At 37.8% G+C, this 57,671-nt stretch carries 49 protein-coding genes, 1 tRNA gene and 1 other RNA gene; 16 read left to right on the forward strand and 35 right to left on the reverse strand.

All coding sequences use genetic code 11. The features are described from left to right. Positions 1 to 903: 903 nt before the first annotated feature. Both B9T28_RS03465 and B9T28_RS03470 read right to left on the reverse strand, forming a co-directional pair. Positions 904 to 1,644, reverse strand: coding sequence for a histidine phosphatase family protein (locus tag B9T28_RS03465; protein ID WP_086202575.1), 741 nt, complete (start codon positions 1,642 to 1,644; stop codon positions 904 to 906). A 60-nt stretch (positions 1,645 to 1,704) separates the two neighbouring features. Next, positions 1,705 to 2,556, reverse strand: a complete 852-nt coding sequence (locus tag B9T28_RS03470; RefSeq protein ID WP_086202576.1) for a 3'(2'),5'-bisphosphate nucleotidase CysQ family protein — start codon at positions 2,554 to 2,556, stop codon at positions 1,705 to 1,707. A 544-nt stretch (positions 2,557 to 3,100) separates the two neighbouring features. Here B9T28_RS03470 and B9T28_RS03475 point away from each other — a divergent pair. From B9T28_RS03475 to B9T28_RS03495, 5 genes are all read left to right on the forward strand, one after another. Continuing rightward, positions 3,101 to 3,310: a cold-shock protein gene (locus B9T28_RS03475; protein ID WP_143222566.1), complete on the forward strand. Its 210-nt coding sequence runs from the start codon at positions 3,101 to 3,103 to the stop codon at positions 3,308 to 3,310. Between the two features lie 336 nt (positions 3,311 to 3,646). Further along, positions 3,647 to 4,333 carry an HAD-IA family hydrolase gene (locus B9T28_RS03480; protein ID WP_086202578.1) on the forward strand — a complete coding sequence of 229 codons (687 nt, stop codon included), beginning with the start codon at positions 3,647 to 3,649 and terminating at the stop codon, positions 4,331 to 4,333. After that, positions 4,317 to 4,745 carry an RNA-binding S4 domain-containing protein gene (locus B9T28_RS03485; protein ID WP_086202579.1) on the forward strand — a complete coding sequence of 143 codons (429 nt, stop codon included), beginning with the start codon at positions 4,317 to 4,319 and terminating at the stop codon, positions 4,743 to 4,745. The genes B9T28_RS03480 and B9T28_RS03485 overlap by 17 nt, the downstream gene beginning before the upstream one ends. A gap of 160 nt (positions 4,746 to 4,905) precedes the next feature. Next, complete coding sequence (gene recA, locus B9T28_RS03490) at positions 4,906 to 5,949, forward strand: recombinase RecA (protein WP_086202580.1); 1,044 nt, start codon at positions 4,906 to 4,908, stop codon at positions 5,947 to 5,949. A gap of 252 nt (positions 5,950 to 6,201) precedes the next feature. Continuing rightward, positions 6,202 to 6,804: a regulatory protein RecX gene (locus B9T28_RS03495; protein ID WP_086202581.1), complete on the forward strand. Its 603-nt coding sequence runs from the start codon at positions 6,202 to 6,204 to the stop codon at positions 6,802 to 6,804. 34 nt (positions 6,805 to 6,838) lie between these two features. On the opposite strand, the gene ffs is transcribed toward B9T28_RS03495, so the two are convergent. Beyond that, positions 6,839 to 6,935: signal recognition particle sRNA small type (ffs, locus tag B9T28_RS03500), an RNA gene on the reverse strand. 320 nt (positions 6,936 to 7,255) lie between these two features. Between ffs and B9T28_RS03505 the strand changes: the two genes are divergently transcribed. Next, positions 7,256 to 8,071: a YbgF trimerization domain-containing protein gene (locus B9T28_RS03505; protein ID WP_086202582.1), complete on the forward strand. Its 816-nt coding sequence runs from the start codon at positions 7,256 to 7,258 to the stop codon at positions 8,069 to 8,071. Positions 8,072 to 8,150: 79 nt separating this feature from the next. Here B9T28_RS03505 and lpxA read toward each other — a convergent pair whose 3' ends face one another. From lpxA to rimO, 12 genes are all read right to left on the reverse strand, one after another. Then, positions 8,151 to 8,939, reverse strand: a complete 789-nt coding sequence (gene lpxA / locus B9T28_RS03510) for an acyl-ACP--UDP-N-acetylglucosamine O-acyltransferase (RefSeq protein ID WP_086202583.1) — start codon at positions 8,937 to 8,939, stop codon at positions 8,151 to 8,153. Beyond that, positions 8,936 to 9,421 (reverse strand): 3-hydroxyacyl-ACP dehydratase FabZ, encoded by a 486-nt coding sequence (gene fabZ, locus B9T28_RS03515; protein WP_086202584.1) that lies wholly within the window; start codon positions 9,419 to 9,421, stop codon positions 8,936 to 8,938. Before fabZ ends, lpxA begins: the two co-directional genes overlap by 4 nt. Positions 9,422 to 9,423: 2 nt before the next feature. Further along, positions 9,424 to 10,497 (reverse strand): UDP-3-O-(3-hydroxymyristoyl)glucosamine N-acyltransferase, encoded by a 1,074-nt coding sequence (gene lpxD / locus B9T28_RS03520; RefSeq protein ID WP_086202585.1) that lies wholly within the window; start codon positions 10,495 to 10,497, stop codon positions 9,424 to 9,426. 3 nt (positions 10,498 to 10,500) lie between these two features. Then, positions 10,501 to 10,986, reverse strand: a complete 486-nt coding sequence (locus B9T28_RS03525) for an OmpH family outer membrane protein (protein WP_086202586.1) — start codon at positions 10,984 to 10,986, stop codon at positions 10,501 to 10,503. Positions 10,987 to 11,028: 42 nt separating this feature from the next. Further along, a complete protein-coding gene (bamA, locus tag B9T28_RS03530; protein WP_086202587.1) occupies positions 11,029 to 13,557 on the reverse strand; it encodes an outer membrane protein assembly factor BamA in 2,529 nt (842 codons plus the stop codon). Positions 13,558 to 13,595: 38 nt separating this feature from the next. Then, on the reverse strand, positions 13,596 to 14,951 hold the full coding sequence (rseP, locus tag B9T28_RS03535; RefSeq protein ID WP_086202588.1) for an RIP metalloprotease RseP: 1,356 nt from the start codon (positions 14,949 to 14,951) through the stop codon (positions 13,596 to 13,598). A gap of 2 nt (positions 14,952 to 14,953) precedes the next feature. Then, entirely contained in the window at positions 14,954 to 16,150 is a 1,197-nt protein-coding gene (gene ispC, locus B9T28_RS03540; protein WP_086202589.1) for a 1-deoxy-D-xylulose-5-phosphate reductoisomerase, read from the reverse strand. Next, a complete protein-coding gene (locus B9T28_RS03545) occupies positions 16,151 to 16,975 on the reverse strand; it encodes a phosphatidate cytidylyltransferase (RefSeq protein ID WP_086202590.1) in 825 nt (274 codons plus the stop codon). Positions 16,976 to 16,977: 2 nt separating this feature from the next. Beyond that, positions 16,978 to 17,727 (reverse strand): polyprenyl diphosphate synthase, encoded by a 750-nt coding sequence (gene uppS / locus B9T28_RS03550; RefSeq protein WP_086202591.1) that lies wholly within the window; start codon positions 17,725 to 17,727, stop codon positions 16,978 to 16,980. A 6-nt stretch (positions 17,728 to 17,733) separates the two neighbouring features. Continuing rightward, positions 17,734 to 18,288 carry a ribosome recycling factor gene (gene frr / locus B9T28_RS03555; RefSeq protein ID WP_086202592.1) on the reverse strand — a complete coding sequence of 185 codons (555 nt, stop codon included), beginning with the start codon at positions 18,286 to 18,288 and terminating at the stop codon, positions 17,734 to 17,736. 75 nt (positions 18,289 to 18,363) lie between these two features. Beyond that, positions 18,364 to 19,092, reverse strand: coding sequence for a UMP kinase (pyrH, locus tag B9T28_RS03560; protein ID WP_086202593.1), 729 nt, complete (start codon positions 19,090 to 19,092; stop codon positions 18,364 to 18,366). A gap of 65 nt (positions 19,093 to 19,157) precedes the next feature. Continuing rightward, positions 19,158 to 20,501, reverse strand: coding sequence for a 30S ribosomal protein S12 methylthiotransferase RimO (gene rimO, locus B9T28_RS03565; RefSeq protein ID WP_086202594.1), 1,344 nt, complete (start codon positions 20,499 to 20,501; stop codon positions 19,158 to 19,160). A gap of 362 nt (positions 20,502 to 20,863) precedes the next feature. Between rimO and glnL the strand changes: the two genes are divergently transcribed. Together glnL and glnG are read left to right on the forward strand one after the other, a co-directional pair. Beyond that, positions 20,864 to 21,970, forward strand: a complete 1,107-nt coding sequence (gene glnL, locus B9T28_RS03570) for a nitrogen regulation protein NR(II) (RefSeq protein ID WP_086202595.1) — start codon at positions 20,864 to 20,866, stop codon at positions 21,968 to 21,970. Next, positions 21,960 to 23,444: a nitrogen regulation protein NR(I) gene (glnG, locus tag B9T28_RS03575; protein WP_086202596.1), complete on the forward strand. Its 1,485-nt coding sequence runs from the start codon at positions 21,960 to 21,962 to the stop codon at positions 23,442 to 23,444. The genes glnL and glnG overlap by 11 nt, the downstream gene beginning before the upstream one ends. A gap of 76 nt (positions 23,445 to 23,520) precedes the next feature. On the opposite strand, the gene rodA is transcribed toward glnG, so the two are convergent. The 6 genes from rodA to pyrG form a co-directional block, all read right to left on the reverse strand. Next, the gene (gene rodA, locus B9T28_RS03580; protein ID WP_086202597.1) at positions 23,521 to 24,657 is read right to left on the reverse strand and encodes a rod shape-determining protein RodA; all 1,137 of its coding nucleotides are present in this window, start codon (positions 24,655 to 24,657) and stop codon (positions 23,521 to 23,523) included. A gap of 107 nt (positions 24,658 to 24,764) precedes the next feature. After that, positions 24,765 to 25,484 carry a 2-C-methyl-D-erythritol 4-phosphate cytidylyltransferase gene (ispD, locus tag B9T28_RS03585; RefSeq protein WP_086202598.1) on the reverse strand — a complete coding sequence of 240 codons (720 nt, stop codon included), beginning with the start codon at positions 25,482 to 25,484 and terminating at the stop codon, positions 24,765 to 24,767. After that, on the reverse strand, positions 25,447 to 25,839 hold the full coding sequence (gene ftsB / locus B9T28_RS03590; RefSeq protein ID WP_086202599.1) for a cell division protein FtsB: 393 nt from the start codon (positions 25,837 to 25,839) through the stop codon (positions 25,447 to 25,449). The genes ispD and ftsB overlap by 38 nt, the downstream gene beginning before the upstream one ends. A gap of 18 nt (positions 25,840 to 25,857) precedes the next feature. Next, positions 25,858 to 27,147: a phosphopyruvate hydratase gene (gene eno / locus B9T28_RS03595; protein WP_086202600.1), complete on the reverse strand. Its 1,290-nt coding sequence runs from the start codon at positions 27,145 to 27,147 to the stop codon at positions 25,858 to 25,860. Between the two features lie 44 nt (positions 27,148 to 27,191). Next, on the reverse strand, positions 27,192 to 28,049 hold the full coding sequence (gene kdsA / locus B9T28_RS03600; protein WP_086202601.1) for a 3-deoxy-8-phosphooctulonate synthase: 858 nt from the start codon (positions 28,047 to 28,049) through the stop codon (positions 27,192 to 27,194). A 29-nt stretch (positions 28,050 to 28,078) separates the two neighbouring features. Continuing rightward, positions 28,079 to 29,716, reverse strand: coding sequence for a CTP synthase (pyrG, locus tag B9T28_RS03605; RefSeq protein WP_086202602.1), 1,638 nt, complete (start codon positions 29,714 to 29,716; stop codon positions 28,079 to 28,081). 228 nt (positions 29,717 to 29,944) lie between these two features. Here pyrG and B9T28_RS03610 point away from each other — a divergent pair, with 228 nt between their 5' ends. Beyond that, positions 29,945 to 30,400 carry an internalin gene (locus B9T28_RS03610; RefSeq protein WP_086202603.1) on the forward strand — a complete coding sequence of 152 codons (456 nt, stop codon included), beginning with the start codon at positions 29,945 to 29,947 and terminating at the stop codon, positions 30,398 to 30,400. A gap of 51 nt (positions 30,401 to 30,451) precedes the next feature. Here the strand turns inward: B9T28_RS03610 and B9T28_RS03615 are convergent, their stop codons facing one another. The 3 genes from B9T28_RS03615 to B9T28_RS03625 form a co-directional block, all read right to left on the reverse strand. Continuing rightward, positions 30,452 to 31,531: a YheT family hydrolase gene (locus tag B9T28_RS03615; RefSeq protein ID WP_086202604.1), complete on the reverse strand. Its 1,080-nt coding sequence runs from the start codon at positions 31,529 to 31,531 to the stop codon at positions 30,452 to 30,454. A 183-nt stretch (positions 31,532 to 31,714) separates the two neighbouring features. Then, positions 31,715 to 32,122, reverse strand: coding sequence for a nuclear transport factor 2 family protein (locus B9T28_RS03620; protein WP_086202605.1), 408 nt, complete (start codon positions 32,120 to 32,122; stop codon positions 31,715 to 31,717). An 80-nt stretch (positions 32,123 to 32,202) separates the two neighbouring features. Beyond that, a complete protein-coding gene (locus tag B9T28_RS03625) occupies positions 32,203 to 34,227 on the reverse strand; it encodes an NADPH-dependent 2,4-dienoyl-CoA reductase (RefSeq protein WP_086202606.1) in 2,025 nt (674 codons plus the stop codon). A gap of 152 nt (positions 34,228 to 34,379) precedes the next feature. Here B9T28_RS03625 and B9T28_RS03630 point away from each other — a divergent pair, with 152 nt between their 5' ends. The 3 genes from B9T28_RS03630 (at position 34,380) to B9T28_RS03640 (ending at position 37,508) form a co-directional block, all read left to right on the forward strand. Continuing rightward, positions 34,380 to 34,925, forward strand: coding sequence for a PadR family transcriptional regulator (locus tag B9T28_RS03630; protein ID WP_086202607.1), 546 nt, complete (start codon positions 34,380 to 34,382; stop codon positions 34,923 to 34,925). 15 nt (positions 34,926 to 34,940) lie between these two features. Continuing rightward, complete coding sequence (locus B9T28_RS03635; protein ID WP_086202608.1) at positions 34,941 to 35,852, forward strand: alpha/beta fold hydrolase; 912 nt, start codon at positions 34,941 to 34,943, stop codon at positions 35,850 to 35,852. 357 nt (positions 35,853 to 36,209) lie between these two features. Beyond that, positions 36,210 to 37,508 (forward strand): MFS transporter, encoded by a 1,299-nt coding sequence (locus B9T28_RS03640; protein WP_086202609.1) that lies wholly within the window; start codon positions 36,210 to 36,212, stop codon positions 37,506 to 37,508. 236 nt (positions 37,509 to 37,744) lie between these two features. On the opposite strand, the gene aspA is transcribed toward B9T28_RS03640, so the two are convergent. After that, on the reverse strand, positions 37,745 to 39,202 hold the full coding sequence (gene aspA / locus B9T28_RS03645; protein WP_086203030.1) for an aspartate ammonia-lyase: 1,458 nt from the start codon (positions 39,200 to 39,202) through the stop codon (positions 37,745 to 37,747). Positions 39,203 to 39,657: 455 nt separating this feature from the next. On the opposite strand from aspA, the gene putP reads away from it, so the two are divergent. Beyond that, the gene (gene putP, locus B9T28_RS03650) at positions 39,658 to 41,157 is read left to right on the forward strand and encodes a sodium/proline symporter PutP (protein WP_086202610.1); all 1,500 of its coding nucleotides are present in this window, start codon (positions 39,658 to 39,660) and stop codon (positions 41,155 to 41,157) included. 81 nt (positions 41,158 to 41,238) lie between these two features. Here putP and B9T28_RS03655 read toward each other — a convergent pair whose 3' ends face one another. Beyond that, a complete protein-coding gene (locus tag B9T28_RS03655; RefSeq protein ID WP_086202611.1) occupies positions 41,239 to 41,727 on the reverse strand; it encodes an Lrp/AsnC ligand binding domain-containing protein in 489 nt (162 codons plus the stop codon). Between the two features lie 120 nt (positions 41,728 to 41,847). Here B9T28_RS03655 and putA point away from each other — a divergent pair, with 120 nt between their 5' ends. Next, positions 41,848 to 45,597, forward strand: coding sequence for a trifunctional transcriptional regulator/proline dehydrogenase/L-glutamate gamma-semialdehyde dehydrogenase (putA, locus tag B9T28_RS03660; protein ID WP_086202612.1), 3,750 nt, complete (start codon positions 41,848 to 41,850; stop codon positions 45,595 to 45,597). 50 nt (positions 45,598 to 45,647) lie between these two features. Here putA and B9T28_RS03665 read toward each other — a convergent pair whose 3' ends face one another. The 6 genes from B9T28_RS03665 to pepN all read right to left on the reverse strand — a co-directional run bounded on the left by B9T28_RS03665 (position 45,648) and on the right by pepN (position 50,875). Continuing rightward, positions 45,648 to 46,208: a TetR/AcrR family transcriptional regulator gene (locus B9T28_RS03665; protein ID WP_086202613.1), complete on the reverse strand. Its 561-nt coding sequence runs from the start codon at positions 46,206 to 46,208 to the stop codon at positions 45,648 to 45,650. Positions 46,209 to 46,220: 12 nt separating this feature from the next. Continuing rightward, positions 46,221 to 46,565, reverse strand: coding sequence for an SMR family transporter (locus B9T28_RS03670; protein ID WP_086202614.1), 345 nt, complete (start codon positions 46,563 to 46,565; stop codon positions 46,221 to 46,223). Between the two features lie 112 nt (positions 46,566 to 46,677). Then, on the reverse strand, positions 46,678 to 47,004 hold the full coding sequence (locus B9T28_RS03675; protein WP_086202615.1) for a hypothetical protein: 327 nt from the start codon (positions 47,002 to 47,004) through the stop codon (positions 46,678 to 46,680). 418 nt (positions 47,005 to 47,422) lie between these two features. Then, positions 47,423 to 47,499 (reverse strand) — tRNA-Met (locus tag B9T28_RS03680). Positions 47,500 to 47,673: 174 nt separating this feature from the next. Next, positions 47,674 to 48,117, reverse strand: a complete 444-nt coding sequence (locus B9T28_RS03685) for an I78 family peptidase inhibitor (protein ID WP_086202616.1) — start codon at positions 48,115 to 48,117, stop codon at positions 47,674 to 47,676. Positions 48,118 to 48,265: 148 nt separating this feature from the next. Continuing rightward, positions 48,266 to 50,875, reverse strand: coding sequence for an aminopeptidase N (pepN, locus tag B9T28_RS03690; RefSeq protein WP_086202617.1), 2,610 nt, complete (start codon positions 50,873 to 50,875; stop codon positions 48,266 to 48,268). A gap of 394 nt (positions 50,876 to 51,269) precedes the next feature. On the opposite strand from pepN, the gene B9T28_RS03695 reads away from it, so the two are divergent. Both B9T28_RS03695 and thiM read left to right on the forward strand, forming a co-directional pair. Then, positions 51,270 to 52,424, forward strand: a complete 1,155-nt coding sequence (locus tag B9T28_RS03695; protein WP_086202618.1) for a hypothetical protein — start codon at positions 51,270 to 51,272, stop codon at positions 52,422 to 52,424. 9 nt (positions 52,425 to 52,433) lie between these two features. Beyond that, the gene (thiM, locus tag B9T28_RS03700; protein ID WP_086202619.1) at positions 52,434 to 53,297 is read left to right on the forward strand and encodes a hydroxyethylthiazole kinase; all 864 of its coding nucleotides are present in this window, start codon (positions 52,434 to 52,436) and stop codon (positions 53,295 to 53,297) included. A 54-nt stretch (positions 53,298 to 53,351) separates the two neighbouring features. Here thiM and B9T28_RS03705 read toward each other — a convergent pair whose 3' ends face one another. From B9T28_RS03705 to B9T28_RS03715, 3 genes are all read right to left on the reverse strand, one after another. After that, positions 53,352 to 53,720, reverse strand: coding sequence for a 5-carboxymethyl-2-hydroxymuconate Delta-isomerase (locus B9T28_RS03705; RefSeq protein WP_086202620.1), 369 nt, complete (start codon positions 53,718 to 53,720; stop codon positions 53,352 to 53,354). 75 nt (positions 53,721 to 53,795) lie between these two features. Beyond that, positions 53,796 to 55,511: an AAA family ATPase gene (locus B9T28_RS03710; protein ID WP_086202621.1), complete on the reverse strand. Its 1,716-nt coding sequence runs from the start codon at positions 55,509 to 55,511 to the stop codon at positions 53,796 to 53,798. Positions 55,512 to 55,579: 68 nt separating this feature from the next. After that, positions 55,580 to 57,607 (reverse strand): hypothetical protein, encoded by a 2,028-nt coding sequence (locus B9T28_RS03715; protein ID WP_086202622.1) that lies wholly within the window; start codon positions 57,605 to 57,607, stop codon positions 55,580 to 55,582. Positions 57,608 to 57,671 lie beyond the last annotated feature (64 nt).

A 57,671-nucleotide genomic window follows, 5' to 3' on the forward strand; every position in this document is an offset into this window, starting at 1 on the left:
AATCCACACAAGTTGTTCTTCATAAGCTCTTAATGATCTTCTTGCTGATTCGTCATCAGCAAGCTAGGTCGGCTATACTACCCTCTTTCGAGAGAAAGTCAACTGGTTTTGCTTAACTTATTTTCTAATAAATCATTTTTTAATCAAACCCTAAAATCTCTTTCGAAAATCTTAATAACTCAATCAACTTATTGATTTATCAGAGGTTTTGTTTAACATCACCGCCGATGGATGTGCATTCTACAGCATTTCAGAACCAACACAACCCCCTTTCTTAATTAATTTATTCAGGTGGGTGTTTTTTCTACCAATTTGATAAAAAACTGGATTTTTCACCTATTTTTTGAGCATTTTTAATAAAAATTTCTACGTTTTTTGCATTTCTTAAGATTTTATTATTTTGCTTTATCTATATAAATGACCAATTACTGTACCTCTCTATCGAAAATCCCCTCATTTTCTTGATTCTTATTGCACTCAATAATTTCTACATCTACTGAATAAGCTTTCTAGACCATCAAAATGGCATCTACATAACATTTAGCCAAAGCTTGAAAGTAAGAAAGCTCAAACCATTTCTACAACACTACCTAAATGTTGTTTTACTTTCATTGCTCAACTTATAGTTATGTAGTCACATTAAGATTCTTATAAAGGAAATATTTACAGATCATTTCTACCCATGCATCTCTTTGGGCATCATCTTTATACACTTTCTTAGACTTTAAATAGAAATTTACTATCCCAACTTTAGATATAGCTCAAATGAAAGTAACGCTCTTTTATAATTTTTACTGTTCACAAGTAGTACTTCCGCCCAAATTAGACCTCATACTTTATTAACATCATTTCTTACATTAACCACAACATTCTTATTCCATTTAAATGACATTAGTTAAAAGGTTAATCATGTTCTATTTTTTGAAACTCGCGAATTGAAAGTTCATTGACTTGACCACGCCAAATCCATTTCAAATGACTCTCAGCAAAACTATCCCCGTCAAACCAAAAAAATACACCTTCCATCATTTCAGGCCAATCTGACTGGTTAATTTGATTTCGCCCTGAAATTAACGCAATGATTGCAGCTAAAATTGTGTCATGACTTACAGCTAAACTTAAACCATTTGCATTTAAAGGATGTGTTTCATAAATAAGCTCCAATACATCAACAACTCCACGAATAGGATGTTTCATTCCTGGCAATGCATTATTCACAAAACTATTAATAAAGCCTAATGCGCCTTGCTGACGAAAATAAGGTGCCGCTTGTTTGATGTCCAAGACAAAACTACCAGGTTCAACCAACAAGCCTTTTTCGACAATTTCAATATGATGGGTATTATTTTCTATAGAGATATGATCAGCACCCTGAATCATCAAAGCAGCAGTATCGACACAACGTTGAATTGGACTTGAAATACAGTGCTGAATACTGCGATCGGTATGATCAATTAAATAAGCTCCCCAAGATTGTGCTAAATCCCGCCCTTGTGGTGTAAGTTGTAAATCATAACCTGCCAATCCCTGACCACTCACCACTTCACGTATCGAATGACGCGTAAATAAAGTCACAGGTGTCTGAGCATCAGGCAACAACTCAATGGCTTTCAGCATACTTTTGGGTAAAAATTCAAGCGACATATCGACTCAATTTTAAGATTTTCAGCATTTCACACTATAGCATGTAGATCAAATACAATCTCAAAACATCATATTGCTTAAAGCATCCATCGCAATTTTACGACTTGCTTCATCTCTAAATGCAATAAAACCTTTATTTAGTACAGTATCTCTTTGATTATAAGTAAATGGCAGCGCCTTTAAACTCACAACACCTCCACCAATACTCTCTAATAAACCCTGCCCTGAACTGGTATCCCATTCCGACGTCGGATGAAATCGTGGATAAATATCGATTGTGCCTTCGAGTATCATACAAAACTTATAAGCACTGCCTGCTTCACGACGAATTACTGGATAATCTTGCTCGATATAATCAATATAATCCTGATATTTGGGATTCCGACTATTATGGCTTAATCCAACTTGAATCGTATCCAAAACTGTAGGGTTGACTTTACTATAGCACTCCCAAGTCTTTTGGCTGAATGAATACCTATATGGCAATTCAGTTGTATAGCCTAAATACATAACTTGCTCTGTGGGCACAACAATAATAGAAAATATCGTTTGATGGTTCTGGATTAGACTTAAATTGATCGTAAACTCATCCCGCTTATGGATAAACTCTTTAGTACCATCCAAAGGATCAAGCATCCAGCAGACATCCCAAGCATGGCGCTGAGAATAATCACTTTCTTCCGATAACACAGGAATATCAGGTGTCATGACTGCCAGTTGTTCGAGCAAATATGTATTTACTTTTAGATCTGCTTGCGTCACAGGAGAATGATCATCTTTTTGATGAATATCAAACTCACTTCCTGCACAATAATTTTGGTACTCATTTAACAAAATCTGACTAGCCTGAGCCAAAATTGGAACCAATTGTAAAATTTGTTGATCTTGCGGTGTTGGAGTTGTAATAAACATTAATTAAACCTATATTTACGTCCAATGCAGATATAAAGCGTATATGCTCTTCATTTGGAATAGTTCAAGCCTTATCCAGAATTGACTCACCACAATAAAAATTAGCTTTTGTTCAGTATTGTTAAAATTTAAACCATAATTTTAACATATCCAAAAAAATAACTCTTTTTATCCATTTAAAGTTCTAAATGAAAAATATGACTAAGTAAAATGCCACTTTTAGTTAAATAGCATTGAAATACTTAAATAAATAGATTACGAAAAACCACACACAAAGTCTCATTACTTGTATTCAGATGACAAAAACTAGACCTCACACAACAAAAACCTCATAAATTACACAAAAATTTAAATTAATAGATTGTATGTTTATTTATTTCGTGTATTCTACTGCTTGACTACAAAATAGTTTTGTTTCAGTAAATCTTTTAGTATTTTCGCAGTTTTATTCATAATCCTTCGTTTTTCAGATTTTATGTTCCACTCTATTTCCATGTTAACTATTGGTCAATAGACCCAAATTTTAAATTATTAGGATATTATTATGTCTAACACTGTTAAAGGTACTGTTAAGTGGTTCAACGAAACTAAAGGTTTTGGTTTCATTCAACAAGAATCAGGTCCAGACGTTTTTGCTCATTTCAGCGAAATCTCAAGCTCAGGTTTCAAAACTTTGCTTGAAGGTCAACAAGTAGAATTTACTGTTGGTCAAGGTCAAAAAGGCCCTACAGCGACTAACATCGTTGTTCTATAATTTGAATATCATTTATTTTAAATAAATGATTCAAATAGAAAAAAGCACCTTATAGGTGCTTTTTTTTACGTCTCAAATTCCCAATAATGAACCCATTTTAAAATACACCCTCTCTTATTTTTCCATCTTATTAGTATTTTGAGTTTCTCGAAATGCAAAATTGTTTGCTTTTAAACACGAATCACTCAAGGGTGCCACTCCACCCCAATATGAATACGCTATAATTTTAAAAATAGAGTTCCAACCAAAAGTCATTTGCACATGATTTTTATTAAAACAGACACAAACCTGATTAAACCCTGAAATGCTTTAAAATACATTGAGTACTTTTACACTATGAAACCGATACTTTTTTTTGACATGGATGGTACGCTCCTTGACTTGGCCTTTGATGATTTAATTTGGAATCACAAACTTCCAGAACGCCATGCTTCCACACATCAATATTCACCAGCAAAAAGCCTAGATATTTTGCAGGCTTTTTATCAAGAGCATAAACACACCCTGTCATGGTATTCATCCAAATATTGGACATCTAAAGTGGGGGTAGATGTACTACAACTACAATATGAACATAAAGAAAAAATTGCACCACGCACTGGCTGCTTTGAACTACTAACAATACTCAAAGAACAAGGCTATCGCTGCTGGCTACTTACCAATGCAGATAACGCAGGCTTACAGTTAAAACTTGAAAATGTTGATTTAAGCCCTTATTTTGAAGTAATGATCAGCAGCGAAGACATCGGTTACTCTAAGGAGTTTGTGGAATTCTGGCAAATTCTTCAGGAAAAACATCCTTTTGATCCTGAACATGCTGTATTAGTAGATGATACAGCACCAGTACTACAGGGTGCTGAAAAGTTTGGAATTGAAAATTTGGTGACTATCTTACAACCTTCTAGTAGCAAAGCCGCTCGAAATGCGCTAGAACTTGAATATCCTGCAATTCAAGATTTAACTGAGCTTTTAACTTATTTAGATTCCATCCAACTCAAGGAAATCAATGTCAAAACAGCTTGAACAACAACCTATTGAGTCTATGCGCGTAGACAAATGGCTTTGGGCCGCCCGCTTTTTTAAAACTCGCTCTATCGCTAAAGATGCAATTGAAGGTGGTAAAGTCCATCATCTAGGTGAGCGCGTCAAAGTCTCTAAAGAAATTCATGTCGGTATGGAGTTAACCCTTCGACAAGGTTTTGATCAAAAAACCATTGTGATACAAGCTCTCTCCAATGCACGCGGTAGCGCCCCAATAGCCCAACAACTATATACAGAAACTGAAGCCAGTATTGCACGACGAGAGTTGCTTTCCACGCAAAGAAAATTGCATAATCTTGCTCGACCTGAGCATCGGCCAAGCAAGAAAGATCGTCGCGACATCAGCAAGTTTAGACAAGAAAATGATCAACAATGGTCTGCTTTAGATGATTAGCTTCAGCAAAATAGTTAGTGCGACAAAACATGTCGTCCTAATAAAAATAAGCATAGAACAGAGATATTTTTTCTGTCACTATAACTGCCGTGGACAAAGACTGAATTAAAGACATCCACTTCAATTATTAGTGATATTACATCGTTTTGAGGTTTACGAGATGGATGACAACAAAAGCAAGGCACTTAATGCAGCCCTAAGCCAAATTGAAAAACAATTTGGTAAAAATACAGTAATGCGTTTAGGTGACAATACCGTTCTAGCCGTTGAAGCTGTTTCTACAGGTTCTTTAACGCTTGATATCGCATTAGGTATTGGTGGTTTACCGAAAGGCCGTATCGTTGAGATTTATGGCCCTGAATCTTCAGGTAAAACAACAATGACTTTGCAGGCCATTGCACAATGCCAAAAAGCAGGTGGTACCTGTGCTTTTATTGATGCTGAACATGCTTTAGATCCTCAATATGCACGTAAATTAGGTGTCGATCTAGATAACCTACTCGTTTCACAACCTGACAATGGCGAACAAGCACTCGAAATTGCAGATATGCTCGTACGCTCTGGTGCAGTCGATATGATCGTTGTCGATTCCGTGGCAGCACTCACCCCAAAAGCTGAAATCGAAGGCGAAATGGGTGACTCGCATATGGGTTTACAAGCACGCTTGATGAGCCAAGCATTACGTAAAATTACAGGTAATGCTAAACGTTCAAATTGTATGGTTGTCTTCATTAACCAAATTCGTATGAAAATTGGTGTGATGTTTGGAAGCCCTGAAACTACTACAGGTGGTAATGCACTTAAATTTTATGCCTCTGTACGCTTAGATATTCGTCGTATTGGACAAGTTAAAGAAGGTGATGAAATTGTCGGTTCAGAGACCCGCGTTAAAGTCGTAAAAAATAAAATGGCACCTCCTTTCAAAGAAGCGCTGTTCCAAATCTTATATGGTAAAGGTGTGAATCAACTTGGTGAATTAGTTGATCTTGCTGTTGCTCAGGAATTCGTACAAAAAGCAGGTGCTTGGTATTCGTATCAAGGAAATAAAATTGGTCAAGGTAAAAACAATGTGATTCGCCATTTAGAGGAAAACCCTCAAATTGCACAAGAGCTTGATAAACTCATTCGTGAAAAGCTATTAACACCGATCACTGCACCAATTGAAGAAAAAGATGAAGAAGAACCAGATCTTTTAGACGCTTAAATTTCATGAGCAATAAAAACGCCTTTCGAGGCGTTTTTTACGCATCCCAAATCTAACCTTTATAAAACAGGTATAACTCCGAAAGCAATTTGCATCAACAACCATCATATTTAAGCAAAGCCTATATCGCTTTAAAAAAGCATTAGACACCCCATTTTCACACAGCCATGTGCAAATAAAACAGACCTATCTTATGCGGTACGTTAAAATACAGTGATATTTTCAAGATAATAGTGATTTAAAAGTAGTCCAATGGAAAATTCAAAATTCCCCAAATTGCTTAATTACGATGCATTAAAACAACAGTTTAATGAAACGAATTTAGACCCTTCAGAAGAACCAGCAGAATTTTCCAATGAGGACAATGAGCTTCGTTTTGACGACCAAGAACAGCCTCAAAAACCACCTAGACTTACAGGAACACGACTACGCTCATATGCCTTTGCAACACTTACACGCAAGGAATATTCGAAAGTTGATCTCATTGAAAAATTAACATGCTATGCACAAAATAGAGATGAAGTAATTGAACTTGTTGAAGAACTTGCAAGAGAAAATTACCAAAGTGATCAACGTGTTGCTGAAATGCTATTACGCAGTCAAATTCGCAAAGGTAAAGGACCCAATAGTGTCAAAATGGCACTACGCGCCAAAAACCTAGACAAAGCATTAGTGCATGAAGATATTCGAGAAATTGATTGGTATGAACAAGCCTATCAACTCAAAGTTAAAAAATATGGAATAGAAGTGACCAAAGACCCTAAAATCAAAGCCAAACAGATTCGTTTTTTACAGTATCGAGGATTTGACATGGATGTAATTATGAAAGCAATAACAAGAAAAGAAGATAATTAAAGTAGGATATAGAAATTTATAATTATGGTGGCAACCCTGCTAGCAAAACTCCGGCACATCATATTTCCGATACCGTTGCTACCTTCCGGTCCTGGCGGGGTTTTCAGAGTACAATTGCGAAGCCACCAGCAGGGCTACCATTACAAGAACAGAGTATAGAGATTTTTTTATTTCTTGCAAGCCTGTATTTACCATTTAAGCAAGTTATTCATTCGTTTGATTATTTCTTCATCATCAAAAACATTTGGTTTTTTGATGATATCAAGAATAATAGTTTTACTGAGATCCCCCTCTCCATTATTCATACAGAAATATGAGAAGATTGTAAAAGCCACTTGCAATTCATTGATGAGCCGTTTTAAATGATGCAATATCAATGTTTTTCGAAAATCTATCATTTAAAAATTATAGATCGTGTTCGAAACCGCTTTTACGAGATGGGTACACAATTATGCTCAAACAGCATGCTTTTTTTTCACTAGCATTACTCAGTTCAGCATCACTCTATGCGATTCCTATTGAATCTAGAGGCTTAAGCGACTCTACCGCAAATCCTCCTGCAATGAATATACCAGCACCGATTGCTGGTAATATGAATTGGGATTTAATTCAAAAAAATCAACAATTAGAAAACCAAGTTCGAGAATTACGTGGGAAAATTGAAGAACAAGATCATGCCATTGATCAACTTAACAAAGAACTCACCAATCGCTATACCGATCTAGATCAACGCTTAGAATTACTGCAACAGAAAATTGATCCAGAAGAGACACAGCCTGAAGCTGATGCACAAAATAATGGAACACCACCAGCCACATCTACAATAGCACCAACTATACCCACCCCACCTCCAAGCCCATCAACTACCAATCAAGCAACCAATACAAATACGGTAGCAGAGCAAGAAAAAGCTGCTTATACGATTGCACTTGATGCTTATAAAAAAGGTGGTGCAAAACAAGCAATTGCACCAATGCAAAACTTTATTAAAAACAACCCGAACAGTGCCTATACGGGGAATGCTTATTTTTGGTTGGCTGAATTCAATCTAGCCATTGAACCACCCAATTATACAGAAGCCAAAAAAAATTATGAAATTGTAGCCGCAAAATTTCCACACTCTATAAAAGCACCACGTGCCTTATATCAACTTTATAGCATTGCTAAAGACGTGAACAAAAATATACAAACCGCAAATGTCTATAAAAATAAATTATTAACCACCTACCCAAAATCAGAAGAGGCAGGTTATTTTAAAAAGTCCTAAAGTCATATTACATTATTTTTATTTAGCAAAAAAAAAGACATCATCAGATGTCTTTTTACAATCGCAATCTTGAGCAAAACTAGCGCACAATCCCGCGCTTTGAAGCTTCTAATGAATCAATCAACAATTGAACTTCAGCAACCTCAGGCAGGATCTCTGCACGAATCTGATCAATAGCTTGTCCCGTGGTCAAATTGGACTTATAAATCAGTTTAAATGCTTCTCTTAAACCTTGAATAATATTCTTCGACCAACCTTTACGTCGCATACCTTCAATATTCATACCAAATGCATGTGCTGGATTTCCAGAAACCATGACATAAGCAGGAACATCTTTCAGAATAAGCGAAGCACCGCCAATCATACTATATGAATCTATGGTACAGAATTGGTGAATACCTGAGTTACCACCGACAATCACATAATTACCGATACGAACATGTCCAGCAACACCGACATTATTCGCAAAGATATTATGATCACCCACCACACAATCATGTGCGATATGTGTATTGACCATCAATAAATTATGACTACCAAGCTTAGTCAAGCTTTGATCTTGAACAGTGCCACGATGCAAACTGCAATGTTCACGAATTTGGTTATGATCACCAATTTCAAGCCAAGTCTCTTCGCCTTGATATTTTAAATCCTGACAAACTTCACCAATACTTGCGAACTGAAATATTTCATTCTGTTCGCCAATACGGGTAAATCCTCCAACAACAACATGCGAATGAAGTTTCGTTCCTGCACCAATAGTGACATTTGGACCAATAACGGAATAAGGTCCAATACGTACATCAGGTGCAAGAACTGCGGTTGGGTCAATAATTGCGGTTGGATGAATTAAGTCGTGATTACTCATGCCTGCTCTAATTTCTGATGAGAAATGATAATTTCAGCGGTTGCTGCCACTATGCCGTCTACACTAGCAGTACATAAATATTTGTAAATGCCACGTTTTTGCATAAGTAACTCAGATTTTAACACGAGTTGATCACCTGGCACGACTTGTTTTTTAAAACGTATTTTTTCAGCACCAGCAAAAAGAAATAAAGAACCTGGTCGTGGTTTTTCATTATTCATGATAAACCCAAGTACGCCAGACACTTGTGCCATCGCTTCAACAATTAAAACGCCCGGCATAATCGGATAACCCGGAAAATGACCTTGCATAAATTCTTCATTAATTGAAACGTTCTTATATCCGACAATTCCGTTTTCTGTAACTTCTGTTACACGATCCACAAGCAAGAACGGATAACGATGCGGTAAATACTCACGTATCGTTTGCGTCTGCATAGGTAATTCAGGAACCGAAAAAGGTAGAGATGTTGACTCAGTCATAATTATTTACGCGATTTTAAAGTTGATTCAATGGACTCGATTTGAGTCTGCATATGATCTATTTGTTTTACTAATTTGGTCAATGGCACATCTGCTAATTGTCTCAAGCGAACAACCGTACGTTTCCAATGATTAGTTTCAAATTGCCCAGTGCCAGAAGAATACGAACCTGCCTCGGAAATACTTTTTGAGACCATTGACATTCCAGTAATTGTTACATTATCAGTAATAGTAATATGGCCTACAACACCTACTCCACCTGCAAGTATACAGTTTTTGCCAATTGTCGTACTTCCAGCAATCCCACTTTTGGCTGCTATCGCAGTGTTAGCTCCAATATGAACGTTATGTGCGATTTGCACAAGATTATCAATTATGACACCATCCTCAAGAATCGTATCATCTAAAGCACCACGATCCACGCTACAATTTGAACCAATTCGCACATCATTTCCAATACGAACCGAGCCAAGTTGTGCGATTCGATTCCATTTCCCTTGGTAAGGTGCAAAGCCAAAACCTTCACCACCAATCACCGTATTGGCATGAATCCGCACACGATCCGCAAGTTTAGAATAACCTGTGATCGTCACATGTGAATCAATGAAACAATGCCGACCAATTTCAACACCATCATCAATTTTGACATGCGATTGGATAATAGAATCCTCACCCACCACACAATTTTCCCCTATCACTACATAATGACCAATATAAGCAGTATCAGAGATAATCGCAGATGGATCAATTTGCGCTGTACTTTCAATGCCTCGCTTTAACACTTTGGCTTCAAAAATATGGGTTAAAATGGCAAAAGCAAGATAGGGATTTTTCACCACAATAAAATTATGATGCTGATCTGATAATTGATTTTTGAGTGCCTCTGTAACAATTAAAGCACCAGCTTTTGAAGCCAAGGCTTCCGCCAAATACTTATCACCATTCACAAAAGCAATTTGATCAGATTGAGCTTGCCCTAAACTCGCCAAACCTTTTAGAGTAAGCGTTGATTGACCTATTGACTCACCTTGAACAAGTTGAGCCAATTCATCAAGTTGAAAACGTGTAGACTTCATTGATTATTTGATTGCATTGACCTTTTGAATCATTTTAGCAGTTAAATCATATTTTGAGTCAAATGCAATCGCAGCATTTTTATTCAAAACAAAGTCCAAGCTGCTTTCTTGACGTAATTGTTCAGCTGCTTGCTTCACACGTGTTTCAAAAACAGTATTTGTCGCCTGAATTGTCGCTTGAACTTTAGTTTGCACACCTTGCTGAATGGTTTGGAACTCAGTTACTTTCGCCTGATATTGCGTATTAATTTGCTGAACATTCGCACCTTGTGTTTGAGCTTTTTGTTTTAAAGCTTCAATTTCTTTGGTAATTTGCTCAAGTTTTGCAGTTTGTGGTTTTACAGATTGCTCTAAACTTGCATTTTGTTGTTTTAAATAGCTGCTACTTTCAACCACTTTTTCCAAGTCAACAACGCCATAACCTGCTGCGTGAGCAAACCCTGTAAGACTCAAACTTAATCCCAAAAGTGCATAAGTCATTTTTTTCATATTATTTCCCTTTTATCATATTAAAAGATTAGATGATCGTACTTAGAAAGTACGACCAATTTCAAATTGAATTTCTTTGGTTTGATCACCCGGTTTGTCATTCAATGGGAATGCATAACTTAATGATAACGGCCCAATCATAGTAATCCAAGTAAAGCCAACGCCAACGCTATAACGCATATTACCTAAATCAAACTTATTATTATCTTGACAGTATTGTTTTGCATCAACGGGTGTTGTAGAACCATCAAGATATAAATTACCATTAGGAATATTACACTGAGTATCAAATACTTGTGCACCTTCAGCAAACAGTACTGGACGAACCTGACGCGCCCAATCTCCTTTAAATGGAATAGGTAATGCTAACTCAGTACCAAATTGCACCAAGGCATTTCCGCCCACTTCTTCAGGGTTATAATCTTTAGTTTTACGTTCATTATAAGTTACACCCGGATATTTTGGCCCAAGCGTACTATTATCATAACCACGTACCGAACCATAACCGCCCGCGTAGAAGTTTTTATAAAATGGTAAATCATGACCATAACCCAACTTACCATAACCACGTAATACAAAGTCTTTACCTAAAGGCAAAAATGCTTGAGTATCAAAAGTAAGTTTTTGATATTCAACGTCACTACCAGGTAATGCAACTTCGGCATTAATACGGTGTGACATACCATTGGTTGGGAATATTGGACGGTTTAAAGTATTGTAAGACCAACCTAAATTTAAGTTATACGTTAAGAAATCACCTTGGAATTGATTTCCATATTCAATTTCAGGTTGAGAACAAGGCTCATACCCTGTAATTTTATCTTTATCATTTTTATCGTCTTTAATTGGCACAAGGTCAACAGGACAATATTTTTCAGAACCTGTTTGTTTACCACCATTTGCCAACAAATAATCTCGCACATACGTCGAGACATATGGGCCCGTAGTCACTTTAGTCTGGTCAACATTAAGACCCGCACTAATATTTTGGTTTTCATCAATTGGATAACCAAAGGTCAGACCACCACCTAAACTATCCGTCACATAATTGTTAACGTTATAATCATTATTCAACTTAGTTTTACGGTAATACATATTATAACCACGACTAACACCATCAATCGTGAAATATGGATCAGTAACACTTAAGTTATAATAATCTTGCGTTTCAGAACGTGACAAATCAATAGAAACTCGATTTCCCGTTCCCAAGAAATTGGTTTGACTTAAACCGGCTTGGAAAGTAATACCGCCACTTTGCGAATAACCCACGGCCAAGGTACTGGTACCAGAATGCTGCTCTTCAACTTGAATATTTAAATCAACCTGGTCTGGCGTATTCGGAACACGAGCAGGTTTTATATCCACTTTACTAAAGAAACCAGTACGCTCTAAACGAACTTTGGATAAATCAATTTTCTCATTACTCGCCAATGCACCTTCCATTTGACGCATTTCACGACGCAGCACCTCGTCCGCAGTCTTACTATTACCTGTGAAATTAATACGTCGCACAGTCACTTGCTGACCTGGATTAATATAATAATTTAAATCAACGGTATGTGTTTCAGCATTGATTTCAGGAACAACATTAACTTCTGAGTAGTAGTAACCTGCATTACCATATTTACGTAATAATAATTGTTTAACTGCATTCACTTTTTCTTGTGAATAAGTTTCACCATCTTTATAAATTTGTAGTGCTTTTAATTCATCTGGCTTATATAAAGCATCGCCTAAAAATTTAGACTCACCAAACTTAAATTGCTCGCCTTCATGTACCGACACTTCAATAAAGATGTTCTTTTTATCTTCACTAATATTGAGGTTCGAGCTATTAATATCAAAATTGATATAACCTTTATTCAAATATAGTGCGCGTAAAGACTCCAAACTTGCAGCCATTTTTTCACGTGCATAGCGGTCATTACGCGAAATAACTGATAACCAACCACTTTCTTTTACCGCAAAGACTTGTTTAATTTCATCATCTTTAAAAACAGTATTGCCAATAACATTAATATCAAATACTTTCGCAGGCTTACCTTCGTTAAAGTTAATATCTAAATCTACCCGGTTATTTGGGCGTGCAATAGTCTCAACTTTAATACTTGAATCATAGCGGCCTTGCTGCGCATATTGCTGCTCAAGTTCAGTCTCTAGGACTTGAAGTGATGATTTTTTTAAAACCTCACCCTCAGCCAAACCCATTTTCTTTAAGCCTTCTTCCAAGGCTTCTTTAGGAATTAATTTATTTCCTTTAAAATTAATCTTAGAAATAACAGGACGTTCGACCACAGTAAAAACTAAAACATCATTTTCTTTCGATGCCTTAATATCATCAAATAAATTAGAGGCATACAACGCACGTATCGCATCTGCAATCGCAGGATCATTAACACGATCACCACTATTAATTGGCAACATGCCGAGCACATTACTTTGTGTCAAACGAACCAAACCATCTACGCGTATATCACGTGCGATAAACTCATCTGCCGCATGTACTTGTTGTACTGCTGCCATCGCACTAACGAGCGCCAATGGCATAAATAAATGTGAGTGCTGCATGCCTATTATTTTCCAGTCAGTTAATTTCTACGATCACGCTATAAACGCATAAAATCATTAAATATTGCAAGGAACATCATACTTCCGAGCAGTAGCATACCAATTTTCAAGCCAACCATTTGTATTTGTTCAGAAACAGGTTTACCACGAATTGCTTCAATAATGTAATACACCAAATGCCCACCATCCAGCATTGGAATCGGAAGCAAATTTAAGATTCCTAAACTCACACTCATCAGCGCCATAAATGAGATATAGGTTTGCCATCCCATTTCAGCACTTTGTCCAGCAACTTTTGCAATCGTAATTGGTCCAGATAAGTTATCTAAACCAATTAATCCACGAATCATTTTCACCATAGAATTCAAAATCATACCCGAAAGTTGACCTGTTTTTTCTACAGCAACTACCAATGCTTCAGCAGGATTATATTGAATTGTTTGTTTATATTCAGCAGGAATATTTATTTTAGATGTTTGCGCTTGAACACCTAACATCCCTGTGACATTACCCATATTATCACGCTTACCTTGTGGCATCACTTGTAGGTGTACCACTTGGCCATTACGCAATACATCGATATTCAAAAGTTTTTCAGGTGATTTTTGTACCACATCAACCACATCAAACCAATCTTTCATTTTAATTTGATTAATCGCAATAATTACATCGCCTTGCTTCATACCTTGACGAATGGCAGCGCCATCATCACTCATTTTATAGACTAATGCGGGAATCTGCGGACGATAAGGTACAAAACCCAAAATATCTAAAGGTGACTGACTTTGATCTTTTAAAAAATTTTGAATAGGAAGCTCAAATGTTTTTAGCTGGCCCTGATGTTCGGCCTGAATTTGAATTTTGCCAGTTTCACCAACTCGATTAACCAATGCATAATTCAACTTTTCCCAAGTTGGCGTATCAGTTCCATCCACACGAACGATTTTATCACCTGCTTGCATCTGTACAGTTGCCGCAGGCGTATCGGGTAAAACCTTACCAATGCGTGTATTTAATTGTTCTTGTGCTGGAAGAAATAAAATCCAAAATAAAACCACAGCGAAAATTAAATTAATTAAAGGACCCGCAGCAACAATCGCAAAACGCTTCCATACAGATTGACGATTAAAAGCATAAGGTAAATCTTCTGCACTAACATTGCCTTCACGTTCATCCAACATTTTCACATAACCACCAAGTGGCAATGCAGAAAGTTGATATTGAATTCCCGATTTTTTAGAAGTCCATTTAAACAGTATCGGCCCAAAACCAATTGAATAAACCAAAACCTTAACACCGAGTTTACGTGCAACCCAATAATGCCCAAACTCATGTATTGCAATAAGTGGCCCTAATAGGAAGATCGCCGCAGCAATGATAAACAATATATTCATGATCAGCTATCCAATTGGGCAATACGTTGTGATGCAACTACTCTTGCACATTGATCGATATCCAGAATCGCCTCAATGGATTGAGCAGAATTATTCTGAACTTGATTTAGCGTATACTCAACAACTTGTGCAATTTGTAAAAATGTAATTTGTTGCTGTAAAAATGCAGCAACGGCAATTTCATTTGCCGCATTTAAAATTGCAGGCGCCAAATCACCTGCTTGCATCGCCTCACGAGCCAATCTTAAGGCAGGAAAACGAATTAAATCTGGTGCTTGAAAATCAAGTTGTGAGTGAACAAATAAATCTAATGGTGGTACATGTGTTTGAATACGCTTAGGCCATGCTAATGCATGTGCAATCGGCGTACACATATCGGGATTTCCCATTTGAGCCAAAGTTGAACCATCCACATATTGAACCATAGAGTGAATAATACTTTGTGGATGCACCACCACTGTAACAAAATGTTCTTTAATTGAAAATAAATGACAGGCTTCGATTAACTCCAAGCCTTTATTCATTAAAGTTGCCGAGTCAACCGAAATCTTTTGACCCATTGACCAGTTTGGATGCTTACAAGCTTGTGCAGGCGTAACGCCTTCTAGCTGCGCTAAACTGTGATTTAAGAATGGCCCACCAGATGCTGTCAATAAAATTTGCTTTACGCCGAGTTTAGGTTCACCGTTTCGGTCTATTTGTAAATAATTTTCTGGTAAACATTGAAAAATTGCATTGTGCTCAGAATCTACAGGCAATAAGAAAGCATGATGATCTTTAGCTGCTTGCATCATGATATCACCAGACATCACCAATGCTTCTTTATTGGCCAGCAAAACACGCTTACCCGCTTTTACCGCAGCTAGCGTTGGCAACAAACCTGCCGCACCAACAATTGCCGCCATAACCACATCAACATCAGCATGTTCAGCAACCGCAACCAAGCCAGCGCCATCAGTTAAAATTTCAATGTCTGATAAATTGTAGGCTTGAAGCCGTTGTTGCAACTCATCAACTCGATTCGATGGCACAACAACGACTTTTGGTCGAAATCGTTTGCATATTTCACTTAGTTCATTAATTCGACTATACGCTGTAATTGCAAAAACTGAATATTCTTCAGGATGCTGCTCTAAAATCTTTAACGTACTTTGACCAATTGAACCCGTAACACCCAATATACAAACAGATTGTGACATCTATAAATCTACACCAATAAGTTTTAAGACATACATTCCCGCTGCAAAAAATGGTGCTGCAGCAAGCAATGAATCAATTCGATCTAATACTCCACCATGGCCTGGCAAAATACGACCTGAATCTTTAATACCTGCACGACGCTTAATCATGGATTCAAACAGATCACCCAACACTGAGCTAAATACGGTCACAATAGAAAGAATCAGGAAAATAATATGCTGTGTAAAGGTTAAATGTAAGTAAATAGACTGAACAATAATGATCACTATTGCGACCGTCACTATTCCACCCACCAAACCTTCAATAGACTTATTTGGACTGACATTCGGTGCTAATTTATGCTTACCCAGCTTACGTCCAACAAAGTAAGCACCACTATCTGCCCCCCAAACCAAGAGGAACAAATACATTAACCACCAAGGTGAACTTCCCCAAACCTCAAATATTGCAGTAACTGCTGCACTAATAAGCACAATACCAATCATGCTTAATGAGGTGTTGTACCAGCCATCATATTCTGGATAGGCTTTAACCCAATAAATACTAAATATCCACGTTAGAATAGATGCACTCCATAATAGAAGTGCTAAATCGCTAAAATATAAAGCGCAACCTGAAAGTAAAGCCGTAACGAATCCAAAGCATCCCGCTTTTATTTTATTCACATGATTCGCACGATGTGGCATGAGCTTGAACCACTCATAACCTGCAACCCCAGCAGCGATAATCATAAGTACTAACATTGGATATTGTGATGTTGTCGCAAACATACAGCTCAACACAACCGCCACTAACACCAACGCGGTAATTATCCGCTCTAACATTATTATTTCTCTATATGCTCTTGTTGAATTTGCTCAGAGGTTTTACCAAAACGTCTTTCACGTCCTGAAAAAACATTAAAAGCATGATCAAGTTCTGTTACGGTAAACTCAGGCCATAATGTTTGGGTAAAATATAATTCCGCATAAGCTGCTTGCCAAAGTAAAAAATTTGACAATCGATAATCACCACCTGTACGAATCAACAAATCAACTGGTGCTAAATCACCTAAACTTATATGCCGACCAAATAAATCAACATCAATTTGATTGACATCCAACTGTTGATCTTTCACTTGTTGTGCAAGAAGCTGTGCAGTATGTGCAATATCCCACATCCCACCATAACTGATTGCAATCGTCAAAGTCATATCGGTAAACTTAGCAGTCTTATGTTCAGCATACAACATTAAACTCTGCAGTTCAGATGAAAGTCGACTACGATCACCAATGAACCGTAATGCAATTTCAAATTTTTCCATACGCGGAATTTGTTCATGAATTGTCTCTTCTAACAATTTCATTAACAAGTTAACTTCAAACTGTGGTCGATTCCAGTTTTCACTGGAAAAAGCAAATACAGTTAAAGCCTCAATTCCAACTTTACGACAATGCTCAACAATCGGATCAAGGACATTTTTACCTTCACGATGCCCATCGCCTTTTTCAAGCTGTTTCTTTTTCGCAAAACGATTGTTGCCATCCATGATGATGGCAACATGTTTCGGAAGAAGATATTCTTCTGATGTGGTCATTAAACTTTAGACCTTCATCAACTCAGCTTCTTTTGCAGCAAGACGCTTATCAATCTCTGCTACATATTTATCCGTGATTTTTTGGATATCATCCGCTGCACGACGATCATCATCTTCAGAAATTTCTTTATCTTTCAATAATGATTTAACATCACTCAATACATCACGACGAATATTACGAACCGCAACTTTTGCATTTTCAGCTTCTGTACGTGCTACTTTTTGCATATCACGACGAGTTTCTTCTGTAAGTGCAGGCATTGGTACACGAATCGTATCTGAAGTAATCGGGTTTAAGCCCAAACCTGCTTCACGAATCGCTTTATCAATGGTAGACGTCATGGTGCGTTCAAATGGCTGTACCACCAAGGTACGCGAATCTTCAAGACCCACGTTTGCTACTTGGTTTAACGGCACATCAGAACCATAGTAAGGAACCATCACACCATTTAAAATTGATGGATTTGCACGGCCGGTACGAACTTTTGCAAAACCTTGCTCCATAGAGTCAAGGCTTTTTTGCATGCGTTCTTCACTATCTTTTTTAAGATCGTTAATCATATGATCTTCCTTACTTATTTATTTAAAGCTAAACTTAAAGTTGAGTAGTATAAAGAGCTTTCATGCTCACGTACATTAGTTTGTAACGTGAGTTCCTTCTTTTTCACCCATGACTACTGAAAGCAATGCACCCGATTTATTCATATCGAATACTTGTAACGGTACATTATGATCACGACACAAACAAATTGCGGTTAAATCCATGACGCCTAGTTTCTCATCTAAAATTTGATCAAAACTTAAAACATCATACTTAACAGCATCATCATATTTACTTGGATCTTTATTATAGACCCCATCGACCTTGGTCGCTTTCAAAATTAAATGCGCTTCAATTTCAATACCGCGTAAGCATGCTGCGGTATCCGTGGTAAAAAACGGATTTCCTGTACCCGCGACAAAAACACACACTTCACCTTGGGTAAGATGACGAATAGCATCACGGCTTGAATACGATTCAACCACAGCACCAATCGGTAAAGCTGACATTAAGCGTGTTTTAATATTACGACGCACTAAAGCATCACGCAATGCTAAACCATTCATCACAGTCGCAAGCATACCCATTTGGTCACCTGTTACACGACCAACCAAACCATCTTTTTGTAACTGGCTGCCACGATACAAGTTACCACCACCAACCACGATACCGACCTGCACACCCAATCCGACCAAATGTGCAATAGATAATGACATTTGATCAAGCACTTGTGCATCAATACCCATGTCTTTATTTCCAGCAAGTGCCTCGCCAGAAAGTTTAAGCAAGATGCGTGAATAACGCGGCTTTTTCGAATCTAACATCGTGAAAACTCCAAAACTCTATATCTAAATTTTTATTGGTATATCTAATACAAACAATGACTAGATTACACTGATTTAATTTTGATCAATTTCGCATATAGATCATATTCGTCGGCATCCGTGATTTCCACTTCAAGTAAATCACCAGCCTTAATTACACTTTTATCGATATCTTCAACAAAAACATTACCATCAATTTCAGGTGCATCTGCATAAGAGCGTGCTACTGCTACTGGGAACTCTTCTTCAAGATCATCCACCAATACCGTCATTGTTTGACCAATGCGTTTCTGTAATTTCGCAGCTGAAATCGCTTGTTGAACTTCCATAAAACGTTCATAACGCTGTTGCTTGATTTCTTCAGACACATGATCTGGTAAATCATTTGCTGTTGCACCCTCAACTGGTGAATAGGTAAAACATCCCACGCGATCAAGTTGTGCTTCTTGCAACCAATCCAACAACATCACGAAGTCTTCTTCCGTTTCACCGGGGAAACCAACAACAAAGGTCGAACGAATGACTAAGTCCGGACATTTTTCACGCCATAATTTTAAGCGTTCTAATGTATTTTCACTATGCGCTGGTCGCTTCATCAATTTTAAGATGCGCGGACTGGCGTGCTGAAAAGGAATATCCAAATAAGGTAGTATTTTACCTTGCGCCATAAGGTCGATCACAGCATCCACATGTGGATATGGATAGACATAATGTAAACGCACCCACACACCAAGCTGCCCCAAAGCTTCACACATGTCGTAAAACTTAGTTTTAACTGGCTGACCATTCCAAAAATCGAGTTTGTATTTGGTGTCTAAACCATACGCTGAAGTATCTTGTGAAATCACCAAGACCTCTTTCACACCTGCATTCTTCAATGCTTGTGCTTCGCTTAACACAGAACCAACTGGACGTGAAACTAAATCACCACGCATACTTGGAATAATGCAGAATGTGCAACGGTGGTTACAACCTTCTGATATTTTTAAATAAGCATAATGTTTCGGTGTTAAACGAATACCTTGTTCAGGAACAAGATCAATAAAAGGATTATGCTTCGATGGAGCAGGTACATATTCATGTACAGCTTCCATTACATCTTGATACGCCGCCGCACCTGTTACTTTTAAAACACTTGGGTGCATTTGACGAATTTTTTCTTCATCTTTACCCAAACAACCTGTAACGATCACACGGCCATTCGCGCTAATGGCTTCGCCAATTGCGTCTAAAGACTCTTGTACTGCAGATTCAATAAAACCACAGGTGTTAACCACAACTAAATCAGCACCTTCGTAATCAGATGCTACATCATAACCTTCAGTCTTCAACTGAGTTAAAATTCGTTCAGAATCTACCAATGCCTTAGGACAACCTAAAGATACGAAACCGACTTTGGGGGACTTCATTATTGAATCTGCGCTCTACTATATTCCGCGTATTGTATGACTTTTCTGAATATAAAAATAGTTGAAATCTAGCGACTTTGCACAATGCACCAAAATACAACCATTTTTTTTTATAATATTATTTTTGCACCATTTTGATACACTAATATTCCAAATTGCTTTACTATGATTTAAGTAATTCACCCATCAAGAACAAAAAGTGCACCTTAAAAGCAACAAATATTAATTTTGCATGAGTTTACAAAGTTGGCTTGCATTTTGCTTTATGTCGATAACGTTTAATTTAATTGACACCCCATAATACGGGAAAGACACAAGATGCCAATGCCATTGCACTATTTTAATACAGGAATTTTTGGCTAATGGATCAATACCCGACTATCGATTACCGACTTTTGGTAGATAATTTAACCACGGCTATTTTATTAGTTGATAGCAATTTAAATATTTTTTATCTCAATTCTTCTTGCGAGTCACTTTTTGATATTAGCTTACTGCGTGCCTCAGGTCAGCCTGTGATGAATATCTTGCATGCACCAAATGATCACTTTAATACCCATGAAGCACTGCTCAACACCCTAACAACATGCCAAGCCTACACACGTAGAGAAGCAACCATTAATGTCAACTTTAAAGATAAACATGTTGATTACAGTGTTTCTCAACTTAATACTGGGCGACCTTACCACCCTCTATTAATGATTGAAATTAATCCAATTGATCGGATGTTGAAAATATCTAAAGAAGAAAATTTAATTCAGCAACATCAGGTCGCACGTCAACTCATTCGTGGCGTGGCACATGAAATTAAAAACCCGCTCGGCGGAATTCGTGGTGCAACCCAACTATTGGCACGTAGTTTAAACGATCCTCAATACGCAGAATTCACCGATATTATTATTAGTGAAGTAGATCGACTTAGAAACCTTGCCGATACACTTTTGGGTTCTAGACATTTACCTAGCTATGAAGCAGTCAATATTCATGAGCCGCTTGAACGCGTACGCGCACTCATCGCCAATCAAACCAAAAAGAGAATTAAGATCACTCGTGACTATGACTTATCTCTACCTGAAGTCAAGGCCGATCGAGATCAACTCATTCAAATCATGCTTAATATTAGCGTTAATGCCATTCAAGCCATGACTGAAAATCGAGATTTTTTTGTTGACCACCAACCCGAGCTCATCTTACGCACCCGCATTCAACGCCTAGTCACCATCAATGGCATCCTGAATAAATCAGCCATTCGAATTGATATAGAAGACAATGGGCCAGGCGTACCTGAGGAAATCTTAGAATCCGTATTCTACCCTTTAGTCACTGGACGTGCCAAAGGTACGGGGCTTGGGCTCAGCATTGCACAAAATATCATGCACCAACATAACGGAATGATTGAATGCCAATCCATTCCAGAAAAAACTGTATTTAGCTTATATTTACCTTGGGAGTCTAGCCATGTCGCATAATAAAATCTGGGTGATTGATGATGATCGTGCTATGCGCTGGGTCTTAGAAAAGACGTTCAAAGAAGAAGGTTTTGAGGTGACCAGCTTTGAAGAAGCACAATCTGCTCTTGATCAACTTCATATTGATACACCCGATGTTATTCTTACCGATATCCGCATGCCCGGTATTGATGGTCTAACTTTTCTTAGTAAGGTTAAGGGCAGCCACCCTGATTTACCTGTCATTATTATGACAGCACATTCAGACTTAGAGTCTGCCGTATCTAGTTATCAAACTGGCGCTTTTGAATACCTTCCAAAACCTTTCGATATTGATGAAGCACTCGCTTTAGTCAATCGTGCAATTCTCCATCTCAATAAATTACAGCAGCAAGAATCTGCAAAAGTCTTACCGATTCAATCAACCGAAATCATTGGTGAATCTCCAGCGATGCAGGAAGTTTTCCGCGCTATTGGTCGCTTATCTCAATCTCACATTACCGTATTAATTAATGGTGAATCTGGGACAGGAAAAGAACTGGTCGCTCATGCCTTACATCGTCACTCACCTCGTGGCAGCAAGCCTTTCATTGCACTTAATATGGCTGCAATCCCCAAAGACCTCATTGAAACTGAACTCTTTGGTCATGAGAAAGGTGCATTTACAGGCGCCAACACTCAACGTCAAGGTCGCTTTGAACAAGCCAATGGCGGCACACTGTTTTTAGATGAAATTGGGGATATGCCATTTGAAACACAAACACGTTTATTACGTGTATTGGCAGATGGTGAGTTTTATCGTGTCGGCGGCCATATTCCTGTACGTGTAGATGTCCGTATCGTTGCAGCAACCCACCAAGACCTAGAAAAATTAGTTCATGATGGTCGCTTCCGTGAAGACTTGTATCACCGCCTCAATGTTATTCGCATTCATATCCCTAAACTAGCTCATCGTAGCGAAGACATCCCTATGCTTGCCCAGCATTTTTTAGCACGCGCAGGCAAAGAGCTGGCCGTCAGTCCAAAAATATTACGCCCAGAAACTCAGGAATATATTCAACAACTACCTTGGCCAGGCAACGTTCGTCAACTCGAAAACACCTGTCGCTGGTTAACGGTAATGATTACAGGACGTGAAGTTTATCCTGAAGACCTACCATCAGAACTCAAACAAATTCCACTGCAAAAAAATGGTGAAAACAACCTAAATCCTGCTGCTCTTGATCGCATTACATTACACCATTGGGATGAGTTATTAGGGCAATGGGCTGTACAAAAACTTAAAAATGGTGAGATGAAAATTCTCGACATTGCGACACCGATGTTTGAACGCACTTTAATTATTGCCGCCCTACAACAAACTCGAGGGCGCAAACGCCATGCTGCCGAGCTATTAGGCTGGGGACGCAATACACTAACTCGCAAGCTCAAAGAACTTGGTATGGATACAACCGAGGAAGAAGAAGAGGATATTACAATCTCTGTAACAGAGTAAACATATCCTCAGCTATTAAAAAACCTCTTTATTAAATTAATAAAGAGGTTTTTTAATAGCCTTACAACCCATTACATTAACGATGAGTATAAATAGACATGACTATCCCAAAAGCAGCCAATTGAGCAATGACCGCCGTCCCCCCATAACTCATCAAAGGTAACGGATCACCCGTTACTGGAAGTATGCCACTGACCATACCAGAATTCACAAAGACATAGAAAAATAGAGATAGTCCGATAGTACCTGCCAATAAACGCCCATAATTATGAAAACAATTTAAACTAATCATTAAGCATCGAAAGATAGTGGCCGCATACAAACAAAATAAGAAAAACACACCAACAAACCCAAACTCTTCAGCATACGTCGACATAATAAAATCAGTATGATGTTCAGGTAGATAACCAAGCTGAGATTGCGTTCCCCCTAAGAAACCCTTTCCTGTCATACCACCCGACCCAATGGCAATCTTAGACTGGATAATATTCCAACCCGCCCCCAAAGCGTCCGACTCCGGATCAAACAAAGTCAGAATTCGCTTCTTTTGATAAGCCTGCAAAACAAATGACCAAATTAGTGGAAAAGCCACAGCCAAAGCCGCGATCGCCCCAATAATTAACTTCCATGACATTCCACTCAAAAATAGTGCAAACACCCCACCAATCACAATACCAATGGCCAAATCTGGCTGAAGCAATGCCAAAACAAAAGGCACAAACATGATCAGCAAAGCCATAAGAATATGAATCAATTTCGGTGGTAATGAATGCCGCGAAAAATACCAAGCCATCATCAGTGGCATTGAAAATTTCATAAATTCACTGGGCTGCATACTTCCAATACCTGGTATTGTCAGCCAACGTTTTGCACCCAGTCGGGTATCCCCGACAAATAAAACCAATATCAGCAACAGAACTGCCAAAATATAAAAATAAGGGCTAATTGCCTGATACACCTTAGGCGGAATCTGCGCACAAATAAATAACAGTATAAAACCAACAGCAAAGCTAATCGCTTGTCGTAATACCATGGTGACATCTTGCGATGAAGCACTATAGACGATCATTAACCCTAAAATCGAATTTAGAATGAGAAAACATAACAGCCAAGGATCTAAATGTAATCGATCCCACCGCGAAGATTTTTCTTTAAAACTACGACCATCACGTAAAGAGCGGCGTAAAAAGCGGTACTGTTGCGCGGGTATCATCAATAAAATCTTTAAGCGTTCAAATTAGAAGTGGAATTATAAATTAAGAATGCTAAATGAGAAGATCTATCAAATGAAAAATTCAAACTTTTATCATTTATTTTAATTTAGCCTTGTGAACGGATAATTAACTTAGCCAATTCCAAATCATCCGAGTAGGTAATTTTAATATTATCAGAACGCCCTTGTACAACCTTAACAGTTTCCCCCACATACTCCAGTGCACTTGCCTCATCTGTAATAACAACATCATGCGCCAAAGCCTGCTCAATAGCAGTCCGAAGTGTTACCAAGGTTGAGATTTGCGGTGTTTGCGCTTGCCACAATTGTTCACGACTCACAGTTCGCTCAATAATAAAGTCTTTTTTCGCAAACTTTAAAGTATCCCGAACAGGGATAGCCAATATCGCACTACAGTTTTCTAAAATAGCCGCCTGAACCAAAATTTCCAAACTTTGCGCCGTTACACATGGACGTGCAGCATCATGCACAAAAACATAATCATCAGCACTGGCAATATTCGACAAATACTTCAAAGCATTGAGAACAGAATCAACCCTCTCCTCACCCCCAAAGCAAAAATGTGCTTTATCCTTATTTTTAAAATTCAGGGTTTCCGCAACATCATCTTGTTTACCAATCGCCAATACATAACCCGCCAATGGCAAAACATTTAAGCGCTGAATGGTATGCTCAAGCACCGTTTTATCTTGAATTATTTGATATTGTTTTAATTCAGTTTTAGAAAAACGACTACCTGAACCAGCTGCAGGAATAATTGCCCATAGCTTACGGGTGTTCAGGTGCAGGGGCTGTGTTAAGCTCATTGGTTCTTAAATCTACATTTGCATTAGGATCAACATAAATTTGTTTGTAATGGGTACTAATGGTACTCATTTGCACAAATGTTTCATGGGGCTTGATCAGACCGAGGTCTAAGCGCGCATGCTCTTCAATGGCTTCTGCTCCATTTTTCAGATCATACACTTCAGCAGCCAATATTCGATTACGTTCTTTTAATTCATTATTCACTTCAGTTTGTTGCTGAATTTGTTGAATTAAAGCTTGGTGAGGGACGTAGCCGCCCTCACCATACCAAAAGCGATATTGAAGTACCACGACAATAAGTATGGTCAGCACCAATATCACTTTACTTGAAGTTGTTTTAAATACTTCTAACATTTATTGATCATTCAACGATTAGTTTAAACCTTTGAATTCAGCTTTACCGCGATATGCTGCATGAGTCAACTCTTCAATACGAAGTAATTGGTTATATTTTGCAACACGATCAGAACGACACAATGAACCCGTCTTAATTTGACCCGCCGCAGTACCCACAGCAAGATCTGCAATCGTAGAATCTTCAGTTTCGCCTGAACGGTGTGAAATCACAGTCGAATAACCATTTGCTTTCGCAAGATAGATCGCATCTAGAGTTTCAGTCAACGTACCAATTTGGTTGTATTTGATTAAGATAGAGTTACCTACTTTCTCATTAATACCACGTTGTAAAATTTTAGGATTGGTTACAAATAAGTCATCACCAACCAACTGGATTTTATCACCTAGGATAGATGTCAAGTAAGACCAACCTTCCCAATCAGACTCATCTAAACCATCTTCAATTGAGATAATTGGATATTGATTTACAAGACCCGCTAAATAGTCAGAGAACTGGTTGCTTGTGAATGCTTTGTTGCCTTCACCTGCAAGGATGTATTGACCATTTTTGTAGAATTCTGAAGATGCACAGTCAAGCGCAAGCATAATGTCAGAACCAGCTTTGTAACCTGTTTGACCAATCGCTTCAAGAATAACAGTGATCGCTTCTTCATTCGAACGTAAGTTCGGTGCAAAACCACCTTCATCACCTACAGCAGTGTTTAAACCTTTTTTGTTTAAAACTGATTTTAAAGAATGGAAGATTTCAGCACCCGCACGTAACGCTTCAGAGAATGAAGTAAAGCCTACCGGCTCAATCATGAACTCTTGAATATCAACGTTATTATCTGCATGTGAACCACCATTGATGATGTTCATCATTGGTACAGGCATAGTCAAAATTGTTTGACCACGTAAGTCTGCGATATATTGAAACAAAGGAATTTTCTTTTCATCAGCAGCAGCACGTGCAGCAGCCAAAGAAACAGCTAAAGTTGCATTTGCACCTAGTTTTTCTTTATTTTCAGTACCATCAAGTGCAATCATTGTATTATCGATGTCTTTTTGCTCAAAGACAGACTTACCCACTAAAGCATCACGAATTAAGGTGTTTACATTGTTAACCGCAGTTTTAACACCTTTACCTAAGTAACGTGATTTATCACCGTCACGAAGTTCTAAAGCTTCACGAGAACCAGTTGAAGCACCAGATGGTGCACATGCACGGCCAACTACGCCAGATTCTAAGATTACGTCTGCTTCGATGGTTGGATTACCACGAGAGTCTAAAATTTCACGTGCACGAATGTCAACGATTTGACTCATGAACAATTCCTCAGTTGATTGAATAACTAGATGCCCTTAGAGCATCAATGAGTATCTAACTTTTTGAAACCTTTAACCAAGGTATCCAATTCTTTTAATTGCGCCAAGAAAGGCTCAAGCTGTGACATACGTAAAGCACATGGGCCATCGCACTTAGCTTTTTCAGGATCTGGATGTGCTTCCAAAAACAAGCCAGCCAAACCTGTCGCCATACCCGCACGTGCAAGTGTTGTGATTTGCGCACGACGACCACCCGCAGAATCAGCACGACCACCCGGGGTTTGTAACGCATGGGTCACATCAAAAAACACAGGTACATTCATTTCTTTCATGCTGTCAAAGCCAAGCATATCAACAACAAGATTGTTGTAACCAAAGGCTGAACCACGTTCACAAAGAATGAGTTTGTCGTTACCTGCTTCTAAGCACTTATTCAAAATATGACGCATTTCATGCGGTGCTAGAAATTGTGCTTTTTTGATGTTAATGATGGCATCCGTTTTTGCCATCGCTTCAACAAGGTCAGTCTGACGACTTAAAAAAGCAGGAAGCTGAATGATATCAGCAACTTCAGCAACTGGCGCAGCTTGGTACGGCTCATGTACATCAGTAATGATTGGCACATTAAAATGTTTTTTAATCTCTGCCAGCCACTCAAGACCTTTTTCTAAACCTGGGCCGCGAAATGAATGCAAGCTTGAACGATTAGCTTTATCAAAACTGGCTTTAAATACATAAGGAATATCTAGTCGCTTACAGATATCCACATAAGTTTCTGCGATTTCAAAAGCAAGGTCTTTAGACTCGAGTACGTTCATGCCGCCGAATAGTACAAATGGCAAATGATTTGCCATTTGTACATCGCCTAAACGTACAATTTCCTGTGGTTTTAATTGTGACATTTAAACTTCCTAGTTTATTTGCTCAAACCTTATTTGTCTTTTTGATGCTGAGTTTTCGCCGCATCAATGAATCCCGCAAACAATGGGTGTCCATCACGTGGAGAGCTGGTAAATTCTGGGTGGAATTGTACAGCAATAAACCAAGGATGATTAGGGATTTCTACAGTTTCTACAAGATGTTGTACCGCAGAATAACCAGAAATTTTCATACCCGCTGCTTCAATCGCAGGAATGAAACGATCATTCATTTCATAACGGTGACGATGACGTTCTGTAATCTCAGCTTTTGCATAGACTTCACGTGTTTTAGTACCTTCAACCAATTCTGATTTTTGTGCACCTAAACGCATGGTACCACCAAGGTCAGATTCAAGACTACGTTGTTGAACTTCGCCACGCTCATCTAACCACTCAGTAATTAAACCAATCAATGGATATTTAGTTGAACGATTAAATTCTGTAGAACTCGCTTCAGGCATACCTGCAACATGACGTGCATATTCAATGACAGCAAGCTGCATACCCAAACAGATTCCAAGGAATGGAACACCATTTTCACGGGCAAATTGAATTGCTTTCATTTTGCCTTCAGTACCACGTTCGCCGAAACCACCAGGCACAAGGATTGCATCAGCATCTTTTAATACTCCAGCGACATCTTGGCTTTCCAGTTCTTCCGCATTGACATAGTCAATTTGAACTTTAACGCGGTTTTGAATACCAGCATGCAATAATGCTTCATTTACAGATTTATATGCATCTGGAAGTTCCACATATTTACCTACCATTGCTACACGTACTGTGTATTCAGGATTCAGTAATGCTTCTACAACGTTATCCCAATCTGTTAAATCAGCTTCAGGAAGATCATAACCAAAACGTTCACAAATTAAATCATCAACATTTTGTTCATAGAACGTGCGTGGAATTTGGTAAATCGAACGCGCATCTTTACAAACGACAACCGCACGCGCCTCTACGTTAGTAAATAACGCGATTTTACGTCGAGTATCTGCATCAACATCATATTCTGTACGGCAAATCAAGATGTCTGGCTGAATACCAATCGATAATAATTCTTTTACAGAATGCTGAGTTGGCTTAGTTTTAAGCTCTGCGGCAGATTTAATATAAGGTAAAAGAGTTAAGTGCATAAGCATGGTACGTTTATGTCCAAGCTCAACCATGAGTTGACGTACAGCTTCCATGAATGGGAGAGATTCAATATCACCAACTGTTCCACCAATTTCAACGATGGCAACGTCATAGCCTTCGCCTGCGCGAAGAACACGTTCTTTAATATTATCCGTAATATGTGGAATAACTTGTACTGTACCACCAAGATAATCACCACGACGTTCATTATTTAAAACATCTTGGTAAACTCGACCTGAGGTAAAGTTATTCAATTTGGTCATTTTCGCACGACGTAAGAAACGTTCGTAATAACCCAAATCCAAATCAGTTTCAGCACCATCCTCTGTGACAAAAACCTCACCATGTTGGAACGGACTCATTGTTCCTGGATCTACATTAATGTATGGATCCATTTTTACCATGGTAACTTTTAATCCACGGGCTTCTAAAAGCGCAGCTACTGAAGCAGCTGAAATACCTTTACCTAGTGATGAAACTACACCACCAGTAACGAAAATAAAATGGGTCATTGGGTTTCTCGTACAATCGAGCCTAAATAGGCCTGCAATGTTGTGCAATTTTACTTTACTCTGTACCTAGAAAGCAAAGTCAATCCGCATCAATTCATAGAACAATAAACAATTGGCTATTCTATCAGCATTTCCAATAGAAATTTAGCTTATGTTGAGATGATTTTTATCTATGAATTTACTGTTATACTAAAGCTACCTCTTTGTTATGTTTTATTTTGAGCAATTATGAACAAGAAACTTTTAATTTGTGGCGCAATTGCTACAGCTTTATTGGTGACCGCATGTGTAAAAAAAGAAGCGCCGAAGGAAGAACAACAGGAACAAGCTGCTTCAACAGCGCAGCCACAACCTGCTCAATTTGAAAGCTTAGAAAGCACTGCAACTTCAAGTATTCCAGCGACTGTATCTGAATCATCTCATGTTGAAGTTGAACATCAAGAAAGTAACAATACATCAGCAACGATTCGTCGCGAAGCGCAAACTACTGATGTTTCGGCACAAATCGAACCAAGTCACGTAGAAGAGCAAAAACCTGCTGAGACTAAACCTGCTAAAGCAGAATCAGTAAAAACTGAAACTCAACAAGCCGCTACGCCTAAACCAAAACCAACTACTGCACAATCTGAAGATGATGCCGTTGCTGCTGCCATTGCTGCTGCAACACCTGCCTTGAAAAACTAATTTTTAGATTTTCAATATAAAAACCAGTCAAATGACTGGTTTTTATATATCTTAATATTGCTTTAGAAAATCTGCTATTAATCGTGAAGCCCACGATTTGCTCTGCATCCCCTCATAGAATCCACAATGACTACCTCGCTTGGTCGTCACAACCACAATATTTTGCATCTGTTGAATTAAAGGCTTATAGGGTTCTAAATTTTTGATTGAACATACCGGATCATCTTCAGCATTTAAAATCATCAGTGGAATTGTTATATTTTCAAAGACATAAACTGGATTCGTTTTTTGATTATAACTGGCATAATCCTGAAATCCTGCCATTTCAAAATATTCACACTGAAACTGTTGCAATGTTTTAGTCGTCAAAACATTCTTGACTGAACCAACACCCTGCCATGTGCTCTCATAAGGCTGAATAAATGCTTTAAACAGTTTTTGAGTCATGATCTTGGTATAAAAAGGATGTACATTATTAAAACCAATCTCTGTATTATATCCTGGGCTCATCGCAAATGAGGCTTTAAAAGGAGCCTGCTCACCCTCTTCACCTAAATATCTCACCAAAAGTCCAGTTCCCGCCGATGACCCCACTGCATATAAAGTAGAGTCAGGAAATTGATTTTGAATGTAAGTAATCTGCTCTCTTAAATCATCTGTAGAACCAAACAAAGATATTTTCGGCACAGGCATAGGCAAACCAGCATGACCACGGCGTAAACATAGTGCAATACGCCAACCTGTATGTTCATGTAAGTCTTTAACCAACTCACGCATACTTTCAGGTGTTCCCGTAATTGTATGCATAATCAGTATTGTCGGCGTATCTTTAGGTAAATTATAGCCATACCATGCGATTGCCGTAATACCACCATCCTGCATGTTTAATTGTTCAATCTGGTCATAGGCCAATTGAATCGTTTTTTTCTTAATCACATCAAAATAAAGCAAATGAATATGACTATTACTTAACCATGGTGTCGGCCGATATTTTTGTTTAAGCTGTGGTAGCTTATCAATCACATCTTTCAGCTGTCCTTGCTGATCAAAATAAAGTTTCGGGTTTTCTGCACCTGTTACGCGATCTAGAGCAGATTGCACCAATTGATGTACTTTATGAATAATGGACATTTTACACGCTCAAAACTTATACTCATGGACATAAGATTTTTTGATTATTTATAAACTTTTGAATCTTTGAAATATATTTCAAAGATTCAAATTTACTCACACCAGTCAAACTTCAAAAGCAAAAAAATTTACCTTTGACTCTACACTTATTTTAAGCATATTTAAAAAACTATAGGCTTAAAATCATTTCGGCATAAATGCAGCCATTCGTTGCCCCATTTGCTCTCCTAGTGCCTGTAAACCACTCAGTGAACGAATCATCACTTCAAACTCAACAATTTTACCTTGTTCGTTAAAGCGAATCATGTCAATGCCCTTTAATTGCTTATCACCCACATTGGCTGAAAATTCAAGTACTGCACTTTGCTGATCTTCTGTATAAAATTCACGGTGATAAGTAAAATTTTCAAAGACTTGAATGACGTTGCTCAGAATAAAAAATACGACTTGTTTTCCAGTATAAGGTTTAAATGCAACTGGAGAACGAAACACGACTTCATCTGCCAAAAGTTCATTCAAAATACTCATGTCTTGAGTTTTTAACATTTCATGCCAATGCTGAATCGCAACTTTCGTTTGTGGATAGCTCATGATATTTCCTTATTTTAATTTTTCATACTTATAAGAGTAAGTAGCTAAATTGAGTATCTAGCTACTCATGTTCTTCAAATTTATATTTTTGCTGCTAGTTCAGCACCTTGACGAATGGCACGTTTCGCATCCAACTCGCCTGCTTCTTTTGCACCACCAATTAAATGGACATTCTTTCCATCTGCTTGTAATTGATCAAACATAGCGGTATATGACTCTTGGCCTGCGCAAATAACAACATTATCCACATCGAGAATCATAGTTTTATCTGCAACAGTAATATGCAAACCTTGATCATCAATTTTGTCATAGCTAGCACCCGCAATCATATTGACATGACGATGTTTCAAACCCGTACGGTGAATCCAACCCGTGGTTTTCCCCAATCCACCACCTACTGATGAATTTTTACGTTGTAATAAATAAATTTCTCGTGGAGATTGCTCAACTTTCGGCTGTTTTAAACCACCTACATGCTCATAAGATGTATCAATACCCCATTCATCATAGAATTTTTCTGGATTTAGGCTACCGCTTTCACCTTCATGTGACAAAAATTCAGCCGTATCAAAACCAATACCCCCGGCTCCAATAATGGCAACTCTTTTACCAACAGGTTTACGTTCACGCAAAACCTCGATATAAGACAATACTTTTGGATGATCAATACCTTCTATATCCAACTGACGTGGTGTTACCCCCGTTGCAACCACAATTTCATCAAAATTAGCATCACTCAATTCTTCATAGCTTGCCGGATGATTCAATACCAATTTGATATTCGGCTGTAATTCAATTTGACGCTTGAAATAACGTAATGTTTCAGAGAACTCTTCTTTTCCTGGTACACCTTTTGCAATATTAAACTGACCACCAATTTGATTCGCAGCTTCATAAATTGTAATTTGATGTCCACGTTCTGCTGCGTAAGTTGCAAAACTTAAACCGGCAGGCCCCGCACCAATCAATGCAATATTTTTGGCAAGCGTTGCTTCTTTAAAAATAAGCTCTGTTTCATAACAAGCCCGTGGATTCACCAAACACGAGGCAATTTGCATACTAAAAATTTGATCTAAACACGCCTGATTACAACCAATACAGGTATTAATCTCATCGCTACGTCCTTGCTCAGCCTTCAAGACGAATTCTGCATCCGCCAACATTGGACGAGCCATTGAAACCATATCAGCATCACCTGATGCTAAAACATGTTCTGCCATTTCAGGAGTATTAATACGGTTTGAAGTCACCAATGGCACTTTGACTGTACCTTTTAATTTTTTAGTCACCCAAGTAAAAGCTGCACGCGGTACTTTTGTCGCAATAGTTGGAATACGGGCTTCATGCCAACCAATACCCGTGTTAATAATTGTAGCCCCAGCTTTTTCAATTTCTTGTGCTAAATGAACTACTTCTTCTAAAGTTGAACCACCATCAACCAAGTCCAACATTGAAAGACGATAGATGATAATGAAATTCTCACCAACTTCTGCACGCGTACGTTTTACAATTTCAATTGGTAAACGAATACGGTTTTCATAGCTACCACCCCATTCATCATCACGATGATTAGTCCGTGCCGCAATAAACTCATTGATCAGATAACCTTCTGACCCCATAATTTCCACGCCGTCATACCCAGCAATTTGTGACAATTTCGCACAATTCACAAAATCTGCAATTGTCTGCTGTACTTCAGCCGATGTTAATGCATGTGGTTTAGTCGGATTAATTGGTGCTTGAATTGCAGAGGGGGCAACATTTTCCATTTGATAAGAATAACGTCCCGTATGCAAAATCTGTAACGCAATTTTACCACCCGCATCATGAACGGCTTGGGTAATCACTTTATGCTTTTCAGCTTCTTCTAACGTATCTAACTTCGAACCACCCGCAAAGGTCACCCCATGATCATTTGGTGAAATACCACCTGTCACAATTAGCCCCACACCACCCGCTGCACGTTCTGCATAAAATGCAGCCATACGCTCAAAGCCACCCTGAACCTCTTCGAGCCCAACGTGCATCGACCCCATCAAGACACGATTTTTTAAAGTGGTAAAGCCTAAATCTAAAGGTGCTAGTAAATGTGGATAATGAGACATGTATACTCCTTGGCTTGCAGTGCGCTGGCTATTTTTATACTTTATGCAACTTGTTGCATAAATACTGAATTACTTTATAAGCGAGATTTGATTTTTATGCAACATGTTGCATAATGACTTTACATCCACTTTTTACTCAGAAAGATTATTCAATGTCCTTAGCCCATGTATTACTGACCAGTCTAATTGAAAAGCCAAGCACGGGTTTTGAATTAGCGCGTCGCTTTGATCGCTCTATGGGCTTCTTTTGGAATGCGACACATCAACAAATTTATCGCGAACTAAATGGCATGCTCAAACAAGGATGGATTTCAACCTTAGAAAATAAAAATGATACCAGCCGAAAGAAAACTTATTGCGTTGAACAACTTGGAAGAACTGAACTTGCCGACTGGATGTTAAAACAAAGTCCTCCAGCACAACTTCGTGAAGAACTGATGGTTCGCTTACGTGCCGAAGCGCAATTTGGTGGAAATACGGTTTTACCTGAACTGGAGCGCCATTTAGAACTACATCAACAAAAACTAGAAGTCTATCAACAAATTTTTGCAAAAGATTTTGAACATGCCGATAAAAATGATAGAACGCTATATATCCATAAAATGATTTTACAATTAGGTATCGATATGGAAATAGGGTGGATTGCATGGTTTAAAACCGTAATTCCACAACTCAAATTATTTGCACAACAAGCATAAAAATAGGAAAAAATCATGCCTTTTTATACAATGCCAGATGGTGAACAATTATTTGTCCGTGAAATTGGACAAGGTGAATCTGTATTAGTGCTCTCTGGCTTAGGTATGCAAAGTTGGCAATGGATTCCTTTTTTACTCCCCAATACCAAGAAATATAAATTTATTATTCCAGATTGGCGTGGTTTTGGCGGTTCTAAAAACTGCAAAATCCCTCAAGATTTAAATGCTATTCAAAATCATTGGCATGATATCGACTCACTCATTCAACAACTTCAATTAAATGACTTTATTCTCATTGGTTATTCCATGGGCGCTACGACTGCTATGCATGGGATGCAATATGGAAACCTAAAAAACCAATTAAAAGCCTATTTACATATCGACCAAACACCCAAAATCCCGAGTGATGAATCATGGCAATTTGGTTTGTTTGGCAGAAAACATCATCAATTTAAGCAACTATTAAATGATCTATCCATTTTTTTACATCAGCATAAGCATTTTAACCGCATTGAATATCTTCCCAATGAACTTCAAAATCAATTAATTGAAATATGGTCAAATTTTATTAAAATTCAAAAAAGTAATAAAATTACCCCGCTGCTAATCAACTTAGCCCTTAAACTGCCTCAACTACAGAAGCACCTGTTACCAATCCAAAGAATGGATTATATGACTTGGTATATTGATAACTATTTAAATCATAATGAAGATTATCGTGCAGCAATTGCGACATTAAACTGCCCCACTACATTTTTTATCGGTGAAAAATCAAGTTTATATCCAGCCAATGGTCAAAAAATTATTGCTGAAAGCTTGAAAAATGCCAGCAGTATTCTATTTAAACGTTCGGGCCATACCCCACTAATTACTGAACCTGTGAAGTTTGGACGTGAAATTCATCACTTCCTTAAACAAATCATCTAGACTTAAATAACTAATATTTAAATAAGTTTATTTTTAAAAACTTTAGGACGATTTTTTTAATATCGTCCTTTCAAAAATTTTGACCACATCAGTCTTTTTAACATGCATAACAACTTTCCAATTTATCCGTAGCTTAGCCGTAGTTTTTAATTAGAATATTTTATAGTTAAATATCCTAAAAATTTCTCATATTTCCCTCTTCAACTCAAGATCCAATCCGTTGCTTTTTAAGCATAATTCACCCCTTAAATTGTTTATTTATTGTGCTTTTCAACACACTTTATAACAAGCCGCTCTACACTCATAAGTCAATGTTCTTCTTTCTATTTTAATAAACACAAAAGACAAGGACTTCTCATGAATGAAACCCATACCTATCAGCCACATGAAAAACGTAATCGTGTCATGGCTATCGTTGGCGCAGCATCGGGGAATTTAGTTGAATGGTTTGATTTCTATATTTACGCCTCCTTTGCCATTTATTTTCAACATGCATTAACAGCACCAGATATGAGTGAGTCTGCCAAAGCCATTTATGTCTGGGGTGTATTTGCTGCCAGTTTTTTCATGCGTCCTATTGGGAGTTGGCTCTTTGGCTGGGTTGGTGATAAGTATGGTCGAAAAAGATCCATGATTATTTCCATTGCATTAATGGCTTTTAGCTCCTTCTTATTTGCAGCACTTCCCACCTATGAACAAGCGGGAATGCTGGCACCATTTTTACTTTTAGCAGTGCGTCTGTTACAGGGTCTATCTGTAGGCGGTGAGTATGGAACCGTCGCGACCTATATGAGCGAAGTTGCACTTAAAGGACAACGTGGTTTTTATTCATCCTTCCAATATGTAACTTTGGCTGGTGGACAATTACTAGCAAGTGCTTTGGGCGTCCTCATGCTTGCACTTATGTCAAAAGAACAACTTATGAATGGTGGTTGGCGTATCCCATTTGTTATTGGTGGTGTAGTTGCAATCCTTTCATTTTATGTACGTCGTCATTTAAAAGAAACTCTGTCTGCCGATGATAGTAAAAATGAGGAATCTGGTAGTTTAAAAGCATTATTTAAAAATCACTGGAAAACCTTTTTACTCGTTGTCGGCTATACCTCAGCAGGCTCTTTAACCTTTTATATGCTCACAGTATATGCAAAAACATATATCACCAATTTAGGTTTTGGAGATCGAGTTTCAGGTTATATGATGACTATAGCACTCTTTGTTTTCATGTGTGCTCAACCTCTTTTTGGTATGTTATCTGACAGAATTGGGCGTCGTGCCTCAATGATGTGGTTCAGCGCAAGTAGTGCAATCTTTGTTTATCCAGTCATGGTTATTGCAATGCATTATTTTAGTTATTCAGCAGTCATCGTGACCTTATTACTCATCTTTTTAATGATGCTACTCAGTTTCTATACATCTATTAGTGGATTAGTCAAAGCTGAAATGTTCCCACCACATATTCGAGCCTTGGGTGTAGGTTTTGCCTATGCGGTCGGTAATGCTATTTTCGGTGGTTCTGCCCCAGCGGTAGCGTTACAATTTAAAAGTATGGGGCATGAAAACACCTTCTTTATTTATGTCATTATCATGCTAGTTATCTGTTTCTTCTGTAGTATGCAATTACCGAAACAACCCAAATATTTGCACCATGATCACTAATTTAAAGCTAATGAAGAGGTTTTCTGTACCCTTCATTTTGAGTTTAAGAATCAAAAACTCCTAGTTTGATAATTATTTAAAAACAATAAAACCATCATTCTTAGAATGATAAAGATCAATATAAAATTCAGTGGACTTTACATTACCTCAGAATAAAAAAACGGCTAAAATGTTAGCCGTTTTTTTATTTGCTCAATTAAAATATCAGAGATTTCAACTTTAACCGAGAAAGCATCTTAGCCAGCTTTAGCGATATGAACTTCATCGTAGTTTTGCCCAGCAATCTCAGAAATCATATTTTCAAAAGAGAAAATTTTATCTAATTGCTCACGCGTTAATAAACCTTGCTCTAATACAACTTCTTGAATCGTTTTATTTTCAGCAATACATTGTTTACCAATTTCGTCACACTTTGAATGACCCAAAATTGGATCCAATAAAGTAATGATTCCAACACTACGCATCACTGCATCGAAACATGTTTTTTCATTGGCTTCGATACCCTGAATACATTTCTCATTGAGTGTTTTAATTGCATTAACGAGCAAATCAAGTGATTCATTTAAAGAAACAGCAATAACAGGTTCCATTACATTTAACTGTAACTGCCCAGCTTCTGCTGCAAATGTAATCGTCAAATCGTTACCAATTACTTTAAATGCAACTTGGTTAACAACTTCTGGAATTACTGGATTAACTTTAGCTGGCATGATTGATGAGCCTGCCTGCATTTCAGGTAAGCGAATTTCCCATAAACCAGTTCTTGGTCCTGAACTTAATAAACGTAAGTCATTACAAATTTTTGAAAGTTTTACAGCTAAACGTTTTAATGTGCTTGATAAAATAATAAACACACCACAATCACTTGTAGCTTCAACGTAATCTTCTGCACCACGTAATTGCAGACCTGTAATTTCATTTAAATATTCATTTACTTTTACAGCATAACCATGCGGTGTATTTACACCAGTACCAATTGCTGTGGCACCTAAGTTAATTTCTAATAATAACTCACGCGTTTTTTTAATAAGTCGTAGATCTTCATTTAATAATGTTGCAAAAGCATGGAATTCTTGCCCAAGCGTCATCGGCACTGCATCTTGTAGTTGCGTACGTCCCATTTTCAAGACATGTTGAAATTCACTTGCTTTCAATTTAAGTGAAACAATTAAATTATTCATTTGCACGAACAAAGCATCAAAAGAATAATAGGAAGCCAAACGAAGCGCTGTTGGATAAACATCATTGGTTGATTGTGATTTATTCACATGATCATTTGGATGAATAATATCGTAACGGCCCTTTTCATAACCTAATGATTCGAGTGCAATATTCGCAATCACTTCATTACTATTCATATTAATTGAAGTACCAGCACCACCCTGAAAAACATCAGATGGGAATGAATAGCTCCATTTCTCTGGATGCTGAATTAATTGATCACAAGCAGCTTGAATAGCTTTACTTGCTGTCTCATCTAATTTACCAAAATTAAAATTAGCTTGCGCGGATGCTTTTTTAACCTGAGCCAATGCTTTAATAAAGTTGACTTGCTCACCGACAGTATGCGTTGATATTTTAAAATTATCTAATGCTCTAAGTGTATGAATACCATAATAGCTATTTGCAGGCACTTCACGTGCACCCAATAAATCTTTCTCTATTCTAGTTTGCTCAGATTGAACCGTTTCCACTGCCATTACTCGCAAAGATGCACTGTTTTCGTGCGATAGCACATACTATACTTTATATTTGTAGTATAAGTTAAGAATCATAGCACTTTTGTAGTGCATTCTTATGCATATTTGAATAAATTATATTCATTGTAAAACCATGTAAATAGCATAAATTACTGCTTCTTTTAATTTTTCCATCTATTGTGGTCTTCATATTAAATTAAAAAATATGTTAATCATCACTTAAATTGAATAAACGCTATAGCCTCATTTATAAATTTATCTAAAGCTGAATTTCCTATATAATTCTTCGATTGTAACTATTTGTACAAAATGACACAGAAGTTGTGATTAATCACCTTATAACAATTACAGCTTCTTTTTTAGCTTTTATGTTTGAATCTGTCCGTTAATTCACCACACATAAAAATAATGCTTGGGCGAATTTATCCCAATGGACAAAAGGATTTTCTATGGACAACCTCAACCCCACAGTCATTACATTTATATTTTATATTATTGTGATGGTATGCATTGGTCTATATGCATATAAAAAGACCACTGACTTTTCAGATTATATTCTCGGTGGACGCAGTTTAGGTAGTTTTGTCACTGCATTATCGGCTGGAGCATCAGACATGAGTGGCTGGCTACTCATGGGACTTCCAGGGGCTATTTTCCTTACTGGCTTATCTGAGTCTTGGATTGCCATTGGTTTGATTATTGGTGCATGGTTAAACTGGTATTTAGTTGCAGGACGTCTGCGCGTACATACTGAAATTCAAAATAATGCCCTCACCTTGCCTGATTATTTCACTGGGCGTTTTGGTGATAAGAAAAAAGTATTACGTATTATTTCTGCTTTGATCATTTTAACCTTTTTCGCAATTTATTGTGCTTCAGGTATGGTTGCAGGTGCACGTCTATTCGAAAGTATTTTTGGATTATCCTATACCACCGCACTTTGGGTCAGTGCCATCGCCACGATTAGTTATGTCTGTATCGGTGGATTCCTCGCGATCAGTTGGACGGATACGTTCCAAGCTGGCCTCATGATTTTTGCACTTCTCCTTGCACCCATCATGACTTATCTTAGTTTGGGTGATACTCAGTCTGTGATACAACTAATTGACACTGCACGTCCACATGCTTCCAATATGTTTACTGGTGTTAGTGTTATCGCTATTATTTCATCGATGGCATGGGGCTTAGGCTATTTTGGACAACCACATATCTTAATCCGTTTTATGGCAGCAGATTCGGTACGTTCTATTCCTAACGCACGTCGTATTGGTATGACTTGGATGATTTTATGTCTAGGTGGTGCTGTTGCGGTTGGTTACATTGGAATCGCTTACTTCCAAACTCATCCAGAATTAGCTGTAAATGTTACTAAAAATCCCGAAACTGTCTTTATGGAACTTACTAAACTTCTGTTTAATCCTTGGATTGCAGGTGTTGTACTCGCGGCAATTCTAGCAGCAGTCATGAGTACCTTAAGCTGCCAACTTTTAGTTTGCTCTAGCACACTGACAGAAGATTTATACAAAGTATTTATTCGTAAAAATGCCTCACAAACTGAATTGGTTTGGGTTGGACGCATGATGGTACTGGCGATTGCAGTACTGGCAATCTTTATTGCAATGAATCCAAACAGTAAAGTTTTAGGCCTAGTGGCTTATGCATGGGCGGGTTTTGGTGCTGCATTTGGTCCATTAATCATTTTGTCACTGTTCTGGAAACGTATGACATTAAATGGTGCTTTGGTCGGAATGATCGTCGGTGCTTTAACCGTGATTATCTGGAAAAACACTATGGCCGCAGTAGGTCTTTATGAGATTGTTCCCGGTTTCATCTTATCTTTCATCAGTATCGTGGTGGTGAGTTTATTGGATAAAACTCCTAGCCAAGAAGTGGTTGAGCGGTTTGAAAAATCAGAACAAATCTATGATCATGAAATGAAAAACTTGTAATTTTAATCATTGAATAAAGGGGCTGCGTGCCCCTTTATTCATGCCTTATTTTTATAATTTCAATCTAATTAAAATCAATCATCACTTTATTCGTGTCGGTAAATTTAAGCGACCACTGTCTTTGATCACCTCCATAACTGGATAACTACGCGTTTCTTTTACCCCTGGCAATTGCCATAAAATTTGACCTGAAATACGACGAAACTCTTCCATGTTAGCGCAACGTATTTTCACTAAAAAATCAAATCCTCCACTAATCATATGACAGGCCATAATCTCAGGATATTGCACCACTGCATCAGAAAATGAATCCAAAACATTGGGGGTGGTTTTATCTAACAATATTTCTACAAATACAACAAAATTTGAATTCAATAGCTCTGGGTTAAGTTTTGCTTCATAACCTAAAATATAACCATCATTACTCAACTTTTGCACACGTGCTAAAGCCGCTGTTGCGGATAAATTCACTTCTTCCGCTAACTTTACATTCGAAATTTTCCCGTCTTTTTGCAGAATATCCAAAATCTTTATATCGATACGATCAAGGGTTGAAATTTGAGTCGGCATGCGAATTTTTCTCTAAAAAATGATCCAAATATAGTGAGTTATTCGGCTTTATTTCTGTAATGATAAATTAAATAAGGCTCTAGCCTCAACAAATATATTTACCCGTCACAGGACGTTGACATGAATATGACAGATACTGCTCCCACTATTAATCCTGATCTCCCAAGTTTTGACTATATTACCGAATTTAAAGAAAAAACTGATCATGAGGTTGCCATTAATACTGCATGGCGCCGTGCCGAGCCCGAATGTGTAGAAAACCTAATTGAACATACGCAAATTGATCAAGAACTGAATCAAAAAATTTATGATTTAGCCTTTAATTTGGCACATAGTTTACGTGAACGTAAAAGTTCTACGGGTAAAGCTGGTATTGTTCAGGGGTTACTACAAGAGTTTTCGCTTTCTTCTCAAGAAGGCATTGCACTGATGTGCTTAGCAGAAGCCTTATTACGTATTCCAGACAGTGCAACGCGTGACTTACTCATTCGTGACAAAATCAATCAAGGCAACTGGAAAGACCATTTAGGGCAAAGTAACCTCATGTTTGTCAATGCTGCAGCTTGGGGTCTCATGCTCACTGGCAAACTTATGGAAACCCCAAAACAAAAAAGCTTATCTAGCATTCTGACTTCACTGTTAGCACGTAGTGGTAAAGGTATTATTCGTAAGGCAGTTGATACTGCAATGCGCATGATGGGTGAACAATTTGTCACTGGTGAAACGATTGCTGAGGCCTTAGGCCATGCGAAATCATTAGAAGAAAAAGGCTTTCGTTATTCTTACGATATGCTTGGTGAAGCAGCTTTAACTGAACAGGATGCTGATCGCTATTTTGAAGATTACACTCAAGCTATACATGCCATTGGTCAAGCCTCTACAGATAAGGATGTTTATAACGGCCCAGGTATTTCCATTAAACTTTCAGCATTACACCCACGTTACCAACGTACACAAATTGCACGCGTACACGATGAACTGTATGGCAAAATTTTGGAACTGGCGGTTTTAGCTAAAAATTATAATATTGGTCTCAATATTGATGCTGAAGAGTCAGATCGTTTAGAAATTTCATTAGAATTATTAGAACGTCTTTGCTTTGAACCAGAACTGGCTGACTGGAAAGGGATTGGTTTCGTTATTCAAGCCTACCAAAAGCGTTGCTTCTATGTGGTCGACTATATTATTGATCTGGCAAAGCGCAGCCAAAAACGCCTAATGATTCGTTTGGTCAAAGGTGCGTATTGGGACAGTGAGATTAAAAAAGCACAAATTGATGGCATGACAGATTATCCAGTCTTTACTCGAAAAGTACATACGGACTTATCCTATATTGCCTGTGCAAAAAAATTATTAGCTGCACCAGATTTTATCTATCCGCAATTTGCGACGCACAATGCTCAGACCGTTGCAACCATTTACAACCTAGCCAAGCCTGATCAATATTATATCGGTCAATATGAGTTCCAATGTTTACATGGCATGGGCGAACCATTGTATGAACAAGTCGTTGGAAATATCGCAGATAAAAAGCTAGGTGTTCCCTGCCGGATCTATGCACCCGTAGGAAATCACGAAACACTCTTGGCTTATTTAGTCCGTCGTTTATTAGAAAATGGCGCAAATACATCATTCGTTAATAGAATTGCAGATAAAAACTTAAAAATTGATGAACTGATTGAAGATCCAATTCATGAAATTCAACAAACAGCTCAAAAAACGGGAATAATCGGTGAGAAACACACTGCAATTCCTTTACCCAAAGATCTGTTACAAAACGTCCGCGCCAATTCGCATGGTATTGATTTAGCCAATGACGCTGAATTAGAACAATTAAATCAAGTCGTTGTAGCACTCTCACAAAGCACATGGAAAAGCCAACCACTCATAGGTAATCTTGATACATACGATGTCAATGAACTCACGCCAAAACTTATTCTCAATCCAGCCAACTCTAAAGATACAGTCGGTATTGTTTATGAAACTCAGCCACAGCAGGTCGAAATTGCCTTAACTCAGGCTACCAAGGCCTTCCAAGCTTGGCAAAATACTCATCAAAGTGATCGTGCTGACATGCTATTAAAAGCAGCTGATCTGATGGAATCTCGCATGCAAGCATTAATGGTCTTGCTCTGTAGGGAAGCGGGTAAAACCTATTCCAATGGAATTGCTGAAGTTCGTGAAGCAGTCGATTTCCTCCGTTATTATGCTGAACAAGTCAAAACGATCGACAATACAAAAATTAAGCCTTTAGGTACGGTACTCTGTATTAGTCCTTGGAATTTTCCACTCGCGATCTTTGCAGGTCAAATTGCAGCAGCCTTAGCAGCAGGAAACTGTGTCATTGCTAAACCAGCGGAACAAACACCACTGATTGCAGCTGAAGCGATTAAAATACTGTGGGAAGCCGGTATTCCCCATTCTGCTGTACAACTCTTACCCGGTCGTGGTGAAACAGTCGGGGCTCAACTCAGTCAAGATGATCGCATTCAAGCAATTATGTTCACAGGTTCTACTGAAGTTGCGAAAATTTTACAGCGAACGCTCGCAAAACGCTTAAGTCAGACCGGTCAACCTATTCCACTGATTGCAGAAACAGGTGGCCAAAATGCGATGATTGTGGATTCTTCTGCGCTGACTGAACAAGTAGTACAAGATGCCGTAAACTCAGCATTTGATAGTGCGGGACAACGCTGTTCTGCCCTACGAATTCTGTGTGTACAAGAAGATAATGCAAAAACTTTAATCACCATGCTAAAAGGTGCGATGCAACAACTGAAAGTCGGTCAACCGATTTATTTAAATACTGATGTGGGGCCAGTGATTGATGCAGATGCACAATTCAATATTGAAAAGCATATTCAAACCATGCGAACGAAAGGCTATCCTGTGCATCAATTGATGTACAACTTAAATGCAGATGAATTGAAACATGGTACATTTATTCCACCGACGTTAATTGAATTACCACATCTTGATGATTTAAAACGTGAGGTTTTTGGTCCTGTATTACACATCATTACCTACAAATATGGTGAAATTGAACAATTACTTGAACAAATCAATCAGAAAGGTTATGGCTTAACCATGGGCCTACATACTCGAATTGATGAAACCATTCAAACGACCATCGCCAAAGCAGAAGTCGGTAATTTATATATTAATCAGAGTATTGTTGGCGCTGTTGTTGGGGTACAACCTTTTGGTGGCGAAGGTCTCTCTGGAACTGGGCCTAAAGCCGGTGGACCAATGTACATGTCCAAACTCATGCAATCACAGATTACTGCATTACAACGCCCATTTGGTACGCAAAAAATGCTGAGTCAGGAGATACAACAACCGCTGTATCAACAATTCCAAGTATGGGTAAAACAGCAATTTCCTCAACACTCATTGCAAGAATTAAACTCACCAGTTGGTATCTATGAATTACCTGGCCCAACAGGTGAAAGTAATCAATATACGATTTTACCAAGAAAGCGTACTTTGATTATTGCAGAAAGTGAGCTCGTTCAATTACAGCAACTGGCAGCGATTTACGCTGTAGGCAGCCAAGTGGTCATTCTGCAAAATAATTCATTTATGTTGAAAAACATGCAGTCCATGCCTGAAGCATTACGCAAAAGTATTCATATGATTCAAAATATTGAAACAGGTGAATTTGATGCGGTGTTATATCAAGGCAATCGCGAGTATTTACTGCAAGTACAAATGCAAATTGCCAATCGGCAAGGTGCGATTGTTGCGATTACACATATGAATGCAGATGCTCAACAGATTCCACTCGAGCGATTATTGATTGAACGTGCTCTCAGTATTAATACAGCAGCTGCAGGTGGTAATGCCAGCTTAATGACGCTGGAAAATTAAAGTTAATATGATCCAAGTCATACCCTATGGCTTGGATCTTTCAATATATTTTATCTTTCTGGATATGAACGTTGGATTAACTCTTCTTTCATTTCAATAAAGTTTGCTTGCTTTTTGGGATCTAGACGTTCAATAAACCATGCACCATCAGCTGCATAGCGCAATATTTTTAAATGAATATCACCATCGGTTGTAGCATGTAGACTTAAACGCATTTCCAACCAACGATTCCATAAATCACTGAATGATTTTTCAGTCACCATAATCATAGAAAGTGCCCCCCATAATGAATGCACTCCGAAAGCTTCACTGGTCAGTGTCAATTCAATATATGCACGGGTAAAACATCCATATTTCACTGGATCACTTGCAATCACCGACTCAACTTCTTGATCCAACTGACTCAGAATCAGGTTTAGCATTGCTTCTATAAGTATGTGCTTATTCGCAAAATGATGAAATACCCCACCTTTAGTAATACCTGCCATTGTTGCTACAGCTTGAATTGAGACCCCAGTCACTCCCTTTTCTGCGGCCAATTGCATTGCACTATCTAAAATCCGTTGCCGGACTAACTCGGGTTCTTTCTTTCGTTGGTAGGCATTTTCCATACTCATTATGCTTTAGTGTCCTGTAGCATGAGAAAATAAGTTAATCACGACAACGCCAGCAACAATCAATCCAATTCCAATGATTGCTGCGGCATCTAGACTTTGCTTAAATACAAAGAAACCAATGATCGCTGTTAAAATAATTCCAACGCCTGCCCAAATCGCATAAGCAATCCCTAAAGGAATGACCTTAATCACTTGGGAAAGTAAGTAAAATGCGATACTAAACAACACAATAACGGCCAATGATGGCCATAATTTGGTAAAGCCTTCGGATTTAACCAAAAAAGTAGAACCCGTCACCTCAGAAATAATCGCGAGTCCCAACATCACATATGCAAAAAATAGAGAATTCATATTGATCTTTAATTAAAATACCAACCAGATGGTATCTTAATACGATTTTCAAATCAAATCTGATTTTTAGGGAGAAAAATTCATGTAATCTATAAAAAATAAAATATTTTCTCTAATTATCTTCACTCATACACAGCTCAAAATAATGTTTACGGAACTGCTCTATCGTCTGTTGTTTGCCAAGATCCGTATTAAATAAAGGCTGATCATAAGCATGTTCAACAATCAGTTCATAGACATCTTTAGACTCACCCTCAAATTCTAATGCGATCTGTTCTTGGGTTTGCAAAGGCACATTATCTTGTCGTTGCTGCATAACTTCTTTTGCAAGAGCAGCAATGTCTTCACACACATCAATTTCATTAGTTTTGGTCTCGTCTATTGATGCCATGGTTATTCCAGAAATCAATAAGCAACCGAGTAAAATTATTTTTTTCATAACGCCACCTGATTATTATGGATCACATCATCAATAGATCACACCACTACCTAATCAAATATTATTCACACTCATTATTCGCAACAACACTTAATTATTTTTAAAAATAAAAATATTAAATACAAAAACCATCTAATATTTATGTAAAAAAAACCTACAACTTGGGGAAGATGTAGGTTATAAACTGAAAATCAGTTGATCGAGATAGAAACTACAGCCACTCTCTAACAACTATTTTCCACTTAGAACATTCAAAAATCATTGGCATAATATTACTTTTTTACTAAATAAATATCACTTAATATAAATTTAGAGATATTGGTCACAATTTATCAAACTAATAGAAACTTTGAGATAGACATAAAAAAACCCAATTTGTATAGAACAAATTGGGTTATAAACTCTGAATCTTTCTCGTTGGTAGCGGGAGCTGGATTTGAACCAACGACCTTCGGGTTATGAGCCCGACGAGCTACCAGACTGCTCCATCCCGCATCAACGAAGTAACTTTATACGCTACAGAACTAAATAAAGCAAATATTTTCAAGTTTAATTTCATAAATATTTAAATTAAATTAAAAAATATAGCTACTATGAAAAATAAGTTCTCTTTTCAATATACTAAAATTGCATTCCCTCGCCTCCTACATACTTTATCCGATGCAAGTTTTAGCCACATGCCGCATTCGTAATTTTCTTAGAAGTAGAATCAATTGTCACGGTAATTCGATTAGCACGATAATCCATTGTCACTGGCTGACCCGGTGCAACAGTACGAATCATGCTAGATTGGGTTTTTTGTTGGATTTGCGCATCGGTCAAGCCAGTTTGACCCACTAGCTTTTGAGCTTCTTCAGGTAAACAATTCGCTTGGCTTTCACGGAAAAAAGCCCACTCTTCCACAACTTGACCATTACTTAGCTGACAATATCCAACCTGTCCACCACTGGCATCTGTTTTGATCTCTATCTTTCCACCCTGGTCAATACAATATTGACTCGCAGGATTCGCCATTCCAACTTTAGGTTTTAAATCCGTTTTATGTGCTGTATTCGCGCAAGCCGTTAATGTGAGCGTTGCAAAAGCAAGACTAAAATAAGTAATTTTTTTCATCAACTTAAATACCACATAACTAAATATTTGAATCTAACAAATAAATTATCTTTAAATGTTTAATTTTTGAAACAAAAAGCCCATCTTTCAATGAGCTCTAAGCACCCTAGCGAAGAAAAGGTACACTTCTCTATAAAATATATAAGTATTAGATACTTAACATACTATTCAGAGTTTCCACGACATTTTTAGATTTCACTTGCGGTTGCAATGCTTCAAGTGCTTGTTTCACCTCACCACGTTGTGGCTCAGCTAAGGTATACCAACGTGTTAAAGCTTGCAGTAAACGAGACCCCATAATTGGATTTTTTTCATCTAAATATTTTGCTAAATCAACAAAATGCTGCACACCAAAACTCCATGTATTTACAGGATTAGCATTTAAACCACCACTGACTGAACGAATTCGGTTTGGCGTACCTAAATCATAATCTGCATGCGCAGTTAAGTATTGGATGGTTTCTTCCGTCGCATTCGGATGAGCAGCTTGAATCATAAACCATTGATCTAGCGATAAAGCTTCATCTTTATAACGGCGATAAAAATCTTGTAATACAGCTTCAGCTTGTGGTGCATCATTCCAAACCAATACACGCAAAGCACCTAAACGCTCAGACATATTACCTGTATTTGAATATTGTACATGTGCTAAATCAAAAGCCTCACTATCACCTTGACGAGCCATCATACTCAGCATGATATTTTTCAGCGCACGCACGCCCATGGCTTGAGAAAATTCTTTTTGTAGATCTGGATCTAAAGCTAAATAAGTGTCTTTACAGAATGAACCTAATTCGCGTGCCAAAGTATCTAGCAAAGCATTACGTTGTTCTTGAATTTTCACAGGACTATAGTCAATATCAATACGGCTGCCTAAATATCCTTCTGACGGTACATCAAACAAACGTGATGCCAACAGTGGATCTTTTTCAACGATATTAGGAATGGTATTTTTAATCGCTTGTATATAAATATCAGCGTTATGACCATCCAACAAAATACGCTCTAACAAAGTTTGAGTCGCTTGCCATTGGTTAAAACCATTGGTTTCATATTGAAGTAAGAATGCCAGTGCTTCATCTGAATAATTGAAGTCTAAATTTACAGGTGCAGAAAAATTACGTAATAACGATACAACTGGTTTTGCTGTTACCCCAGTAAACTCTATCGTTGCTTCATCTTGATCAAACAAATACATGCCATCTTTAACACCATTTTCAATCAGTGCTACAGACTGTAGGTTATATTGCTCGCCAGTTTCTGCATTAAAAAGTGCCAAAGCAACGGGAATAGGAACTGCTTTTAAATTTGGATATTTAGCATGTACCTTTAGACTTTGTTTAAAGCTAAGACGATAAGTTTGAGCTACAGCATCGTACTCACCTTTTGCTTCAAGCTTTGGCGTACCTGGTTGATTATACCAAGTTAAGAAAGCAGATAAATCTACACCTGAACCTGCTGTCAGTGCTGCCACCCAATCTTCAACCGTTACGGCTTGGCCATCATGGCGTTTAAAGTATTCATCTGTACCTAAACGGAATTTTTCTTTACCGAGTAACATTGCCATCATGCGGTTAATTTCCGCACCTTTCTCATACACTGTTGCAGTATAAAAGTTGTTAATTTCCACAAAATGATCTGGACGTGGTGGATGTGACAATGGGCCTGAATCTTCTGGGAATTGATGGGCTTTGAGTACTGCAACATCATCAATGCGTTGTACCGCAGCAGATTGCAAATCTTCCGAGAATGACTGATCACGGAAAACGGTTAAGCCTTCCTTTAGACATAATTGGAACCAATCACGACAGGTAATACGGTTACCCGTCCAGTTATGGAAATATTCATGTGCAATGACTGATTGAACCCGCATGATTGCAGCATCAGTAGTAAATTCTTCATCCGCAAGGACACATGAGGTGTTAAAAATATTTAAACCTTTATTTTCCATTGCACCCATATTAAATGCACTGGTTGCCACAATCATATAGTTGTCTAAATCGTATGGGCGACCATAATGTTCTTCATCCCACCGCATAGAATGTTTCAGTGCTTCCATGGCAATGTGACATTTTGGGATGTCTTTTTCTTCGGCATAAATTTCAAGCGCAACGTCACGCCCCTCTGAAGTCGTATAGCGATCTTTTAGGACTGCCAAATCACCAATCACACAGGCAAATAAATAGGCTGGTTTTTTGGTTGGATCTTGCCAAATTGTATAATGACGGTCTGCGCCAACTTCGCCGGCTTCAATTAAATTACCATTGGCCAATAAAACAGGGAATTTTTTGTCTGCTTCAACACGTGTGGTAAAAACTGATAAAACATCAGGACGGTCAGGATAGAAAGTGATTTTACGGAAGCCTTCAGGCTCATTTTGCGTCACAAATAAATCACTAGCTGCTTGGTACAAGCCTTCAAGCATGGTATTGGTTTCAGGATGAATCACGACGTCAATATTTAGAATTGCTGCATCAGGTGCATTCAGAATAACCAGCTGTTCTTTATCTAATTGATATTCATGTTCTGAAAGCTGCTGACCATTTAAAGTAATTGATTTAAGCTCTAAATCACGGCCCAATAAAACCAAATCACCCGTGGTTTGACGCTTCATCACCAAAGTTGAATTCACATTAGTATGGTCATCATAGACTTGAATATCTAAGTTGATTGATTCAACAAGGAACGAAGGTTTTTGATAATCTTTTAAATATACAGTTTGATCTGCTTCTACTACTGGGGTCGCCGCGATATTCATATAATGCCCTAATCCTATTCTCTGAAGCTGAGACATTGTTATTGGTGAGATAAATGATCATACGTCAAGTTTCACCAGCTGTCTGTGCGCTTGTCTTGTTATGTATATGGGTTGAGTCTGTTGCTTTTCAATCTGATCTCCCAATTATTGAATGGGATCGCTGTATATTTAAGCAAGTATTTTAAAATGATAAATAATGCAGTGCAAATGTATAAAAATACAAAGTAAATTTTTAAATATTTTGACCTAACTTTACATATAAAACTTACAAGCTTTAAGTAGTCTATAAAATAGTAAATTTGCACAGCATCATACTTGTGCTTTTAAAGTACACAGTTTCAATATTCAGTTCAGTGTATAATTCTGTATTCTTTGATTCTAAGATTTGATTTCTATGCTTCAAATTCTACGTAAACAGCTCGATGACAGTACCTACTGCCCACTGTGCCAAGCCAGTATGTACTTTGTAGAAGCTGAAGAATTTGATAAAGATATAAACTTTCATCAATGTAGCCATTGCCATCATCAAATATTTCCAGATCAACAACGTAATTGCCACTGTGATACTTGCCAAAGTAAACGAAAAAAACTCATGAAGGATGCGCGTTTACAAGAACAGCGTAAGTTTCAAAAAAAAGAAGTCTATGAATTAGGGCTAAATCAACTCAGCTTTCTACATAAATTATTTTTACTGAGCATTTTAGATAATCAAGTTCAGGATGGTCAGATTCATCAGGAATTTATTAACTGGGAAACAATCAAATACTATCCGATTACACCCAACTATTATTTTCAGAACACTTTATTAAATCAACTTATTCGAGACAATATCTTAGTTGCCAAAGACTTTAGTGATACTGCACATCAATATTATATCAATGTCCGATTAGATGGTTACTCTGAACCGAGCCTATTTAGTATTACCACACAATTACGACATTGGTTTTATGAAAATCTAACTCAAGGCACTCCCTTTAAAACAGCAGAGGAAGTCAAAAACACGCTATATCTCATTTTATATCAAGAAATTGTACAATTTATGCAACATTATTGTAGAACTTGGGGCATTCAAATTTCAGGTAATAAGGCATTCCAAATCTTCTGTTTTCGGTTGCTTGACTCTCTGGCTGTTGGACAGATTTATTATTTAATTCAAACGGCGTTGGAATATCTTTATCAAAAAAAAGCACTCCAAGCACGAAATGAAAATTTCATTAATACCAATCTATTAAAGAAAACATTACAACAATATCGAGAACGTGCTTTGGCTGAAAAATGGGAAACCTCAACCCTACCACGCCCACAAAATATTCCATTGAGTAAAATGAGCGAAATCTTGTTTTATAAATTTTTAGGCTACGATGAAAGCATCTTTTTTCAACCCGTTTGGAAGTCTTGGAAAAAAATTGAAGCACGCTTAAACTTTTATTCACAAAAACGCTGTATGTACTGCGGTTCCAATGAACTTGATGTGGAATATGATGCAGCCAATTATGTCACGCTCTCTTGTCGCAATTGTAAGCATCAAGACCATTACTTTACTCAGTAAGGACTCAATATGAATCAACCTGAAAATCTATCATCGACACACCAAGATGCTTTAACGATTCAAGCGGATGTTCTACTGCAAAAAGTGATCGATGCATGGACTCAATTACGCCTTCAGCAACCTTTAGTACAGTGTATTACCAATAGTGTTGCCAGTAATTATACTGCTAATGTACTGCTTGCCGCTGGTGCTTCTCCTGCCATGATTGACAATCCATTTGAAGCAATGAGTTTTGCCAACATCGCAGCAGCACTCAGCATTAATTTAGGCACACCAACGACTGAACAAATGCAAGCGATGCAAATTTCAGCTGAAACAGTCACAGAAAAAGGTACACCTTGGGTTTTAGACCCTGTGGGTTATGGGCCTTTTTTAAAATGGCGCAGTGAAATGGTTGATCAGTTAGTGCAGCTAAATCCAACGATCATCCGTGGTAATGCCTCTGAAATCAGCACACTGGCGGGTAATCAAGTCATATCCAAAGGTGTAGACAGTACCTTAAATAGTGCTGAAGTTTATATTCAAGCCAAAAGCTTATTGCAACATGCCGAATGTATTGCTATTTCGGGTGAATCCGACTTTATTTTGTCTAAAGAATTAAATACAGTTATTCAAGTTAATGGTGGCAGTTATTTACAACCTAAAGTTACCGCAACAGGCTGTGCCTTAGGTGCTTTAATTGCCGCCTATAGCGCAGTTGCAACACCTACAATTGCCGCGATTGCTGCACATGTACATTTTGCCATTGCTGGAAAATCAGCCTTCACAAGAACACAAAGTGTAGGCAGTTTCAATGTGGCATTTTTAGATGAAATTTATGAAATTACGGCTGATAAATTTTCTGAATATGCAGATATTCAAGTTTTAAAATAAATAAAAAAGGACTAATTAAATGAGTCCTTTTTTATACTACGAATAGATTATCACTTAGAATTTTACAACTGTTTTACGATAATCTATTTTTGGCATTTCAGTCAATTCAACACACAGTTGCACATCCAAACCTTCTGCCAAATAAGCATTAAAGGATTGTAAAAAAGCACTTAATTGATCAGCAATCAATTGTTTTTCTTGCGAATTACGACCAGTCAATATACAGATATGTACATGAATATAGGCTTGCTGATTATCCCCAAAGCCAATTAAAAATTCAGAATGAGCACGAATACGGGTTTTAATGGCATCAGCATGATCAATGAGACCTGTATCAAACAAGGTATGGTTCAAACCCAACATGAGTTTTTGAGTATCCAAATTTTGAATATTGTCAGAATAATCAATAATCATTTGTGGCATAACTTCTGTCCTTCTATTTAATACACACGATAAAATCAATCTATAATTAGAGAGTAATCCTGAACTCTTCTACTGCTATTCAACAAATAATAACGCCAACCGCACCTGATCATAGCCCATACGCGGACTAGTCGCCTCGACAATCGGGCGTAACTTAATTGCCCCATCATCACCAAAATGCTCAGGGCTTTTACGTTTGATTAACTTTTTATAAATTTTCCGGACTTCCTCAACCACTTCCTCGCCAGGACTTGCCACAGAAATATCTAAACCTTGTTCACGGTGCAATCTGGCCAAATGGTTAATAATGGTTGCTGGAGTTAAGCCACGTTCAACTGCAATATCTTGTATTTCATAACCAGATTCAAATAACTCACGCGTTTCATCTAAAGTTGCAGAACCATAATTTGCCTTACCAGCATTTTTGGAAATTTTCTTTTCATTTCTTTCAATTTCAACGGTATTTAACGTTCCGCCACAATGCCGAATAAATGCATTATGTTGCACCGTCAGATCAACATCTAAATAATTGACTTCTGCTTCAGTCGATAATTCCTGAAAACGGCGATCGGCTTTAATCGCCAAACTATCTAACTCCAAGGCTTGATCATTAAAGCCTAAAAGCTTTAGACCATTAATGGATTTTAAGCGTGACAGCGCCACATAGCCCTGACCTTTTTCAAAGGTATTGGATAAATTGATTTCAGCAGCTTCTAGCGTCATACCTTGTGATTTATGGATGGTAATCGCCCAAGCTAAACGAAGCGGAACTTGCTGCAAGCTGGCGATGGTTTTACCCGCATCATTATCCACTGACCATATTTCTGGCTCTACCACAAGAACAGTGCCATCGGTCATTTTTACTTTTGGCAAAATACCATGTTCATCATCTTCTTCAAAACCAATGACCTCACCCAAACTGCCATTAATATAGCCCATATCAAAATTATTTTTTACAAACATAACTTTGGCATGCTTTTTTAAGGTCAACTCATCAGGTGCCCGCACCGATGATTTTAAAGTATCAATCAGTTTATCATTACCATCACACACGGCTACGAATTGATGACCATCCCCCTCAATTGCATTTAAATGCTGATAGTTGATACTGTCGACATCCATATTATGGGTATATAAACGCGTATAGGTTTCACCAATGGTTTGCTGACGGGTTTGCTCTAATTCTTTTTTATGTTTGGGTAAAATATCCTGAGCGCGAATCGCGTTTAAAATATCATTCAGTGCCGAATCATCTTGTCGATGTTGTTCGGTTAAATAACACACCCGAAATTTAGCTTCGACCCAAGCATTCGACATAAAACAAAATTTATCTCGATTTTTTTCATCATTACGTCCAACAGGAGGTAACTGAAAAAAGTCTCCCGCAGCAATGACCTGAATACCACCAAAAGCATCATCCGATTCTTTAAAATATTTTAAGACTTGATTGACCAAATTCAACTGTTTCGCATGCAACATTGATATTTCATCAATAATCAATACTTGGGCATTTTCTAAATGTTCTTTTAAGTATTTACGCTCTTTCATGCGCTTTAAGTCATCATCAGACAAAAAGTCTTTTATTCCAATACCCGCCCACGTATGGATGGTCATACCATTCATATGTGTCGCTGCAATCCCAGTCGATGCTGTAATCGCAACAGGAACTTTACGCGCTTTTAAATAGTTAATATATTGATTGAGTGTATAGGTTTTACCCGCACCTGCCGAGCCGGTCAAAAAGACATTTTCACCCGCTTTCATTAATTTCAGTGCAGTTTCTTGTTTCATAACAACCTAACCTCTTTGGACGGCTATAGCCTAACGGCTTTTTCATCAAAAGTTAAGTTTTCCCTGCATTATCGTTCTACTTCAGCACTTTTTTGTCGCAGCATCAGATTAAATTCCCCAATAAATAAGCGTGCTATATTTAAACTATGCACGTCTGCATCACGATTATTCGGGAACTTCAACTGCTCTAAGCTCAATTGATCATATTCATAAATACAACCTAAAGTTAAATGCAAATTTTGATCTTGTTCAGAGGTCATATGAAAAGCCACATATTCACCATCCGACATTCGTTGACTATAAGCTACTGCTAGGCAATGATTGAAATCAGCCGATTCATGGATAATACGTTCTAGTTGATGTAACTCTTCAAAGCGCCAATCACCATAATACATATATTTTTCAGGTGATAATCGTGCCCACTCATTGGTTTGAATTCTCAAACGTAATTTTTTTAAAGTCGTTTCATGCTGTAATTGTTGATGCCAATGCGCGGCTTGTTGAAAAAGTCCAGACCACGTCACCGATTTTTTAATTTCTTTATTTTGTAGAAAAAAATCGACCAAATAATCTGCTACATACGAATCAAAAACACTAATACGGCGTGAAAAATTAAGTGCAGGATGCTGAAATACTTGCCTAAAATCTGAAGCACTTAATTTATACTTTTGTAATGTGGTAATAAATCCACGATGCTCATGGGTTTTAGGATTAATATAGGCTATTAAATCCGCATCTAAGCCATCCACAATTTTTTGTAAAAAATGCATATACGCTTGCAGGACTCGACTCTGTTTTTGAAATACTTGTTTCGTAATGTACACGTTGTCTTCAGAAATCAAATGCAATAGATTCAGCCACTCTTCTAAATACAAAACAGAGTTGGAAATTTGCTGTGTATGCATAGCTTGAGACAACTCGCTGTCTAAACTATATTTTTGATTGCGATAATGATTAAACCAAAAATGCTTCTTTGCATACACATGGCATTCATATACAAACAAACGTGCTGAAATATCACGGAAATATTTCAGCGTTAGTAAAATCACTTGCGGATGAATTTTAGTGGTGTCCACAAAACTCAAGGCTGTAATGGCAATCGGTACACTGGGTTTCGTCATATTGCGACTGATCCAATCGATTACCTGACTATCTTGTTTAAATAACCAATTTACGGTTCTTTGATAATAAAAGACGGGTAAAAAATGAAACTGGCTTTCATCCCAATATATGCATTTTTTATTCAGAAAATTGGGTTTGGAAAACAGATCATTATTTTGCCAATAACCACGTAACATTAGCTTGGAAAAGCCAAGTAAATGCGGTTGTTCAATGGCATGGTGCATTAACAATTGCAAATTTTGTTGCTGTTCAACTAGATTTATAAGCTGAAAACTATCTAAGAATTGAGTTTCAACAATTCGAAATACTGCCTCAGGAAGAAATTGTGCGGCAGAAAAGCACAATTGATCATAGATTGGCATCAACTCATTAATTTGAATAAAACTTTCGCCTTGAACTGAATTGACTAAGCACAAATGCTTAATATTCAATTCAACTGCGAGTGGAATTTGCTTTCCCTGCTGCGCAAATTCAGTTAAATAAGGGTGAGTATAATAATTTTCCGCGATAAGTAATTGATCAATTTCAGTCGCGTCTTTTTCTGAAATAGTATACAAGTATTGTTCAATTCGGCTTTCACCATCCACCCATGCAAAGATCTGCTCAATCAAGGTCTGCCTGAAAACCTGTGTTTTGGCTTTCACCGTGGTTGGATGCTGTGCTACTAAATTTCCAGTGAAAAAAGGCATCTCGAGTAAAATAAACTGGGCAATTTTTTCAAAGGACTGCTGTGGAAACTGACTTTTAATCTGAAGCAAGGGTTCAGTGCTACTAAAATGAATATCCCACAGACCATTAGCGATCGACAACACCTGCTGTTCAGCATTAACCCCCAACATATTCTGTGCAGTGACATGTTCAAGATAAAACCATTGGTCTTGAAATATATGCATTAAATGTTCAGAAATATCCAATAACTTTCGCGCAGTTTGCTGATGGTTATTCAATATATTGTTGTGAACAATCTGCTCCATGATTTTGCCTAACTCATCTAATAATGTCAGCTCCGCACAAAATATACGCGCACGCTAATCAAAT

Source organism: Acinetobacter silvestris, from assembly GCF_002135235.1.
GTDB classification, from domain to species: Bacteria; Pseudomonadota; Gammaproteobacteria; order Pseudomonadales; family Moraxellaceae; genus Acinetobacter; species Acinetobacter silvestris.

Coding starts and splice junctions, on each gene's coding strand:
- B9T28_RS03465 (WP_086202575.1), bottom strand. CDS start 1,644: ATGTCGCTTGAATTTTTACCCAAAAGTATGCTGAAAGCCATTGAGTTG.
- B9T28_RS03470 (WP_086202576.1), bottom strand. CDS start 2,556: ATGTTTATTACAACTCCAACACCGCAAGATCAACAAATTTTACAATTG.
- B9T28_RS03475 (WP_143222566.1), top strand. CDS start 3,101: ATGTCTAACACTGTTAAAGGTACTGTTAAGTGGTTCAACGAAACTAAA.
- B9T28_RS03480 (WP_086202578.1), top strand. CDS start 3,647: ATGAAACCGATACTTTTTTTTGACATGGATGGTACGCTCCTTGACTTG.
- B9T28_RS03485 (WP_086202579.1), top strand. CDS start 4,317: ATGTCAAAACAGCTTGAACAACAACCTATTGAGTCTATGCGCGTAGAC.
- recA (WP_086202580.1), top strand. CDS start 4,906: ATGGATGACAACAAAAGCAAGGCACTTAATGCAGCCCTAAGCCAAATT.
- B9T28_RS03495 (WP_086202581.1), top strand. CDS start 6,202: ATGGAAAATTCAAAATTCCCCAAATTGCTTAATTACGATGCATTAAAA.
- B9T28_RS03505 (WP_086202582.1), top strand. CDS start 7,256: ATGCTCAAACAGCATGCTTTTTTTTCACTAGCATTACTCAGTTCAGCA.
- lpxA (WP_086202583.1), bottom strand. CDS start 8,939: ATGAGTAATCACGACTTAATTCATCCAACCGCAATTATTGACCCAACC.
- fabZ (WP_086202584.1), bottom strand. CDS start 9,421: ATGACTGAGTCAACATCTCTACCTTTTTCGGTTCCTGAATTACCTATG.
- lpxD (WP_086202585.1), bottom strand. CDS start 10,497: ATGAAGTCTACACGTTTTCAACTTGATGAATTGGCTCAACTTGTTCAA.
- B9T28_RS03525 (WP_086202586.1), bottom strand. CDS start 10,986: ATGAAAAAAATGACTTATGCACTTTTGGGATTAAGTTTGAGTCTTACA.
- bamA (WP_086202587.1), bottom strand. CDS start 13,557: ATGCAGCACTCACATTTATTTATGCCATTGGCGCTCGTTAGTGCGATG.
- rseP (WP_086202588.1), bottom strand. CDS start 14,951: ATGAATATATTGTTTATCATTGCTGCGGCGATCTTCCTATTAGGGCCA.
- ispC (WP_086202589.1), bottom strand. CDS start 16,150: ATGTCACAATCTGTTTGTATATTGGGTGTTACGGGTTCAATTGGTCAA.
- B9T28_RS03545 (WP_086202590.1), bottom strand. CDS start 16,975: ATGTTAGAGCGGATAATTACCGCGTTGGTGTTAGTGGCGGTTGTGTTG.
- uppS (WP_086202591.1), bottom strand. CDS start 17,727: ATGACCACATCAGAAGAATATCTTCTTCCGAAACATGTTGCCATCATC.
- frr (WP_086202592.1), bottom strand. CDS start 18,288: ATGATTAACGATCTTAAAAAAGATAGTGAAGAACGCATGCAAAAAAGC.
- pyrH (WP_086202593.1), bottom strand. CDS start 19,092: ATGTTAGATTCGAAAAAGCCGCGTTATTCACGCATCTTGCTTAAACTT.
- rimO (WP_086202594.1), bottom strand. CDS start 20,501: ATGAAGTCCCCCAAAGTCGGTTTCGTATCTTTAGGTTGTCCTAAGGCA.
- glnL (WP_086202595.1), top strand. CDS start 20,864: ATGGATCAATACCCGACTATCGATTACCGACTTTTGGTAGATAATTTA.
- glnG (WP_086202596.1), top strand. CDS start 21,960: ATGTCGCATAATAAAATCTGGGTGATTGATGATGATCGTGCTATGCGC.
- rodA (WP_086202597.1), bottom strand. CDS start 24,657: ATGATACCCGCGCAACAGTACCGCTTTTTACGCCGCTCTTTACGTGAT.
- ispD (WP_086202598.1), bottom strand. CDS start 25,484: ATGAGCTTAACACAGCCCCTGCACCTGAACACCCGTAAGCTATGGGCA.
- ftsB (WP_086202599.1), bottom strand. CDS start 25,839: ATGTTAGAAGTATTTAAAACAACTTCAAGTAAAGTGATATTGGTGCTG.
- eno (WP_086202600.1), bottom strand. CDS start 27,147: ATGAGTCAAATCGTTGACATTCGTGCACGTGAAATTTTAGACTCTCGT.
- kdsA (WP_086202601.1), bottom strand. CDS start 28,049: ATGTCACAATTAAAACCACAGGAAATTGTACGTTTAGGCGATGTACAA.
- pyrG (WP_086202602.1), bottom strand. CDS start 29,716: ATGACCCATTTTATTTTCGTTACTGGTGGTGTAGTTTCATCACTAGGT.
- B9T28_RS03610 (WP_086202603.1), top strand. CDS start 29,945: ATGAACAAGAAACTTTTAATTTGTGGCGCAATTGCTACAGCTTTATTG.
- B9T28_RS03615 (WP_086202604.1), bottom strand. CDS start 31,531: ATGTCCATTATTCATAAAGTACATCAATTGGTGCAATCTGCTCTAGAT.
- B9T28_RS03620 (WP_086202605.1), bottom strand. CDS start 32,122: ATGAGCTATCCACAAACGAAAGTTGCGATTCAGCATTGGCATGAAATG.
- B9T28_RS03625 (WP_086202606.1), bottom strand. CDS start 34,227: ATGTCTCATTATCCACATTTACTAGCACCTTTAGATTTAGGCTTTACC.
- B9T28_RS03630 (WP_086202607.1), top strand. CDS start 34,380: ATGTCCTTAGCCCATGTATTACTGACCAGTCTAATTGAAAAGCCAAGC.
- B9T28_RS03635 (WP_086202608.1), top strand. CDS start 34,941: ATGCCTTTTTATACAATGCCAGATGGTGAACAATTATTTGTCCGTGAA.
- B9T28_RS03640 (WP_086202609.1), top strand. CDS start 36,210: ATGAATGAAACCCATACCTATCAGCCACATGAAAAACGTAATCGTGTC.
- putP (WP_086202610.1), top strand. CDS start 39,658: ATGGACAACCTCAACCCCACAGTCATTACATTTATATTTTATATTATT.
- B9T28_RS03655 (WP_086202611.1), bottom strand. CDS start 41,727: ATGCCGACTCAAATTTCAACCCTTGATCGTATCGATATAAAGATTTTG.
- putA (WP_086202612.1), top strand. CDS start 41,848: ATGAATATGACAGATACTGCTCCCACTATTAATCCTGATCTCCCAAGT.
- B9T28_RS03665 (WP_086202613.1), bottom strand. CDS start 46,208: ATGGAAAATGCCTACCAACGAAAGAAAGAACCCGAGTTAGTCCGGCAA.
- B9T28_RS03670 (WP_086202614.1), bottom strand. CDS start 46,565: ATGAATTCTCTATTTTTTGCATATGTGATGTTGGGACTCGCGATTATT.
- B9T28_RS03675 (WP_086202615.1), bottom strand. CDS start 47,004: ATGAAAAAAATAATTTTACTCGGTTGCTTATTGATTTCTGGAATAACC.
- B9T28_RS03685 (WP_086202616.1), bottom strand. CDS start 48,117: ATGAAAAAAATTACTTATTTTAGTCTTGCTTTTGCAACGCTCACATTA.
- pepN (WP_086202617.1), bottom strand. CDS start 50,875: ATGAATATCGCGGCGACCCCAGTAGTAGAAGCAGATCAAACTGTATAT.
- B9T28_RS03695 (WP_086202618.1), top strand. CDS start 51,270: ATGCTTCAAATTCTACGTAAACAGCTCGATGACAGTACCTACTGCCCA.
- thiM (WP_086202619.1), top strand. CDS start 52,434: ATGAATCAACCTGAAAATCTATCATCGACACACCAAGATGCTTTAACG.
- B9T28_RS03705 (WP_086202620.1), bottom strand. CDS start 53,720: ATGCCACAAATGATTATTGATTATTCTGACAATATTCAAAATTTGGAT.
- B9T28_RS03710 (WP_086202621.1), bottom strand. CDS start 55,511: ATGAAACAAGAAACTGCACTGAAATTAATGAAAGCGGGTGAAAATGTC.
- B9T28_RS03715 (WP_086202622.1), bottom strand. CDS start 57,607: ATGGAGCAGATTGTTCACAACAATATATTGAATAACCATCAGCAAACT.